General features: G+C 59.8%; 51 protein-coding genes and 1 pseudogene (1 of these 52 running past the window's edge). 31 read left to right on the top strand and 21 right to left on the bottom strand.

Annotation, left to right across the window (positions count from 1 at the left end; genetic code table 11):
• On the top strand, positions 1-177 hold the end of the coding sequence (locus tag FEF26_RS06940) for a bifunctional [glutamine synthetase] adenylyltransferase/[glutamine synthetase]-adenylyl-L-tyrosine phosphorylase (RefSeq protein ID WP_138252814.1). It extends 2,892 nt beyond the left edge of the window; 177 of the gene's 3,069 nt are visible here — the last part of the coding sequence; its start codon lies off the left edge, out of view; the stop codon is at positions 175-177.
• On the opposite strand, the gene FEF26_RS06935 is transcribed toward FEF26_RS06940, so the two are convergent.
• Positions 174-620 carry an acyl-CoA thioesterase gene (locus FEF26_RS06935; protein ID WP_138252813.1) on the bottom strand — a complete coding sequence of 149 codons (447 nt, stop codon included), beginning with the start codon at positions 618-620 and terminating at the stop codon, positions 174-176. The genes FEF26_RS06940 and FEF26_RS06935 overlap by 4 nt on opposite strands.
• A gap of 21 nt (positions 621-641) precedes the next feature.
• Positions 642-1,649 carry an LLM class flavin-dependent oxidoreductase gene (locus tag FEF26_RS06930; RefSeq protein ID WP_138252812.1) on the bottom strand — a complete coding sequence of 336 codons (1,008 nt, stop codon included), beginning with the start codon at positions 1,647-1,649 and terminating at the stop codon, positions 642-644.
• Between the two features lie 96 nt (positions 1,650-1,745).
• Here FEF26_RS06930 and lplB point away from each other — a divergent pair, with 96 nt between their 5' ends.
• Both lplB and FEF26_RS06920 read left to right on the top strand, forming a co-directional pair.
• Positions 1,746-2,828: a lipoate-protein ligase small subunit gene (gene lplB / locus FEF26_RS06925; RefSeq protein ID WP_243730467.1), complete on the top strand. Its 1,083-nt coding sequence runs from the start codon at positions 1,746-1,748 to the stop codon at positions 2,826-2,828.
• Between the two features lie 19 nt (positions 2,829-2,847).
• On the top strand, positions 2,848-4,008 hold the full coding sequence (locus FEF26_RS06920; RefSeq protein WP_138252810.1) for an acyl-CoA dehydrogenase family protein: 1,161 nt from the start codon (positions 2,848-2,850) through the stop codon (positions 4,006-4,008).
• A 49-nt stretch (positions 4,009-4,057) separates the two neighbouring features.
• On the opposite strand, the gene FEF26_RS06915 is transcribed toward FEF26_RS06920, so the two are convergent.
• A complete protein-coding gene (locus FEF26_RS06915; RefSeq protein ID WP_138252809.1) occupies positions 4,058-4,669 on the bottom strand; it encodes a metallophosphoesterase in 612 nt (203 codons plus the stop codon).
• A 226-nt stretch (positions 4,670-4,895) separates the two neighbouring features.
• Between FEF26_RS06915 and FEF26_RS06910 the strand changes: the two genes are divergently transcribed.
• Positions 4,896-6,107: an AI-2E family transporter gene (locus FEF26_RS06910; RefSeq protein ID WP_243730466.1), complete on the top strand. Its 1,212-nt coding sequence runs from the start codon at positions 4,896-4,898 to the stop codon at positions 6,105-6,107.
• Positions 6,108-6,240: 133 nt separating this feature from the next.
• On the opposite strand, the gene glnA is transcribed toward FEF26_RS06910, so the two are convergent.
• The gene (gene glnA / locus FEF26_RS06905; protein ID WP_138252808.1) at positions 6,241-7,665 is read right to left on the bottom strand and encodes a type I glutamate--ammonia ligase; all 1,425 of its coding nucleotides are present in this window, start codon (positions 7,663-7,665) and stop codon (positions 6,241-6,243) included.
• 142 nt (positions 7,666-7,807) lie between these two features.
• On the opposite strand from glnA, the gene FEF26_RS06900 reads away from it, so the two are divergent.
• Both FEF26_RS06900 and FEF26_RS06895 read left to right on the top strand, forming a co-directional pair.
• Complete coding sequence (locus FEF26_RS06900; protein WP_243730465.1) at positions 7,808-8,236, top strand: RDD family protein; 429 nt, start codon at positions 7,808-7,810, stop codon at positions 8,234-8,236.
• On the top strand, positions 8,233-9,498 hold the full coding sequence (locus FEF26_RS06895; RefSeq protein ID WP_138252806.1) for a YncE family protein: 1,266 nt from the start codon (positions 8,233-8,235) through the stop codon (positions 9,496-9,498). The genes FEF26_RS06900 and FEF26_RS06895 overlap by 4 nt, the downstream gene beginning before the upstream one ends.
• Before the next feature lie 10 nt (positions 9,499-9,508).
• On the opposite strand, the gene FEF26_RS06890 is transcribed toward FEF26_RS06895, so the two are convergent.
• From FEF26_RS06890 to FEF26_RS06880, 3 genes are read right to left on the bottom strand one after another with little or no spacing between them, the layout of a single operon-like run.
• Positions 9,509-10,477, bottom strand: coding sequence for a COX15/CtaA family protein (locus FEF26_RS06890; protein ID WP_138252805.1), 969 nt, complete (start codon positions 10,475-10,477; stop codon positions 9,509-9,511).
• Positions 10,468-11,232 carry an ABC transporter permease gene (locus FEF26_RS06885; RefSeq protein WP_243730464.1) on the bottom strand — a complete coding sequence of 255 codons (765 nt, stop codon included), beginning with the start codon at positions 11,230-11,232 and terminating at the stop codon, positions 10,468-10,470. The genes FEF26_RS06890 and FEF26_RS06885 overlap by 10 nt, the downstream gene beginning before the upstream one ends.
• Positions 11,229-12,194 (bottom strand): ABC transporter ATP-binding protein, encoded by a 966-nt coding sequence (locus FEF26_RS06880; protein WP_138252804.1) that lies wholly within the window; start codon positions 12,192-12,194, stop codon positions 11,229-11,231. Before FEF26_RS06880 ends, FEF26_RS06885 begins: the two co-directional genes overlap by 4 nt.
• A 157-nt stretch (positions 12,195-12,351) precedes the next feature.
• Here FEF26_RS06880 and FEF26_RS06875 point away from each other — a divergent pair, with 157 nt between their 5' ends.
• From FEF26_RS06875 to FEF26_RS06835, 9 genes are all read left to right on the top strand, one after another.
• Positions 12,352-13,008 (top strand): dihydrofolate reductase family protein, encoded by a 657-nt coding sequence (locus tag FEF26_RS06875; protein WP_166432946.1) that lies wholly within the window; start codon positions 12,352-12,354, stop codon positions 13,006-13,008.
• 56 nt (positions 13,009-13,064) lie between these two features.
• Positions 13,065-13,895 carry a helix-turn-helix transcriptional regulator gene (locus FEF26_RS06870; protein ID WP_138252802.1) on the top strand — a complete coding sequence of 277 codons (831 nt, stop codon included), beginning with the start codon at positions 13,065-13,067 and terminating at the stop codon, positions 13,893-13,895.
• Entirely contained in the window at positions 13,892-15,370 is a 1,479-nt protein-coding gene (gene sufB / locus FEF26_RS06865) for a Fe-S cluster assembly protein SufB (RefSeq protein ID WP_138252801.1), read from the top strand. Before FEF26_RS06870 ends, sufB begins: the two co-directional genes overlap by 4 nt.
• A gap of 78 nt (positions 15,371-15,448) precedes the next feature.
• Positions 15,449-16,744: a Fe-S cluster assembly protein SufD gene (sufD, locus tag FEF26_RS06860; RefSeq protein WP_138252800.1), complete on the top strand. Its 1,296-nt coding sequence runs from the start codon at positions 15,449-15,451 to the stop codon at positions 16,742-16,744.
• A gap of 50 nt (positions 16,745-16,794) precedes the next feature.
• Positions 16,795-17,562, top strand: a complete 768-nt coding sequence (gene sufC / locus FEF26_RS06855) for a Fe-S cluster assembly ATPase SufC (RefSeq protein WP_138252799.1) — start codon at positions 16,795-16,797, stop codon at positions 17,560-17,562.
• A gap of 13 nt (positions 17,563-17,575) precedes the next feature.
• Positions 17,576-18,832, top strand: coding sequence for a SufS family cysteine desulfurase (locus tag FEF26_RS06850; protein ID WP_138252798.1), 1,257 nt, complete (start codon positions 17,576-17,578; stop codon positions 18,830-18,832).
• 19 nt (positions 18,833-18,851) lie between these two features.
• On the top strand, positions 18,852-19,325 hold the full coding sequence (gene sufU / locus FEF26_RS06845; RefSeq protein WP_138252797.1) for a Fe-S cluster assembly sulfur transfer protein SufU: 474 nt from the start codon (positions 18,852-18,854) through the stop codon (positions 19,323-19,325).
• A 51-nt stretch (positions 19,326-19,376) separates the two neighbouring features.
• Positions 19,377-19,706: a metal-sulfur cluster assembly factor gene (locus tag FEF26_RS06840; RefSeq protein WP_138252796.1), complete on the top strand. Its 330-nt coding sequence runs from the start codon at positions 19,377-19,379 to the stop codon at positions 19,704-19,706.
• 230 nt (positions 19,707-19,936) lie between these two features.
• Positions 19,937-21,535 (top strand): ABC-F family ATP-binding cassette domain-containing protein, encoded by a 1,599-nt coding sequence (locus FEF26_RS06835; RefSeq protein WP_138252795.1) that lies wholly within the window; start codon positions 19,937-19,939, stop codon positions 21,533-21,535.
• Here FEF26_RS06835 and FEF26_RS06830 read toward each other — a convergent pair.
• From FEF26_RS06830 to FEF26_RS06820, 3 genes are read right to left on the bottom strand one after another with little or no spacing between them, the layout of a single operon-like run.
• A complete protein-coding gene (locus FEF26_RS06830; protein ID WP_243730463.1) occupies positions 21,522-22,442 on the bottom strand; it encodes an SURF1 family cytochrome oxidase biogenesis protein in 921 nt (306 codons plus the stop codon). The genes FEF26_RS06835 and FEF26_RS06830 overlap by 14 nt on opposite strands.
• Complete coding sequence (locus FEF26_RS06825; RefSeq protein WP_138252794.1) at positions 22,439-22,696, bottom strand: acetone carboxylase; 258 nt, start codon at positions 22,694-22,696, stop codon at positions 22,439-22,441. The genes FEF26_RS06830 and FEF26_RS06825 overlap by 4 nt, the downstream gene beginning before the upstream one ends.
• The gene (locus tag FEF26_RS06820) at positions 22,696-23,118 is read right to left on the bottom strand and encodes a DUF3099 domain-containing protein (protein WP_138252793.1); all 423 of its coding nucleotides are present in this window, start codon (positions 23,116-23,118) and stop codon (positions 22,696-22,698) included. The genes FEF26_RS06825 and FEF26_RS06820 overlap by 1 nt, the downstream gene beginning before the upstream one ends.
• 133 nt (positions 23,119-23,251) lie before the next feature.
• Here FEF26_RS06820 and fabG point away from each other — a divergent pair, with 133 nt between their 5' ends.
• Both fabG and FEF26_RS06810 read left to right on the top strand, forming a co-directional pair.
• The gene (gene fabG / locus FEF26_RS06815; RefSeq protein WP_138252792.1) at positions 23,252-23,959 is read left to right on the top strand and encodes a 3-oxoacyl-ACP reductase FabG; all 708 of its coding nucleotides are present in this window, start codon (positions 23,252-23,254) and stop codon (positions 23,957-23,959) included.
• A gap of 109 nt (positions 23,960-24,068) precedes the next feature.
• A complete protein-coding gene (locus tag FEF26_RS06810; protein ID WP_138252791.1) occupies positions 24,069-24,830 on the top strand; it encodes an SDR family oxidoreductase in 762 nt (253 codons plus the stop codon).
• 11 nt (positions 24,831-24,841) lie between these two features.
• Here the strand turns inward: FEF26_RS06810 and FEF26_RS06805 are convergent, their stop codons facing one another.
• From FEF26_RS06805 to FEF26_RS06795, 3 genes are all read right to left on the bottom strand, one after another.
• Positions 24,842-25,819, bottom strand: coding sequence for a M56 family metallopeptidase (locus tag FEF26_RS06805; RefSeq protein WP_243730462.1), 978 nt, complete (start codon positions 25,817-25,819; stop codon positions 24,842-24,844).
• A gap of 37 nt (positions 25,820-25,856) precedes the next feature.
• Positions 25,857-26,195: a BlaI/MecI/CopY family transcriptional regulator gene (locus tag FEF26_RS06800; protein WP_138252790.1), complete on the bottom strand. Its 339-nt coding sequence runs from the start codon at positions 26,193-26,195 to the stop codon at positions 25,857-25,859.
• A 98-nt stretch (positions 26,196-26,293) separates the two neighbouring features.
• Positions 26,294-28,834 carry a DNA gyrase/topoisomerase IV subunit A gene (locus FEF26_RS06795; RefSeq protein WP_138252789.1) on the bottom strand — a complete coding sequence of 847 codons (2,541 nt, stop codon included), beginning with the start codon at positions 28,832-28,834 and terminating at the stop codon, positions 26,294-26,296.
• 60 nt (positions 28,835-28,894) lie between these two features.
• Between FEF26_RS06795 and FEF26_RS06790 the strand changes: the two genes are divergently transcribed.
• On the top strand, positions 28,895-31,597 hold the full coding sequence (locus tag FEF26_RS06790; RefSeq protein ID WP_138252788.1) for a bifunctional acetate--CoA ligase family protein/GNAT family N-acetyltransferase: 2,703 nt from the start codon (positions 28,895-28,897) through the stop codon (positions 31,595-31,597).
• Positions 31,598-31,610: 13 nt separating this feature from the next.
• Here FEF26_RS06790 and FEF26_RS06785 read toward each other — a convergent pair whose 3' ends face one another.
• Genes FEF26_RS06785 through FEF26_RS06775 form a run of 3 tightly spaced genes read right to left on the bottom strand, consistent with a single transcriptional unit; the run spans position 31,611 to position 36,417 of the window.
• Positions 31,611-32,648 (bottom strand): NAD-dependent epimerase/dehydratase family protein, encoded by a 1,038-nt coding sequence (locus FEF26_RS06785; RefSeq protein WP_138252787.1) that lies wholly within the window; start codon positions 32,646-32,648, stop codon positions 31,611-31,613.
• Positions 32,645-35,371 carry an alpha/beta fold hydrolase gene (locus tag FEF26_RS06780; protein WP_243730461.1) on the bottom strand — a complete coding sequence of 909 codons (2,727 nt, stop codon included), beginning with the start codon at positions 35,369-35,371 and terminating at the stop codon, positions 32,645-32,647. Before FEF26_RS06780 ends, FEF26_RS06785 begins: the two co-directional genes overlap by 4 nt.
• A complete protein-coding gene (locus tag FEF26_RS06775) occupies positions 35,368-36,417 on the bottom strand; it encodes a 3-oxoacyl-ACP synthase III (protein WP_243730460.1) in 1,050 nt (349 codons plus the stop codon). Before FEF26_RS06775 ends, FEF26_RS06780 begins: the two co-directional genes overlap by 4 nt.
• Positions 36,418-36,511: 94 nt before the next feature.
• Between FEF26_RS06775 and FEF26_RS06770 the strand changes: the two genes are divergently transcribed.
• Together FEF26_RS06770 and FEF26_RS06765 are read left to right on the top strand one after the other, a co-directional pair.
• Positions 36,512-37,126, top strand: coding sequence for a DUF5998 family protein (locus tag FEF26_RS06770; RefSeq protein WP_138252785.1), 615 nt, complete (start codon positions 36,512-36,514; stop codon positions 37,124-37,126).
• Positions 37,127-37,137: 11 nt separating this feature from the next.
• Positions 37,138-38,340: an alkaline phosphatase family protein gene (locus FEF26_RS06765; protein WP_138252784.1), complete on the top strand. Its 1,203-nt coding sequence runs from the start codon at positions 37,138-37,140 to the stop codon at positions 38,338-38,340.
• Positions 38,341-38,359: 19 nt separating this feature from the next.
• On the opposite strand, the gene sepH is transcribed toward FEF26_RS06765, so the two are convergent.
• Positions 38,360-39,523, bottom strand: coding sequence for a septation protein SepH (sepH, locus tag FEF26_RS06760; RefSeq protein WP_138252783.1), 1,164 nt, complete (start codon positions 39,521-39,523; stop codon positions 38,360-38,362).
• 239 nt (positions 39,524-39,762) lie between these two features.
• Here sepH and FEF26_RS06755 point away from each other — a divergent pair, with 239 nt between their 5' ends.
• Positions 39,763-40,059, top strand: coding sequence for a DUF4193 domain-containing protein (locus tag FEF26_RS06755; protein ID WP_138252782.1), 297 nt, complete (start codon positions 39,763-39,765; stop codon positions 40,057-40,059).
• Between the two features lie 40 nt (positions 40,060-40,099).
• On the opposite strand, the gene FEF26_RS06750 is transcribed toward FEF26_RS06755, so the two are convergent.
• Entirely contained in the window at positions 40,100-40,582 is a 483-nt protein-coding gene (locus FEF26_RS06750) for a DUF3093 domain-containing protein (RefSeq protein WP_138252781.1), read from the bottom strand.
• A gap of 127 nt (positions 40,583-40,709) precedes the next feature.
• Between FEF26_RS06750 and dut the strand changes: the two genes are divergently transcribed.
• The 5 genes from dut (at position 40,710) to FEF26_RS06725 (ending at position 47,082) form a co-directional block, all read left to right on the top strand.
• Complete coding sequence (gene dut / locus FEF26_RS06745) at positions 40,710-41,183, top strand: dUTP diphosphatase (protein ID WP_138252780.1); 474 nt, start codon at positions 40,710-40,712, stop codon at positions 41,181-41,183.
• An 8-nt stretch (positions 41,184-41,191) separates the two neighbouring features.
• Entirely contained in the window at positions 41,192-42,043 is an 852-nt protein-coding gene (locus FEF26_RS06740; protein WP_138252779.1) for a DUF3710 domain-containing protein, read from the top strand.
• Positions 42,040-42,708 (top strand): DUF3159 domain-containing protein, encoded by a 669-nt coding sequence (locus tag FEF26_RS06735; RefSeq protein ID WP_138252778.1) that lies wholly within the window; start codon positions 42,040-42,042, stop codon positions 42,706-42,708. Before FEF26_RS06740 ends, FEF26_RS06735 begins: the two co-directional genes overlap by 4 nt.
• Entirely contained in the window at positions 42,705-44,123 is a 1,419-nt protein-coding gene (locus FEF26_RS06730; protein WP_138252777.1) for a class I SAM-dependent RNA methyltransferase, read from the top strand. Before FEF26_RS06735 ends, FEF26_RS06730 begins: the two co-directional genes overlap by 4 nt.
• Positions 44,124-44,247: 124 nt before the next feature.
• Entirely contained in the window at positions 44,248-47,082 is a 2,835-nt protein-coding gene (locus tag FEF26_RS06725; RefSeq protein WP_138252776.1) for an aconitate hydratase, read from the top strand.
• A gap of 59 nt (positions 47,083-47,141) precedes the next feature.
• Here FEF26_RS06725 and FEF26_RS06720 read toward each other — a convergent pair whose 3' ends face one another.
• Both FEF26_RS06720 and FEF26_RS06715 read right to left on the bottom strand, forming a co-directional pair.
• Positions 47,142-50,429, bottom strand: coding sequence for a DNA polymerase III subunit alpha (locus FEF26_RS06720; RefSeq protein ID WP_138252775.1), 3,288 nt, complete (start codon positions 50,427-50,429; stop codon positions 47,142-47,144).
• Positions 50,426-50,893 (bottom strand): hypothetical protein, encoded by a 468-nt coding sequence (locus FEF26_RS06715; protein ID WP_243730459.1) that lies wholly within the window; start codon positions 50,891-50,893, stop codon positions 50,426-50,428. Before FEF26_RS06715 ends, FEF26_RS06720 begins: the two co-directional genes overlap by 4 nt.
• Positions 50,894-51,137: 244 nt before the next feature.
• Here FEF26_RS06715 and FEF26_RS06710 point away from each other — a divergent pair, with 244 nt between their 5' ends.
• From FEF26_RS06710 to FEF26_RS06690, 5 genes are all read left to right on the top strand, one after another.
• Positions 51,138-52,742 carry an NAD-dependent epimerase/dehydratase family protein gene (locus FEF26_RS06710; protein ID WP_243730458.1) on the top strand — a complete coding sequence of 535 codons (1,605 nt, stop codon included), beginning with the start codon at positions 51,138-51,140 and terminating at the stop codon, positions 52,740-52,742.
• A 94-nt stretch (positions 52,743-52,836) separates the two neighbouring features.
• Positions 52,837-53,877 (top strand): NADP-dependent oxidoreductase, encoded by a 1,041-nt coding sequence (locus tag FEF26_RS06705; RefSeq protein ID WP_138252774.1) that lies wholly within the window; start codon positions 52,837-52,839, stop codon positions 53,875-53,877.
• A 129-nt stretch (positions 53,878-54,006) separates the two neighbouring features.
• On the top strand, positions 54,007-55,713 hold the full coding sequence (locus FEF26_RS06700) for a catalase (RefSeq protein WP_138252773.1): 1,707 nt from the start codon (positions 54,007-54,009) through the stop codon (positions 55,711-55,713).
• A 13-nt stretch (positions 55,714-55,726) separates the two neighbouring features.
• Positions 55,727-56,974, top strand: coding sequence for a D-arabinono-1,4-lactone oxidase (locus FEF26_RS06695; protein ID WP_138252772.1), 1,248 nt, complete (start codon positions 55,727-55,729; stop codon positions 56,972-56,974).
• Positions 56,971-57,378: a sensory rhodopsin transducer gene (locus FEF26_RS06690; protein WP_138252771.1), complete on the top strand. Its 408-nt coding sequence runs from the start codon at positions 56,971-56,973 to the stop codon at positions 57,376-57,378. Before FEF26_RS06695 ends, FEF26_RS06690 begins: the two co-directional genes overlap by 4 nt.
• Before the next feature lie 18 nt (positions 57,379-57,396).
• Here the strand turns inward: FEF26_RS06690 and FEF26_RS15700 are convergent.
• Positions 57,397-57,671, bottom strand: a pseudogene (locus FEF26_RS15700) (gfo/Idh/MocA family oxidoreductase); the annotation flags it as partial.

Below are 57,671 nucleotides of genomic sequence, written 5' to 3'. Positions count from 1 at the left end.
ATGATCTGGTCCGCCAAGACAGCCGATGTCCTGCCAAGTTCGCGCCGGGACCTGGAAGCGGTCTCACGGTGGTGTGGATTCGAACCTGGCAATGCATCAGAATTTGAAGACTACTATCTGCGCACCACCCGGCGTGCCCGGCAAGTGTTCGAACAGCACTTCTACAGCTCAGACTAGGGCTGAGGTTCTGAACTGTAGTCCAGCAGACGCTGACGCACCTCAGAGCTGAGCCTCTGGGGAGACCCAGAGTCCCGATCGACCATGACCAGAGTCGACTGAGCAGTCACACATGGGGCAGCGTGGGCGCTGACCTTCACCGCGTAGTCGATGACGAGACTCGCTCCACCGACTCGTGGGATCGACATCTCCACAAGGACCGGCTCTCGCTGGTAGGGCAACTGCTTGCGGTACTTCAGGTGAAAGTCCGCCACCAGCGCCCAGATCTGCTGGTCCGGATCCAGTGGAGGGAACACACCGGACGGGCCGGAAGGTCCAGGTGAACTCCAGAATGCCCGGGCCCGAGCCTCCTCCAGTATGCGGAGCACCGCTACGTTATTGATATGGCCATAGGGGTCCTGGTCGCCCCACCTCAGTTCGATCGGCACGGTTACTGACGTCATGGCACGACCTTATCGAAAGCCCTACGCGCTGCCTGGCTCAGGAGCCAGCAGCTCGAGCGTGCGGTGCTGGACGTCCTCATCCGGGGCAAGGTTCACGAGAATGAGCTCATCAGCAGTGACCTGGTCGGCGAGTGCGTCCAACCAGGTCACCACCTCGTCCTGAGTGCCAGAGACTGTCCTCGACAGCATGCCCAGCACTTGCTGCCCCGCTGGATGATCCCTCAACTGGGTCACGTCCTCGTCTGAGAGAGTCTTGTTCCGTCCCAGCATGGTCCTGATCCAGCCGTTTTCGGCTTCTCGCCGTTGCTCAGCGGCGATGGCGGCGTCGTCATGGGCGATGACGTTGGCGGCGGCAATGAAATGAGGGCGGGCATCCGGGCCCTGCAGTGAGCCCGCGGAATTGAAGTTCTCACGGTAGGTGTTGGCGGCCTGCTCCAGCATCTGCGGGGCGAAGTGACTGGCGAATGCGTAGGGCACCCCTAAGCGAGCCGCGAGCTGAGCTCCGTAGAGGGAGGACCCGAGGATGTAGAGCGGCACGTGGGTGGACCGTCCGGGGTAGGCATGGACGCCCGGAATTCTGCTGTTTCCGCTGAGGAAACCAGAAAGCTCCATAATGTCCTCAGGGAATCTGTCAGCCTCAGTACCATCCCTGCGCAAGGCTCGCGTAGTGACGCCGTCCGTCCCCGGAGCGCGACCCAAACCAAGGTCAATCCGCCCAGGGAACAGGGTCTCAAGAGTCCCAAACTGTTCAGCAATGACTAACGGCGAATGGTTGGGCAGCATAATTCCGCCGGCGCCCACCCGAACGTTCTGGGTCCCGGCCGCAATATGTTGGATCAACAGCGCAGTCGCCGAACTGGCCACAGCGGGCATGTTGTGATGCTCGGCGAACCAGATGCGTCTGTAGCCCAACGCATCGGCAGTCTGGGCCAGGCGCAGAGATCTGCCGATCCCTTGTGCTATGGACTCGTGTTCTCGCACGCGGGCGAGATCCAGCAGAGATAGCGGTTGTGAAGCTGTGGAGGTCATAGTCGGTACAACCAGCCAAGGGCATAGGGTTCATCCAGATCCACCTCCGCTGTCAGCGGAATCTCAGGGCCCCTCTGACCTCCTAGGATGGAGGCCATGGTTCATGGTGAATACAAGGTCCCGGGAGGCAAACTCGTCGTCGCTGATCTGGAGGTCTCCGGGACTGGTGAGGGCTCGGTCATCTCTTCCGCATCAATCAACGGTGACTTCTTCCTGGAACCCGACGAGGCTCTCCCAGCTCTCAACTCTTCGCTGGTCGGGCTGCCCGTCTCGTCCTCTGGGGAAGAGATCGCGCAAGCGGTTACGCGGAAGCTACCCACTGGGGCTCATATGATCGGGTTCAGCGCTGGTGCGGTGGCCACCGCAGTGCGCCGAGCACTGGGGCGGGCCACGGGGTGGGAAGACCACAGTTGGGAAGTCCTCCCGGCGACCAACTTGCCTATTGCTGTTAATGTTGCCCTCGACCAGGTTCTGACGGAAGAGGTGGGTGCAGGCCGTCGCCCCCCTCTCTTGAGGCTCTGGGACTGGACCGAGCGCGCCGTCGTCATCGGCTCATTCCAGTCACTTGCCAATGAGGTGGATGCTCAAGCCGCTGAGGATCTGGACGCTGTCGTGGTCCGCCGCATATCTGGCGGAGGAGCCATGTTCATGGAGTCAGGGAATTGCATCACCTACTCGCTGTCTTTCCCCCAGTCCTTGGTCGACGGGCTGAGCTTCGCCGATTCCTACCCCTTTCTGGACAGTTGGGTGATGGAAGCGCTGGCTGAGGTCGGTGTGCAAGCAGAATACAAGCCGCTCAATGACATCGTCTCTGCAGCTGACGGTGAAGGCTACGGCCGGAAAATTGGTGGAGCAGCCCAGAAACGATTGGCTAACGGGGGCATGCTGCATCATGTGACCATGAGCTACGACATCGATGCGCAGCGGATGCTGCAGGTGCTGCGTATTGGACGCGAGAAACTCTCGGACAAGGGGCACACGTCTGCCGCTAAGCGAGTAGACCCACTGCGCAGCCAGACAGGGATGTCCCGGCAAGACATTATGGGTGTGTTCACCCAGACGTTCGCGGACCGCTACGGTGCCACCGTGGCGACTATCCGGCCGCATGAGTTGCGCCGGGCAGAAGATCTGGTGACACAGAAGTTTGGCACGCAGGCGTGGACAGCCCGAGTGCCGTGATGCTGAGAGAGGTTCATGTATGACTGTCGAAGATGTCTTGAACGCAGAACTGCTGGAACGTATCGGGGGGCGTGCCGCCGGCTATGACGAACGCAACGAGTTCTGTCACGAAGACCTCGAGGAGCTGCAGGAGGCCGGCTATTTGCGGGCGTTGGTTCCGACTGAGCACGGGGGACTGGGGTGGGACTTGCCCCTTCTGGTAGAAGCGCAACGTCTCCTAGCCAGCTACGCTCCCGGCACGTCTCTGGCGGTGAACATGCACCAGATTTGGGTATCGGTGGCGCGCCAGATGGTGCAGCTGGGCCATGCAGAATTTGATCAGGTCCTCACCGAAGCTGCCCAGGGACATATCTTCGCCTTTGGCATCTCTGAGGCAGGCAACGACGCCGTCCTCTTCGACTCACTGACTCAGGCTCAGGTTTCTGAGGACGGTTCAGTGAGATTCACCGGGACCAAGATCTTCACGACTTTAGCTCCGGTCTGGACTCGGCTAGGGCTATTTGGCAAGGACGTAGACGCGGGGGATGAAGACGGCGGGACTCCGTTGATCTTCGGTTTCCTTCCCCGAGAGGCTCCCGGATGGAAGACCATAGAGAACTGGGACACCCTCGGTATGCGAGCGACCCAGTCCCATGCTACCGAGCTTCAGAACGCGCTTGTACCTGCTGAGCGAGTCGTCCGCCGGTTACCCGTGGGCCCTAACCAAGATCCGCTGATTTTTGCGATCTTCTCGTCATTTCTGACACTCATCTCAGCCGTTTACACCGGCATCGGGGACCGAGCCCTACAGTTGGGTGTTGAAAACACAGCTCGCCGGAGCGCACTGAGCACGGGTATGTCCTTGGACCAGGATCCGGATGTCCGCTACAAGGTCGCTGAAGCCCAGCTGGAGCAGCTGGCATTGGATGCTCAACTGCGAAGCATCGCTGTGGAAGTTGAGGCTGGTGCTGACCACGGGTCGTCCTGGTTTGCACGTCTGGTGACTCTGCGCACCTCGGCCACACGCACCGCTCGATCTGTGGTCGATACCGCTTTGAGCGTCAGTGGAGGAGGCCACTATCACCGTACCTCCGAGCTCAGCAGGCTCTACCGGGACGCGCTGGCTGGGATACACCATCCCTCTGACGACGAATCAGCCCACCGCACGCTCGCTACTTACGCTCTGGGCCCCTTGCCGTGAGTCCGGAGTTCTAGCCAGTCCACTGCGAACGTTGTTGCGTGATACCAGTTCAGGCAGGTGTGGCAGCAAGGATGGTTCGGTGCACCTGCTCTGCAGTGACGGGTCGGAAGTCCCACTGATCCACTCCGACATTGACTTGCACGGTACCCCGAGGAGACAGCTGCGTCTTCCACTCGGTGTGCACGTGTCCACAGATGAGCGGATGGCCCAGATCGCGGTATCGGAACCGCTGATGCCTATCCTGCTTGGCGTGTGATTCGCCGGCGTAGGGATAGTGCGACAAGAGGACCTGGAGATCCTCGCCTCCGGACTGCACTGCAGGTAGGACGACCTCTGCCTGTGTGACCACGGTGGTGAAGCCGGCTTCTATGTATTTCGGAACGTAGAGAGAGCCGTCCGTCTGTGATGGTGAGCAACGGTCGTGGTTGCCCACCACGAGGTACTTGGTCCCGTTGAGACGGCGGAGGTAGCTCAGCCCCTTGTCACGGTCGTGCAACGAATAGTCCCCGAGCACCCAGACCTCGTCATCGACATCGACAGTCTCATTCCACCGGGCGATGAGGCCCTCATCCATATCGTCTACTCCCTCGAACGGTCTGTCGCAGTAACGAATGATGTTGGCATGGCCGAAGTGCTGGTCGCTGGTGAAGTAAGTGGTCAACGGCGTCGTCGTCTCCTCGCCAGATCCATGTGCTGCGGTGAACCGTTCGTACAGTGGGCCATCTCATTGTGATCTGCCACCTCAGCACTTTACCGGCCTCGCTGACAGTCCGCTTAGTTTGGGCCTCGGCCTGCTTCAAGATCAGCCTTCGCCGAACGACTTCTAGGGCTTCGAGGCGGAGTATTGTGGGCGTGACTCGTCAACAACAGACCTGCGGGAGGCAAGCGTGAGGCAGACACCCAGCGATGTGATAGCCAGTGGGAAAGAGCCGCCGACCTTCACGGTGCGTGGCATGTGGACGGATACATTAGGGAGGCTAGGAATACGGGCGGTTCAACTGCTGGTGGTCAGCACCGTGGTGGGCCTGCTGGTCTTCGCACTTCTGAGACTGACGGTGGTCGTCATCCCCACCGTGATTGCCATCATCCTTGCGTGCGCACTGTGGCCGTTGGTGAGACTTGCACGCCGGGTCATGTCCGGCATGCTCGCGGCATGGACGGTCTTCCTCGGTTCCCTGCTTGTTCTGGGCGGGGTGGGCACGGGGCTGGTCTTCTCGGTGATCAACGAGTGGTCGAACCTCGTGGACCAAGCGGTGGAAGGATTCAACCAGCTGCGTCAAGTGGTGGACGACAACCTTGGCGCCCTAGGTTTCACCATTGATCAGGAACAGATCGATGGTGCGATCGACACCGTCACCTCATTCCTCACCAGCGCTGAGTTCGGGACGGGCGCGGTGACGACGCTCAGTGCCGCAGGCACCTTCTTCACCGGATTGGTTTTGCTTCTGGTTTTTCTGTTCTTCTTCCTCAAGGACGGCGACCGCATCTGGGCATTCTTCATCTCATGGACCCCAAGGCATTTCCGCGATAAGTGGATCGCGTCAGGGGACAAAGTCCAGAAAACATTCGGCGGCTACATTAGAGGCACCGCGATCGTTGCGGGTGCCGACGCAGTCGGCATTACCATCGCGTTGCTGGTTCTGCAGGTACCCCTGGCCCTACCTCTGGGCGTGATCGTCTTCCTCGGCGGATTCATCCCCATCGTGGGTGCTACCGTCGCCGGGATACTAGCAACTTTGGTCGCCCTGGTCGCCAACGGTCCGATCGTGGCGTTGATTGTGCTGGCGGTGGTAATCCTGGTGCAGCAGTTGGAGAGCAACTTCTTACAGCCAGTGGTGATGGCTCAGACCCTGCAGCTGCACGCGCTGGTGATTCTGATGGCGCTCACCGCAGGCACTGTCCTGAGCGGTGTCATCGGTGCGGTCCTGGCAGTGCCACTTGCAGCCGCCGCCTGGGGCGTCATCAAGGTCTGGTCCGGTCGCGATGGGGACACGGAGAGCACAGCGGTGGAGGATGCCCAGGAAGAGATTGCCGAGGTCCACGAGGAGCCAGCCGCCGGCGCTCAGGGCGACGAGGAAGAGTCCGACGCCGAGCAATGACCTATTGGCCGCGCGTCACCATGACACGGAAGTGGCCCCACACCCGGCAGTGTCGAAACTGCCTGACGGGTGTGGGGCCACTGTTGGCGGGTGGCCCAAATGGGCCTGTCACCGCTAAATCCGCGTATTCCTGTTAGACCGAGAAGTAGAGCTCGAACTCGTACGGGTTCGGGCGCAGGTTCAGCGGCTCGATCTCTTCTTCGCGCTTGTACTCAATCCAGGCTTCGATCAATTCTGCGGTGAACACGCCACCTTCGAGCAGGAAGTCATGGTCAGCTTCCAGCGCCAGAAGTGCCTCATCGAGCGTCCCGGGAGCCTGCGGAATGTCCTTGAGCTCTTCGGGAGGAAGCTCGTAGAGGTCCTTGTCGACAGGCTCGTGCGGTTCGATCCGGTTCTTGATTCCGTCCAGGCCAGCCATCAGCATGGCGGAGAACGCCAGGTAAGGGTTGCCTGAAGCGTCAGGTGCACGGAACTCCAGACGCTTGGCCTTGGGGTTTGATCCGGTGATGGGGATGCGGATAGCAGCAGAACGGTTGCCCTGCGAGTAAACCAGGGAAACCGGTGCTTCGTAGCCCTTGACCAGTCGCTTATAGGAGTTCACGGTGGGGTTCGTGAAAGCGAGCAGCGCGTGAGCGTGTTTCAGCAGCCCACCGATGTACCACCGTGCCGTGTCGGAGAGGTTCGCGTAGCCGGTCTCGGAGAAGAACAGGGGCTCTCCCTCAGCCCACAAGGACTGGTGGACGTGCATACCGGAACCGTTCTCACCGAAGATGGGCTTCGGCATGAACGTGGCGGCAAGGCCGTAGTTGGCGGCAGTGTTCTTCACGACGTACTTGAACTTCTGGACGTCATCCGCGGAGAGAGTCAGAGTGTTGAACTTGTAGTTGATCTCCTGCTGGCCTGGGCCACCGACCTCGTGGTGGGAGCGCTCAACGGACAGTCCGGCACGCTCGAGGGCGAGCACGATTTCGTCACGCACATCGGCGGTCTGATCCTGGGGAGAGACTGGGTAGTAGCCGCCCTTGGTGGCCATTTTATGGCCACCTGGTCCTTCAGCGAACTCGTCGGAGGAGCCCCAGATAGCTTCTTTGGCGTCCAATGAGTAGAAAGAGTGCTCAGGTGAGGATTTGAATGCCACCTTGTCGAACAGGAAGAACTCAGCCTCAGGGCCGAAGAATGCGGTGTCGGCGATACCCGATGAAGCGAGGTACTCCTCAGCCTTCTGAGCCACACCGCGGGGATCGCGAGCGTAGGGGTCTCCGGTGCGCGGGTTGACGATGGAGAACGTCATGATCAAGGTCTTGGCTTCGCGGTACTCATCAATGTACGCGCTAGAGGGATCGGGGATCAGCTGCATATCTGATTCCTGAATACCCTGGAAACCTCGGATGGATGAGCCGTCGAACAACTGGCCATTTTCAAAGAAGTCGAGATCTACGGTGTGAGCCGGCACATTGAAGTGGTGCTGCAGGCCCGGGAGATCAGTGAAGCGGACGTCAACAAACTTGACGTCCTCCTTCTCGATAAAATCCAGGACTTCCTGAGGGCTTGAGAACATGAGCGTTGAGCTCCTTCGGCGAGTTCGCTTACGGGGTTACCGGTACTCACCCTACAGATGAAAGGGTTTCCCATCGGTCACGCAAATGTTTCCAGCATGTTACAGAGTCTTCACGGTGGTGGTAGACGTAGACTGATTGGTTGTGAACACCCAAGGTCCAGATAGCAACGATGCCTCCGCCGGCCACCCCGGTGATCAGTTGGGTCTGCCCCCGACAGGTCCAGGGTCCTTGGCTCCATGGAGTCGTCGTATTTTGGCTCTGTTTATCGACTGGGGCATCGCATCGGTGATCTCACTTGCTTGGTTCGACTACAACGTATGGGTCACCCTCGGCATCTTTCTCCTGATCCACGTGGTGCTTGTCGGGTTACTGGGAGTTTCGCTGGGAAAGCGACTGGCACGCATCCAGGTAGTGCGACTTCATCAGAATGCTCCGGCCTCTGTCCCTGGTCCGCTCTGGGCTCTGGTGCGGGCACTCCTTCTCCTGTTGGTCGTGCCCGCAGTGGTGGTCTCACCTGATGGGCGCGCGCTGCACGACAAGATCGCAGGAACAGTGCAGGTTGTCATGTGAGAAAGACCACGTCAGGAGCTGTGGGTGCGGCCGCGTTACTCGGGTTGCTGATCGTGTCTTCTTGCGCGGAGGAGGACAGTCGTTCCGAAACCGACTCAGATGCGGCAACTATCCCCGGACCCAGCGTCGGCAATGCGGACCCAACCGATGAGGCGTCTGACAGTGAGGATGCGGAGCCAGAAACCGATCCTGTGGAACGGACCGACACAGCCGATGTTCCCTCCGATTTAGAACCGCCGGATCTGCCCGAAGCTCGCAGCACCACGTTTGAACAAACTCAGACCATCGATGAACCAGTCATCACTCCCAAGTCCATCGTGGCGAATGGTCGCGGACTGGCGATCGCAAACAACATGATGTACCAAAACTCGGTCACGGTCTATGACACGCGAACAGGCGATTTGGTCCAAGAGCTCCCGGACACCATCAATCCTGCCAGCCTGGGCGTTGATGGCTACCCAGAGACGGTGCAGGGCGCACCTGTCGAAGCGGCATGGACTGAGGACGGTCAGCACGCGTATGTGTCGCAGTATCGACTGGCTGATATCGGAGCGCCAGCCTATGACGACTGCCGCAACGGCGACGCTGTGGCACCCTCTGCGGTCTTCCGATACAGCGTTGAAGATCAAGGATGGGACCAGTTTATCGAGGTCGGACGCGTTCCCAAGTACCAGGCACTGACTCCAGACGAATCACGGTTGCTTGTCACCAACTGGTGTGACTTTGATCTTTCCGTAATTGACACCGAGTCCGGCGTAGAAGAAATGCGCGTTCCACTGAGCTCACAGCCACGCGGCATCGCGGTCATGCCGGACAACCGCACCGTGTATGTGGCGGCCATGTACGCCAATGAGCTATGGAAGGTCGATCTTGACACCGGCGAGGCCAACGTTATCTACAGTGATGCAGAGTTTCCGCGGCATGTGATTCTCTCGCCAGATGCTGATGTGCTCTACGTGACCTTCAGCCGCTCTGACCTGTTGGTCGCCTTCGACACGGAGTCCGACGAAGTCATCGGCACTGCCACCACGGGCCGTGAGCCGCGCACCATGGACACTTCGGCTGATGGCACAGCGCTTTATGTCGTGAACTATTACGAAGACAGTGTCTCCAAGTTCGACGCTGGCTCGCTGGAGGAGATCGATCGGCGCAGTACGGGGCACCTGCCCATCGGTGTCACCTACGATGCCATGACCGGGAGCATTTGGGTGGCCAACTACTCAGGCAGTCTCACTGTCTTCGACGACACCATCACTCGCTAGGCGGCAGGAGTCAGGCGATGGCGGAGACCGGCCGAGGCGCCTTTGTGAGACCACGGGTCGCGTAGCGAGCCCGGTATCGGTCAAAGACTTGTGTTGCCGCGACCATGGCAAGGGCCGAACCCAGCATGTGAAGCCAAACAAGCCCCACGGGCAGACCAGCGAAGTACTGCCAGTATCCGAGCACACCTTGAGCCAGGATGACTGCGATCAGGAACCATGCGGCGCGACGCTGATGTCCCGACGTCTTGAGCCGCATTTGCACCACCAGTATGACCACCGCAGCTGCGCACAGCATGTAGACCGGAATGACATGTAACTGCGTCACCAGGTGAAGGTCGAAATCGTGCCGGGGCGAGTTCGGATCTCCTGCATGCGGGCCGGTTCCGGTGACGATCGTGCCCAGCACCAGTGAGGCCCAAGCGGTGACTAAAATGACACCGGCCATGGACCGGGTCAAGGTGTTGGTCTCGCCATCAACGATGCGGTATCCCGGGTTGTCTGCGTTCCGCAGCTCGGCGTTGACGCGGGTCAGCAGTTGGGTGGCTATGAGTACCAGGCCAGCTGATGCCAGGAAGTGAAGAGCAACGATCCATGGATTCAGGTCGGTCCAGACTGTGATGCCTCCGATAACTCCCTGAAGGGGAATGCCTAAGCCGATGATGATGGTCCGAACCACCAATGCCCGGTGCGTAGACCACAGACGGATCACAGCCAGGAACATCGCGACACTAATGATGATGAGCACATAGGTCAGCAGCCGGTTGCCGAATTCGATGGCACCGTGCATTCCCATCTCTGGAGTGGAAACCCAGGAGTCCGCTGTGCAGCGGGGCCATTCGGGGCACCCTAGGCCAGAGTCCGTCAAACGGACGGCCCCGCCGGTGAGAATGATGCCGATATTCGACACCAAAGTGGCCCAGGCCAGAACCTTGGTGAGCCGGGAGATGCGGGATGGGAGGCGGAGGCGAATTACTTCCATGTGAACCACTTTCGTGCGGCAAGAATTGCCGCCAAAGCCCAGGCGGCCAGGATAAGGACAGGTATCACGGCAAGGTGGCCGTTCATTGTGGCGTCGCGCACTGCGTCACCGAGAGCTGCCGAGGGCAGCAGCATCAGCAGAGCGCCGGCACCTTCATGATTCAGCGGCAGTACGGCACCCCCGGCAGCACCCATGAGCACCCATGCGACGTTTGCCACGGCGAGAGTGGCCTCAGCGCGGACCGTTCCGGCGAGGAGCAAACCCAGAGCTGTGAACGCCGCAGCTCCGATGACGACGACGCCAAATAACCAGATCAGCCCGACCGGCTCCGGGGACCAGCCCAGCACCAAACCGGCCCCACCGAGAACAATGATCTGTACGGCAATGACGCACAGCACGGCCAGGGACTTGCCCAAAATCAGCCCGGTCGCCCCAAGTGGGGTCGTGGCAAGGTAGGCGAGCACCCCATATTGGCGCTCGAATCCCGTTGCGATTGCCGCCCCGGTGAAAGCTGAAGCCATCACCGCAAGGCATAGGATCCCGGGAGCTACTGTGTCGATCCCCGGGACAACATCGGTCACGACGTGAGCGCGGTGCAGTCCGATGAGGACCAGCAGCGGCAGAATGAGTGAGACGAGGAGCTGCTCGCCGTTGCGCAATGTGATCCGAGCTTCATACAGACCATGGGCCAGTACACGCCGGTGAGCGGGGGCCGGTTGCGAACGCGGCGGCGGCGTCATCTGTTGACCAGTCATGGGGCCGAGACCTCCCAAAAGACGTCCTCAAGTGTGCGGGCCTCAAAGCTGATTTCGGCGGGAAACAATCCGATCCGTTCCCACCACGCTGCCAATGACGCGAGGTCAGCTGGTGAGGCTATCGCTGGAACACCCCATCGAGCTCCGGCCCGATTGGAGTCACTGTCCAGTTCGAGGGTGAACGGGGCCTCGTCGAGTTCGCCGCTGGTCATGATGCGCGGTGAGGCGAAGCTCAGGCGCCGTGAAGCAGGCCGGTCATGGTCGTCAGCTCCAATGCCGGTCAGCTCGGAGACTGTGCCGTGCCTGACGACCACTCCGTCTTTGAGGATGTACACGGAATCTGCCAGGTGCTGGGCCTCTTCCAGCAGGTGGGTCGTCAGCACGATTCCGATGCCTTGGCTGCGCAGATGACCTATGAGGTCGAAAACCAGTTGACGTGATTGCGGGTCCAGTCCGGCTGAGGGTTCGTCCAGAAATACCAGCTCGGGGGAGCCGATCAGCGCGGCGGCCAAGGCGACACGCTGCTTCTGGCCCCCGGAGAGTCTGCGGATCGAGGTGGACAGAAAACGGGAGAGGTCTAGGCGCTCAATAAGATTATCCAATGGCCACGGATCCTGGTGAAGCTTCGCCACATGGGTCAGCAGTGTGCGCGGCTTGACTGACTGCGGCAGGCCACCGTCCTGCAGCATGACGCCTACGCGGGCACGTAGACCTGCACCCGCGCGGAAGGGATCCTCACCAAGCAGATGCACTGTGCCCGCCGACGGGCGGAGCAGTCCTTGTGCGCAGGACAGCGTTGTGGTCTTGCCAGCACCATTGGGCCCGATAATGACAGTGACCTCACCACGGCGAGCTGTGAGATCTACACCGGAGAGAATCTCAGTCACCCCGCGGGCTGAGGAGGCAGCGCCCACGGCGTAGCGGACACCAGCTAGGCGTAGGCAGGCAGCGGATGAGGACACTGCCACAGTCTAACGTTTTCTACACCCCGTAGAACACGACTCGCAGGTTCATGTCTGGACAGCGGGCCACTCAAACCACTTGCACTATGCATACAGTTATGGTGGAATCGAACCACTGGTTTCACCGTGCAACCAGACAGTTCGCTTGAGGAGCGCCGTGAATACACCTAGGCCGAGCCAAGTCCACGCCAAGGCATTTCCTGGTCGAAGGGTCAGAGACTTCGCGTTCCTGTTCTGCTCCCTCGACGGCTATTACGAAGGTCCTGATCGCGAACTGGACTGGGGAGTGAACGATGAAGAGTTCTTTACCTGGAATCTGCGACAGTGCCGCGAAATCGGAGCTTTGGTTCTGGGTCGGCGGACCTATGAGCACTTCGAGGCATTTTGGACGACTAGTTCAGCCAACGAACAGATGCCTGAGGTGGCGCAGTTCATGAACTCGGTGCCGAAGGTCGTAGTGACAAGGAATGCCGACCTGCGTCCGACATGGAAGGGAACGGAAACCATCGACGGTAAGGACCTCGCCGCGGACATTGAGCGGCTGAGCTCGGAAGTCGAAGGCGATATTGCCATATTCGGGAGCTCAGAGCTGGCAACGTCCCTTCTGCGCGCTGGGCTCATAGATGAGATACGTATCCTGATTCATCCCGTTCTGCTCGGCCGGGGCAGAAGCTTGCTCCATGGTGTGGCCCACCGCATCCGACTCGAAGCTGGGCCCGCGACTGTCTTCCGCTCCGGCAATGTGCTGTTGACCTACCGGCCCCTAGGCGCTGAACCGGGACCGTGGAAACCCGAAGCTGCGGCCCGTCAATGATGGCACTAAGGTCCGCCTTGCTGGATCACTTCTTCTGAATAGGTCACAATAGAGTCATGAAATTCGACGGCGATACGGTTTCGGCTGAGCCCGACCTGGACGCACGCGAGTTTGATGGCACCACCCGCCAGCGTGTACTTCAGCTAGTCGTGGAAGAAGGCCCCATCAGCGCAGCCCAGTTGGGCAGTGAGCTCCAACTCACTGCTGCAGCGGTGCGCCGCCATTTGGACGCCATGACCGAGCAAGGCCTGGTCGAGGTCAAAAACGTCACGAGTCGCCGTAAGGGTGCTGGTCGGCCCTCCCGTCGCTACGTCATCTCATCCCTTGGCCAGCAAGAACTTGGAGATGACTATTTGAATCTGGTGCGGGCCGCTCTGTCCGTGATGGACGAAGAAAACCAAGACGCCGCTGCCCAGTCGCTCGCCAAGAGCTATTTCTCCAGGTTTGAAGAACGGTACGGACCAGCATTGGAAGATGTTGAGGACCTGGACGAACGTACAGAAAAGCTCTCAGCCCTGTTCAGCGCTGACGGATTCGCCGGATTCACTCGGCTGGTGGGGCGGGACAACCCTTTGCTTGCCATGCAGTCCACGCAACTGTGTCAGGGCCACTGCCCAGTTCGGGAAATAGCAGCGGCACATCCGGTGTTCTGTGAAGAAGAGACTGCAATGATCGCTCGGTTACTCGACGTCGATGTTCGCAGACTCTCCACCCAAGCAGCTGGGGCTCACGTGTGCACCACGCATGTGCCAGTAGGCAGAGAGCGACTCGCCGCCGAACGCGCAGCCCGCGCCCAAGAGAGCGCATCAGAGACTTCACAGGCCGGACGTATAGCCGGCCGTAAGAGAATCGTGATTTCCCCGCGTCAACAAGAGAGGTTGTCATGACCGAGCAGATTGCCAAAGCAGAAGAAGTTCTGCGAAACACCGACGATCCCGGCGTCATCCAGAAGGTTCTGGACGACAACCCTGAGCTAAAGGGACTGGGCAACTACGAGTACGGCTGGTCCGATTCGGACACTGCCGGCGCAACAGCTAAGCGCGGCATCGACACCAGCGTTGTTGAGGACATCTCGAACAAGAAGTCCGAGCCTGAGTGGATGCTCAAGCTTCGCAAAAAGGGACTGAAGTACTTCGAGCGCAAGCCGCAACCCACCTGGGGCGCTGATCTTTCTGAGATCGACTTCGACAACATCAAGTACTTCGTCCGCTCAACGGAGAAGCAGGCCCAAACCTGGGAAGACCTCCCTGAGGACATCCGCAACACCTATGAGCGACTCGGCATCCCCGAGGCAGAGCGCGAGCGGCTCGTCTCCGGTGTCGCAGCCCAGTACGAATCCGAGGTGGTCTACCACCAGATCCGCGAAGACCTGGAGGAGCAGGGTGTCATCTTCATGGACACCGACACTGCCCTGAAGGAGCACCCCGAGTTCTTCGAGGAGTACTTCGGCTCGGTTATCCCAGTTGGCGACAACAAGTTTGCGGCGCTCAACACTGCCGTCTGGTCCGGCGGCAGCTTCGTTTACGTCCCTAAGGGCGTTCATGTAGAGATCCCGCTGCAGGCCTACTTCCGTATCAACACCGAGAACATGGGGCAGTTCGAACGCACCCTGATCATCGCTGATGAGGACTCGTACGTGCATTACATCGAAGGGTGCACCGCCCCCATCTACAACACCGACTCACTGCACTCTGCCGTGGTGGAGATCATCGTGCGGAAGAACGCCAGAGTCCGGTACACGACCATTCAGAACTGGTCCACCAACGTGTACAACCTGGTGACCAAGCGCGCAGTGGTCGACGAGGGCGGCACGATGGAATGGATCGATGGCAACATCGGGTCCAAGGTCACCATGAAGTACCCAGCTGTGTACCTCACCGGCGAACATGCCAAGGGTGAGACTCTCTCCGTGGCATTCGCCGGAGCAGGACAGCATCAGGACACCGGGTCGAAAATGGTTCACATGGCCCCGAATACGTCCAGTTCCATCGTCTCTAAGTCAGTTGCCCGGTCCGGCGGTCGCGCCTCATACCGTGGGCTGGTGCAGATCAATCCTGAGGCCAAAGGCTCCGCCAATTCGGTGGTCTGTGACGCTCTTCTGGTCGACACGATCTCCAAGACTGACACCTACCCGTACATCGACATTCGGGAGGACGACGTCACGCTGGGACACGAGGCCACTGTCTCCAAAGTCTCAGAAGACCAGCTCTTCTACCTCATGTCCCGTGGACTGGCCGAGGATGAGGCAATGGCCATGATCGTGCGTGGTTTCATCGAGCCGATCGCTCGCGAACTGCCCATGGAATACGCGCTGGAGCTCAACCGCCTCATTGAGCTGCAGATGGAAGGCTCAGTCGGCTAGTACGCCGGTCAGTGCGCCCCGCAAACATCGCAGTACACAGTCCTGCCTGAAGACAGAAACAAAGGGATCAGAGAACACATGACAGAAACCCCTGAAAAGGTTGCCGGAGTTGAGGTGGGCGAACGCCGCATCTCCATTCCCGGGTTTACCGAAGAGGGCGAGAACCTCGCCGCCGAGACGAACTCCGCCGCAGACCACACACATGGCGGTCTTGGCGAGTCCAAGAAAGTCACCTCTGGCGCGGGTTCTCGCGCCAACCGGCATATTGGATTCGACGTGTCGGGATTCCCCGAACCCACCGGTAGGGAAGAGGAATGGCGTTTCACACCGCTGAAGAAACTCGCCGGTGTCCTCAGCGACATCGCCACAGACGGCGCGGGAACTGACCAGGAGCCAGTCGACTACCAGGTCAGCGGCGCAGTCGAGGGTGTCGAGATCTCAACACTCGCCCTAGGGCAGTCCCCTCGCGGTGCAGTCCTCCAGCCGGCCGACCGCGCCGCAGCAGTGGCCTATAAGAACGTCGATGATGCTCTGCACATCAAGGTCACCGAGGGCACTGAGGTCGCAGAACCCATTCGTGTTGACATCACCGGCAAAGCCGCAGGAGTCCGTGCCAACAGTCACCTGGTGGTAGAAGCTGAGCCCAATGCCAAGGCTGTCATCGTCCTTGAGCATCGGGGGAGTGCCGACTACAACGGCAATGTTGAGGTGAAGATCGCCGATGGAGCGTCCGTGAGCGTCATTTCGCTCCAGCGGTGGAATGACGACGCCGTTCATGTGGGCCAGCACGACGCCGAAGTTGGAAAAGACGCCAAGTATAAGCATGTGGCTGTCACCCTGGGTGGAAGCATCGTTCGACTCAACACCAACTTCCGGTATGCAGCTGAAGGTGCAAGAGCCGAAATGTACGGGCTGTACTTCGCAGATGCCGGTCAGCACATCGAGCACCGTACGTTCGTGGACCACAACTCACCCCGCAACAGTTCAGATGTGCTCTACAAGGGCGCGCTTCAGGGCGAGACTGCACGGACTGTATGGGTCGGAGATGTGCTCATCCGCAAGGAGGCCGAAGGCACCGACTCCTATGAGAAGAACCAGAACCTTGTGCTCACCGACGGCGCCCGCGCTGACTCTGTGCCGAACCTGGAAATCGAAACCGGCCTCATTGACGGTGCAGGTCACGCCTCCTCCACCGGGCGATTCGACGACAACCATCTCTTCTACCTCATGTCGCGTGGTATCCCTGAAGATATCGCCCGCCAGCTCGTAGTGCGCGGCTTCATGAACGAAATCATCCAGAAGATCGAGGTGTCCTCCATCCGGGAATCCCTCGCCGAAGACCTGGAACGAGAACTGCGCATCTCAGGTCACTGAGCCGCCGCACTGTCTTTATCGAAGAACTTTCAAGCAAAGGACCTGAATATATGTCTACTCTCGAGATCAAGGATCTACACGTCTCCATCGAGACCGACCAAGGCACTAAGGACATCCTCAAGGGTGTCTCCCTGACCATCAACTCAGGCGAAATCCACGCCATCATGGGGCCAAATGGCTCCGGCAAATCTACGCTTGCCTCGACCATCGCCGGCCACCCACGCTACGAGGTCACCAAGGGTGAGATCCTTCTGGATGGCGAGGATGTCCTAGAGATGGGACCTGATGAGCGCGCGCAAGCAGGGCTTTTCTTGGCCATGCAGTACCCCGTCGAGGTACCCGGGGTCACTATGACCAACTTCCTGCGCACCGCTAAGACAGCCATCGATGGCGAAGCACCCAAGCTGCGCACATGGACCAAAGAGGTGAAGAACGCGATGGAGAAGCTGCGCATCGACGCTGACTTCGCTAACCGCAACGTCAATGAGGGCTTCTCCGGCGGTGAGAAGAAGCGTGTCGAAATCTTGCAGCTTGAACTCTTCAAGCCGAAGTTCGCCATCTTAGACGAAACAGACTCCGGTCTCGACATCGACGCACTGCGTGTGGTCTCCGAGGGCGTTAATCGTGCGCATGAGGAGAACGGGATGGGCACCCTGCTCATCACCCACTACACGCGGATTCTGAACTACATCAAGCCAAGCTTCGTTCACGTTTTCGTGGATGGGAAGGTCGCAGAGCAGGGCGGGCCAGAGCTGGCCGATGAGCTCGAGGCCAATGGTTATGACCGGTTCCTCACACCCGCTGCGGCGGCAGTCTGAAGACACGTAATCTGTGAATGATCTGCTTGAACTCGCCAGTGACTTCCCGCTCCTGAGCCGCACGGTTCGGGGCGGGAAGCCGTTGGTGTACCTGGATACAGGGGCCACCAGCCAAAAGCCGGAATCCGTTCTGAATGCCGAACGAACCTTCAATCAGACACACAACGCGGCTGTCCACCGCGGTGCACACCAAATTGCTGAAGAGGCCACAGAGGCATTCGAAGCCGCACGCTCAGCCGTAGCTGAGTTTGTAGGGGTCAGTTTCGGCGAAATCGTGTGGACTAAGAACGCCACCGAAGCGTTGAACTTGGTAGCGCACGGATTTCTCAACGCCACCCTCGAACGAGGGGGCAGCGAGGCGTCCCGCTTCCGGCTGACCTCCGGCGACGAAATCGTGGTCACTGAGCTCGAACATCACGCGAATCTGGTGCCCTGGCAGGAGCTTGCTGCCAAAACCGGAGCGAAACTTCGCTGGATACCCGTGACCGAGGATGGCCGCCTAGATCTCGAACAGCTCGATGTCATCACGGAGCGCACCCGCGTGGTGGCATTCACCCACGCCTCTAACGTCACTGGTGCCATCACAGACGTTCCACGCATTGTGGAGCGCGCACGTGAAGTGGGTGCCTTCACAGTGTTAGACGCCTGCCAATCCGCCGCGCACCTGCCCGTTGATCTCCATGAACTGGGAGTCGACTTCGCCGCCTTCTCCGGGCATAAGATGCTCGGGCCCACTGGAGTGGGGGCCCTCTACGGCCGACAGGAGCTGCTCGAGGCACTTCCTCCGTTCCTCACCGGAGGTTCCATGGTCGAGGTCGTCACCATGGAAGAGACCACCTTCATGCCGCCACCTCAACGGTTCGAAGCCGGCACTCAAATGGTGGCCCAAACCGTTGGGCTCCACGCTGCAGTGGATTACCTCAGCGCCGTCGGAATGCGCCAGCTGTCAGCGCACGAGGATCACCTCGCCAGATTGATGCTGGAGGGCGTGGCAGGAGTGCCGGGCGTCCGTGTCCTGGGCCCCACGAGTGCCGAGGACAGGCTTGCTGTCGTCGCCTTCGACGTGCCGGGCGTTCACCCTCATGATGTCGGACAGATACTCGATGACCAAGGTATTGCCGTGCGAGTGGGCCACCATTGTGCACAGCCGGCCCACCGGGCTTTCGGCGTCCACGCCTCCACACGCGCTTCCGCAGGGGTGTACACCACACCAGCGGAGATTGAGGCGTTCATCGACGGACTGCACAGGGTGGTGAAATTTTTTGCCTAGCCCTGCAGGTTCCAGCGCAATGCAGCAGCTCTATCAGCAAGTCATTCTCGACCACTCAAAATCACGGTCGGGTGAAGGCGAACTCTCATCACCGCATGGAGAGTCATTCCAAGTCAACCCGACGTGTGGTGATGAATGCACAGTTCAGGTTGCTGTGGAGGACAACCGCCTGTCCCACTTCGCATGGAGTGGCCGGGGATGCTCAATTTCACAGGCCTCACTGTCGCTCATGTACGAAATGGTCGATGGTGAACCTCTGGACCGGGCCGAGCACCTGGGAGAAACTTTCCGTGAGCTTATTCACAATCGCGGACAGGAACTGAACCCCGAAAAAATGGAACAACTCGAAGACCTCAGCGCCTTCACCGGCGTTGGCAGGTACTCCGCCCGGGTCAAATGCGCACTTTTGGGGTGGATGGCGCTGCGCGACGCTCTTGTTCAAGCCCAGCGCACCACTAGCGGGCCTGGCCAGGCTCCAGAGACTCAGGCATAGTGGAGACCACCACAACGTTATGCCCGTAGACACAACGGGAAGGAAGAACCGATGAGCGAAACCACCACCACTCAAACACCCCTTGAGGATGTCGAAGAGGCACTCAAGGAAGTGATTGACCCAGAATTGGGCATCAATATTGTTGACCTCGGCTTGCTCTACGGACTGCGCTATGAGGACGACGGTGCTCTGATCATTGACATGACGCTGACTACAGCGGCGTGCCCGCTCACCGACGTGCTCGAAGAGCAGGTCGGACAGCACGTCGGCACCATGGTTGATGAATGGCGACTCAACTGGGTATGGATGCCACCATGGGGTCCCGAAAAGATCACTGACGACGGCAAAGAGCAGATGCGCGCCCTCGGCTTCAATATCTGACAGGACCACTCACCACTCAAGCGGCCAAGGTGCAGAGTCGCTCACCGGTTGGTTCCGGTGCGGCTCTTCACCTTCATGGCCCAGCCACGGCGAGTGTCCGTGTTTCACCACGTGAGCGTTTGTGGGCACTATCATCCTGCCTGTGCAACTCATGCAGTGGGCGGCCACATCGTTAAACTGTTGTGGTCGCCCACCCATCATTATCAATTTGTCTTAAGGGAATTTCACCGTTGATCAGCGTATCCAACCTAGAGCTGCGTGCCGGCGCGCGTCTACTAATGGACGGTGTCAGCTTCCGCATCGACCCCGGTGACAAGATTGGCCTGGTGGGTCGCAACGGTGCGGGTAAGACAACTATGACCAAGGTCATGGCGGGTGCTGCGCAGCCCGCTGCCGGTCATATTGACCGACGGGGATCTGTTGGGTATCTGCCGCAGGATCCCAAGGTCGAGAACATGGACCAGACAGCGCAGGATCGGATCCTGGCAGCTCGCGAGCTTGATGTCGTGACCGCGAAACTTCGTCAGGCTGAGGAAGAGATGACCTCGGGCGATGAGGCTGTCCAGCAGAAAGCCATGCGTCGCTACGACAACCTCCAGGCCCGGTTTCAAGCCGCTGGTGGCTACACAGCCGAGTCCGAAGCGGCCATCATATGCAAAAACCTGGATCTGCCGGAGCGCATCCTCTCGCAGCCGCTGCACACGCTCTCCGGCGGGCAGCGGCGCCGTGTAGAACTGGCGCGCATCCTATTCTCCGACGCTGACACTCTCCTGCTCGACGAGCCCACCAACCACCTCGACGCCGACTCCATCGTCTGGTTGCGCGACTACCTGCAGCGCTTTCCCGGTGGCGTCCTCGTCATTTCCCACGATGTGGACCTGATTGAATCCACTGTGAACAAAGTTCTCTACCTCGATGCGATGCGCATGACGGTTGATGTGTACAACATGGGCTGGAAGAAGTACTTGGTGCAACGGGAACAGGACGAGGCTCGCCGGAAACGCGAATTCGCCAATGCAGACAAGAAAGCCACTGCGCTGCGTGCACAGGCGGAGAAAATGCGCGCCAAGGCCACCAAAGCCACGGCAGCGCAGTCCATGTTCAAACGTGCCGACCGAATGATGGCCGGGCTGGAGGGTGAGCGCCAAGCGGACCGTGTAGCGAACATCCGTTTCCCGAAGCCCCAACCCTGCGGCAAGACGCCACTTATGGCCGAAGGGCTCTCTAAGTCGTATGGGTCCCTGGAGATTTTCACTGGACTTGACTTGGCGATCGACCGAGGGTCCCGTGTGGTTGTTCTGGGTTACAACGGTGCCGGAAAGACCACTCTGCTGCGCATGCTGTCGGAGGTATCGGATCCTGACTCCGGTCGCATCATTCACGGACATGGTCTGAAACTGGGTTATTTCGCCCAAGAGCACGACACATTGGACACCAGCCAGTCGGTGCTGGAAAACATGAAGTCTGCCGCGCCGTTCCTCACTGACACCGAGCAGCGAAAAATCTTGGGTTCATTCCTGTTCTCGGGCGACGACGTCGCGAAACCTGCTGGAGTTCTCTCCGGAGGAGAGAAGACGCGTTTAGCGCTGGCGACACTGGTCGGCTCAAGCGCCAATGTGCTGGTTCTGGACGAGCCTACAAACAACCTGGATCCAGCCTCTCGGGAAGAGATCCTGGCCGCGCTGCGCACCTATGAGGGCGCCGTCGTCCTGGTATCCCACGACCCAGGAGCCGTGGAGGCACTTGCGCCTGAGCGGGTGGTGCTGCTCCCTGACGGCGTGGAAGACCTCTACACCCAGGAGTACGAAGACCTCGTCACCTTGGCGTGAGTCGTTGATCGACCCAGGCATCTTCAGCATCTTCGTCTGAGTAGCGGCCCGTTTGGCGGCGCCTCAGCTCCTTGGCACGCCTCTTGCGCTCGAGTTTTTCCAGTCGAGGATCTGCCGAACCGAGAGGCTCACTAGTGCTGGTATCCACAGCGTCGTCGAGCTCTTCAAGGTCCAGATTGCGGCGGTGCACGCGGGCCGCGTAGCCCCAGCCCACAAAGCTGAGCAGCCCGAAAGCCACCCACTGCATCGAGTAGCTGAGGTGCGGTCCTTCATCAAGGCTTGGTCGTGCCAATTGGTAAGGTGCCTCAGCCGGTTCAGGTGATTCCTCCGCCATGCGGGCGTAGGCTCCTTCAACAATCTCGTAGCTCACGTGTTCCTGATACTCCGCGAGGTCAATCGACGCTAGCTGGCCTTCCGGTGCACCACGGTCAATATCTGGCTCCGCCGGCTTCATGCGCGCAACGACCTCAACGTCTCTACCAGGCGGTTCCGGGTTGAACTCAGGAACTGAGCCGTCTGCGCTCGATGTGGGCAGCCAACCGCGGGACACGACGACGACGTCTCCTGTCGGGGCGTCCCGGAATGGCACCAGCTGCTCATAACCCACCTGGCCGCCATGACCACGATTGCGCACCAGCAACGAGTCATCGGACAGGTACTCTCCGCGCAGCTCCACGACCGTCCACTCGTCACTCGGGTCGCCCTCTGCGAAGAGGTTCCTCGCTTCGGTGTAGGAGACGGGGTCTTCGTCATAGTTTGAGACCACGCGATTGATCTCCTCCAAGGCACCTTCGCGGCGGTCCAGCTGCCATTGCCCGAGCATGTAGCAGGCGATGCAGAAAAGAACGCAGATCGCGAGCCATCCCAACCATGAGGGAGACAGGAGGAAAGAGTAACGCTGCTTCACAGACGTACCTCAGTTTCTCCGGCGGTGGTGTTCATAGGTTCAGTGCTGCGCCAGAAAAGACGAGCTTTGAGGAAGTTCTCCAGCCACTCGCGGTGGTCGTCGCACGCCAACCACACCTTGCGCCGTTCTGGGGGGTGGATCTTGGGGTTGTTCCACTTCACCTGCCATGCGGCATGAGCGGTGCACCCCTTACGTGAGCACGGTGGAACGTCTGGTCCCTCATGATCAGAGCTGAGGGCACCCAAGAGGTCCATCAGCCCGGTTCCTCCTCATCGGCGTCGTCGCCGTCGAGTTCACCTGAAATGACGGCTGGGCTGCCATTGCTGGGAGGTGTGGGGGATTCATCCTCTTCTTCCCACCACTGGAGGGGTTCGTCGGGGAGGTCGTCATCCCCATCTGAGAGAATGTTATGCCGTTCCAGGCCCTCAGCTTCACGCCTGGCCATATAGCGGTCGCCACCGGCGTTGGCATCGATCACAGCTAGGTACGGCAGAACCACAGCGGCCACGACGAAGACAATCGCCCACCAACTCTGCCAGACCATCCCGACCACTGCAGCGAGGATGAAGCAGACAATGCGAATCGACATCGCTACGGTGTAGCGAATCATGCGGGCCCGCTGCTCCACGCTGTGCTTCAGCGGAGCGTCGGTGATGGAATGGACCGGATTGGTCATCACTTCATTCTACGCGGTGTAGAACAGCCTGTCAGGGGCGACGTAACATGAGCGGTCGCGGCGTACCAGCCGGTAAGTCTTCGACTCACGTAGGGTGGGGGTCGAGCAAAATCTGCACCAAGCAAGGAGCCGCATGAGCGAACGATCAGTACTTGTGACCGGAGGAAACCGTGGCATCGGCCGTGCTATCGCCGAGGCGTTCATCGCCAACGGCGACAAAGTAGCAGTCACCACGCGCAACGGAGACGCCCCAGAAGGCGCCCTGGGCGTCGCAGCAGACGTGACAGACTCAGCGAGCATTGATGCAGCCTTCACCACTGTTGAAGAAGCACACGGGCCGGTGGAGGTCCTTGTAGCGAATGCGGGAATCACTCGAGACACTCTGCTGCTTCGGATGAGCGAGGATGACTTCTCGGATGTTGTCGACACCAATCTCACGGGCGCTTTTCGCGTGCTGAAACGGGCGTCGAAGGGTATGCTGCGCATGCGCAGAGGCCGGGTGATCCTCATCGGCTCGGTGGTGGGTCTCTATGGCTCCCCGGGGCAAATCAATTACTCGTCCTCGAAGTCAGCGCTGGTGGGTATGGCCCGTTCGTTGACTCGTGAGCTTGGCGGCAGGGGTATTACAGCGAATGTCGTGGCACCCGGTTTCGTTCGTTCAGATATGACCGACGCCCTCGATGAAGAGACGCAGAAGAAATACCTGGGCAATATTCCCGCTGGACGCTTCGCGGAGGTAGATGAAGTCGCTCGCGTGGTGCGGTGGCTTGCCGGAGAAGACGCTGGATACATTTCAGGTGCTGTGATTCCAGTCGATGGTGGTCTTGGGATGGGCCACTGACTCCAGCGGCCCCACACGAATCATTGGGTGGCCGAGCATTGCCGCGATGCGGCACTCACGAGCCGCACAGAAGGCCGTACTCGGCCAGTCACGCTGTAGAAAGGATGTCATGGCAAACAAAGACCTAGAGGGCAAGGGCGCGATCATCACCGGTTCATCCCGGGGAATCGGTGCCGCAACAGCCCAGCTCATCGGCGAACGGGGTGCTGGCGTCGTCGTTAATTATCGATCCAAGGCACCCCGAGCCAAAAAGGTGGTTAAGGGTATCGAGGAAGCTGGCGGCAAGGCCGTGGCTGTCCAGTCCGACCTCACCGAATCACAGGGCACACAGGCTCTCGTGGATGCCGCAGTCGAGAACTTCAGCTCCGTGGATCTGCTGATTCTCAACGCGTCTGGTGGTATGGAATCCGACCGTGGTGAAGATTACGCACTGACCTTGAACCGGGACGCTCAAGTCAACATGGTCCAGGCTGCTATGAAAGTCATGCCCAAAGGCTCGCAGATCATCTTTGTCACAAGCCATCAGGCACATTTCATCCACGACGTGTCCACGATGGACGCCTACGAACCGGTGGCTCGTTCCAAGCGCGCAGGTGAGGACGCTCTCCGAGCAATGACACCGGCTCTGGACGAGCTCGGCATCACCCTCACCATTGTGTCGGGAGACATGATTGAGGGGACGATTACGGCGACCTTGCTCAACCGTGCAGAGCCCGGTGCCATTGAGGCGCGCAGGGAGGCCGCGGGCAAACTCTATTCCGTGGAGGAGTTTGCCGCTGAGATCGCAGCGCTGGTCAATAAACCAGGACTGGGGCAGGCTCACACCGAACTTGTCGGCGGCGCCGAAGATTTCCTAGCCCGCTCGCGCTGATTGAGCTTGTCCTAGCTGAGCAGAAGCAGCCCCGTCGGAACGGCCAGGAGCGCCGCTGATCCGGCCACAACGCCGAGCACAGCTAGTTTTCCCAGCGGTTCCTTGGGCGCGAGGAGCCGCTGGAGACGGGCACCTGTAATGAGCGTATTAGATGTTCCAGGTACGTCGTTGTCGAGTTGAGGTGCGCTGGCTGGACCATCATCATGGGGTGGCGTCTGAGCTGAGCTCAGGGCTAGAGACCGCAGCAACGTCTCTGGAGAATACCGGGTCAACGCCCCATCATCGGCGAGCATCTCAGTGAGCTCCAGGACGGCGTCTCGTCCGTAGCGATTCGTGGGAAGCCAAGGCAGTGCGCGGTACCAGGCTTCGAACGCCATGGTGAGCAGATGGTGCCGCTGCCTCAAATGGGTCTGCTCATGGGCTACCACGGCCCCCAACTCCGGTTGGCTCAGCGTGTTGAGCAGCCCTCGGGACAGCACCGTTACGGAACTGGCGTTTGTGCGTCCCGGGAGACAGTAAGCCAGGGGCGTCTCATGCTCGATCACCTGGGTATCAGCGTCGTCGACGGTGTTCGGCAGGGGAGTGGAGAGCAGGTCTACCAGTTGTCGGTGCCGACGGCGAGCACCCAGCACACGGAAGTAGGTGCGAGCCAGGGTGAGCAGAAGATGTCCCCCCAAAAAAAGCCCCAGGCACAGAGCGAAGATATGCCAGGGATGTACCTCCAACTGACCCAGCGTTTCGTAGTCTTCACTCAGCGTGAGTTGCACCGCGGAGCTGAGAGCATGTGGGAGGCTGTCGCCGAATGGGGATAACCCATAAACGATCGGTGCACCCACCATGGATAGACCACCGGCTAGGGCGATCGCCTGCCACAAGACCATAGCGGCCCAGGGTGAACGCCCACGGAAAGAAGCCGTGTGGAGAATCTTCGGCACAGGTATAGCCAACAACACGGCCAGGGCCGCAAGAAACAGGGCGAGAAATTCCACCTCACCAGTCTATTTGGCGGGACCGGATCAACACACCTCAGCCGAGGATGCGGCGCAGTGCGGCGGCCTCAGATTCTGAGACACTTCCGATGAACCGCGCAAGAACTGCCTCGCGATCGGGAACCGTACCGAGTACCTCGTTGAGCATCTCTACGGTGTGCTCTTCACGGGAGGCAACCGCGGCATAGCGGTGGGGCCGGGAGGACCGTTCGCGCAGCACCATACCCTTCTTCTCCAGCCGGGCAAGCACGGTCAAGACTGTGGTGACGGCCAAGTCCTCGTCTAGCTGCTCACACACTTCATTGGCGCTCAGCGGATGCTCTGAGTCCCACAGCAGAGTCATGACTGAACGCTCAAGCTCACCGAGTGAAGCCATGCTGGTTGCTCCTTCTAGGCAGGATAGTTATCTCTATAAGATACTCTGATCCGGAGCAACTTTCTACAAGCCGTAGAAGTGTTGCATCGTGTCGTGGCTCAGTTGGGCAGAAGGGCCAGTGCGGCACGGCTCATGGCCTCTGGGCTGGAAGCGACCGCTTCAACGGGCTGCTCAACAGGCAGACCCGAGCCGTCACGCCGGATCAGCTCTGTGGGCAGAGTGCGCGCGGCACCGCGACGATCAGCTGCCAGGGCTGGTGCCAGCACGGCGGCCCCCAAAGTCAGATGATCCTCACCTCGAAGAAAACGGTGGGCACGTACTCCACCGGTGGCGCGGCCTTTAGCAGGGAACTCGTCCACATCGGTCACCTTCACACTGGCGTAGCCGAGACCATCGAGGGTCTCGTCGCCAGCGGAGCATGTCACAACCACGGCAGCAGCAGGTGCGTCGTGAGCAGATGCAGGAATGACACTGAAGCTCAGGACCGTGTCATCAGCGGCAAGTTTCATCCCGGCCACGCCTGTGCCGGTGCGCCCCTGAGGCCGGACGCTGGATGCGTCGTAGCGCAGCAGTTGGGCGGAGCGAGAGATGAACACCAATTGATCGTCGTCTTCAGCTGCAGCTGAGGCTCCGATAATGTGGTCCTTCTCCTTCAGAGTGATGATCTCCCAATGGTCTCGGTTCAACGGATAGTCGGGATTGACGCGCTTGACCCGACCAGCAGCAGTGGCGAGGGCAATCACCTGATCCAGCGGAACGAAGCTTATGAGCTGTTCTTTTTTCTCCAGTTGCAATGCGCCGGTCATAAAGTCCTTGACTTTGCCACCCTGGTTGAGGTTGACCGATCCTCCAGCGATCTCCACTGCGGGCATCTCTATCACCGGCACGCGAATCATTCGGCCATGGCTGGTGACTGCCCCAATCTCACCTCGAGCTGTTGTGGCCACTAGCGAACGCAGAACATCGTGTCTGCGCCGCCGGGAGGGGTGCAGCAGCGAGGACCGGTCAGTGGTGCGGGCCAGCATCCCTGAGTCAGAGAGCACTACCCAGCAGGGCACGTCTGGGATCTCGAGTGAGCCGGAGGACACGGCGTCTTTGCCTCCAGAGGCGGGCGCCGACGCTTTGGCCGCAGCGGGTGTCTGCTCGACGTCAATAAGCTCAGTCCGACGGTCGTCGCCGTATTTCTCTGCAACATCAGCGAGTTCATCTGCGACTGTTGTTCGCAGCAGGGTGTCGGAGTCGAGAATGGCGCGTAGTTCAGCTATCTCCTCCTCGAGCTTCTGCTTCTCCTGCTCAAGGTCGAGGGTGGAGTAGCGAGTCAGCTGACGGAGCCGAAGCTCCAGAATGTGCTCGGCCTGCAGCTCTGAAAGATCAAAGATCGACATCAGGCGAGTTCGTGCGGCGGCTGAGTTGTCAGCTGCCCGAATGATCTGAATGACTTCATCAATGTCGAGTATGGCAATCAGCAGGCCCTCGACCAGATGGAGGCGATGCTGACGTTTTCCGAGCCGATGAGTCGTTCGGCGGCGTACAACGTCGATTCGGTGATCTACGTAGACGTGGAGAAGCTCTAAGAGTCCCAAGGTGCGCGGCTGATCGTTGACCAGGGCGACGTTGTTGATTCCGAAGTTAGTTTCTAAGGGCGTGTGCTTGTACAGCTGAGCCAGGACGGCGTGCGGATCGAAACCGGCTTTCAGCTCGATGACCATCCGGGTGCCGTGCTTGCGATCGGTCAGATCCAGCACATCAGAAATTCCCGCCAGTTTCTTGGACTGAACGGCTTCCTTGGTCTTGGCGATGATGCTCTCGGGACCGACCATGTAGGGCAGCTCAGTGATCACAATGCCATTGCGGCGCGCGCTGACCTGCTCGATGCTCGCCTTAGCTCGAATCTTGAAGCTGCCGCGGCCAGTCCGGTACGCCTCATAGACCCCCTCGAGACCGGAAATCCGGCCACCCGACGGCATATCAGGACCCGGTATGTGGGTCATGATGTCTTCAAGGCTGGCGTCTGGGTGCATGATCAGATGGCGGGCCCCGCTGACCACTTCACGCAGATTATGCGGTGCCATGTTGGTCGCCATGCCGACCGCGATACCTGAGGCACCGTTGACCAGGAGATTGGGAAACGCTGAGGGCAGCACTTTTGGCTGCATGAACTGGTTGTCGTAGTTCGGTTCAAAGTCGACGACATCTTCATCGAGGTCCGCGGTCATAGCCAGGGCAGCCTGTGCCATGCGCGCCTCGGTATAGCGCGGCGCTGCCGGACCGTCGTCCAGTGAACCGAAATTGCCGTGGCCGTCTACCAGGGGCAGTCGCAGCGCCCACGACTGAGCCATGCGCACCAGGGCGTCGTAGATGGCCGAGTCGCCATGCGGGTGCAGCTTGCCCATGACTTCGCCGACCACTCGTGCGGACTTGACGTGGCCCTTCTCTGGGCGCAGTCCCATTTGCGCCATCATGTAGAGGATGCGTCGCTGGACGGGCTTCAGTCCGTCGCGGGCATCTGGGAGCGCCCGGGAGTAGATCACCGAGTAGGCGTACTCCAAGAATGAGGTTTCCATCTCGGAGGAGACATCGATATCGGTGATGTTTTCCGGAGGTGTAGCGGGCGCAGCGGCGGCAGGGCGGCGAGCCATAAGAGGTGGAAGCTGTCCTTAGTCTCGTAAGCGGGCAGTTATCTGGTTAGTCTTGATCCTATGGGTGAGAAGCCGAAAGTCAGCGGATATCCGGCCCACTGGGAAGCAGATGTTGTGCTTCGCGATGGTGCGGCAGCACATTTGAGGCCAGTGGGACCGGAGGATGCTGAGCGACTTCAACGTATGCACTCTGCCCAGTCGGAGTCCTCAATCTACCTGCGTTACTTTACGTACAAGTCATCGCTGACCGATAAGGAGCTAGAACGGTTCACCAATGTTGACCATGTTGACCGGGTTTCAATGGTCGTTCTGCTTGACGACGAGATCATCGGTGTCGGCGGGTTCGACACAATCGATGACACCGCAGAAGCGGAAGTGTCCTTCAACATCTCTGACCGTCACCAGGGGCGCGGGCTGGGCTCCGTCCTCTTGGAACACCTTGCGGCTGCTGGCCGTGAGCGAGGAATAGAACGTTTCTCTGCTGAGGTTCTGCCCGAGAACCAGAAAATGCTCACAGTGTTTTCGGAGGCCGGGTACGAGGTTCAGCGAAAGTATGAGGACGGTGTGGTGCTCTTAGAGTTCCCCATCGACCCCACTGATAAGTCTCGGGCCGTGATGGAGTCCCGAGAGCACCGCGCCGAGGCTCGCAGCGTCGGGGAGTTATTGGCCCCCGAGCACGTGGCCGTGATCGGTGCGTCCCGGGAGTACGGCTCGGTGGGGTATCACTTGCTGCAGAACATTATTGAGGGTCGTTTCACCGGTGGAGTTCACTCGGTAAATCCGGACGCTTTTGAGATCGGAGGCGCCAGAGCATTCTCTTCCTTGGCGCACATCAAACAGGATATTGACCTCGCAGTGGTGGCTGTGCCCGCTGAAAAGTTGCTGGAAGTGGTGGCTGACTGTGGACGCCACGGAGTCAAAGGCATGCTTGTGGTCACCAGCACCAGCACCGATGAACAGCGCGAAGTGGTCCGATTGGCTCGCCGTTGGGGGATGCGCGTCATTGGGCCATCCTCTGCCGGTCTGATCAATACGGCTCCCGGAAGCTCACTCAATGCTTCGCTCTCACCAGTGATGCCGGTTCCCGGCGGAGTGGGGCTTTTCAGCCAGTCAGCGTCAATGGGCATCTCCCTCTACGCACAGGCTCACCGAAGGGAGCTGGGACTATCTGCTGTGATCTCTGCAGGCAACCGAGCGGACCTCTCTGGTAATGACGCGATGCAGTACTTCGAGGACGACGACGCCACGCGTGCGGTGGGAATCTACCTGGAGTCCTTTGGCAACCCCCGCAAGTTTTCGCGGATTGCTCGCAGGCTTTCGCTCACTAAGCCCGTCGTCGTTGCGACCACCGACTTGATGGGTCACCGTTTGCCTCCCGGACACGAAGTTCGACTCTCGCGAGCCCCGTTGAGCGCAGTGGACGCGATGCTGACCAATTCTGGCGTGATCCAGGTCGGGAACCATGACTCGCTTATGGATGTGCTTGAGGTGCTGGCGACGCAGCCGCTGCCCGCGGGGAACACTCTGGGTATCCTGTCCAATTCCCCGTCAATGTCACGGTTGTTGGCCGATGCAGGTGAGGCCAACGGGTTGAAGCCCACCACTGTCATAGGCAATCTTGATCTGGATCAGACTCGGTCACGTGCGGAGAAGAACCTGACGAGCGCCCTTCGGGAGCTCTTTGAAGACGATGAGGTTGATTCCGTCGCGGTGTGCCTGCAGCCGACGATCACTGGGGAGCATCACGATCACTCGCGGGCCATCTCCATGACTGCTCGGCAGTACACGAAACCTATGGTGATGTCCCTCATCGGGACTCTGGACTCCAGCATTCCGCTGAACTACGTCGGCAACGCAGGCCCGGTGATTGAAACCTCCGCCCTTCAGCAGGGAGTGCCGATCTTCTCTTCTCCGGCTCGTTCCATCTCCGCTCTGTCCAAAATCACCCGTTATCAGACCTGGCGTGCACAAGGAGTGGGGGAGTCGTTCATCCCGGAGGGCTTGGAAGGTACCAAGACGGCCCGGAAGGCGGACGCGCTCCTCTCTGGTTGGCTTGAGTCCGTCGAGGGTGCGGCCCTGCGCCGATTGACTCAGGAGGAGACGCAGCATTTGCTGGCCCACTACGGCCTCAATGTGCTTCCGTCTCTGCCGTTCGACACACCCGACGCCGCTGCAGCGGCCGCTGACCGCTTGGGGTACCCGGTGGCGGTCAAGTCCACCAATGCCTATCTCCGCCACCGGCTAGATCTGGGTGGGGTGCAGCTGAGCATTGATTCCGAACCGATGCTGCGGCAGATTGTCTCCGATATGCGGCGCAAGCTGGCCAAGTACGGCAGTCCCGGCCTGGAGGTGCAGTCGATGGCGCCGACCGGGCAGGGGTGCATCGTTCGTGCTATCGAGGACCCCATGATCGGTCCGGTGCTTTCTTTCGGAATGTCTGGCGACGCGGTGGACCTCTTGGACGACTGGGCCCATGCGGTGCCGCCGTTGACGGATCAGGATCTGTCTCGATTGGTGGGCACACCGAAGGCAGCTAAGAAGCTCTTCGGGTACCAGGGTGTCCCGGCCGTGGACTTTGATGCTCTTGGGGACACCGTCCAGCGGGTTGCGATGTTGAAGGATAATCACCCTCAGGTGGCGAATATTCAACTTTCGCCTCTCTTGGCCTCTCCGGAGGGAGTGAGCATTCTGCACGCGAGTGTAGATATTGCCAATCCTGAGCAGCGGACCGACTCAGCTCGTCGCGCTATCTCACGATACTGAGGACTATCCGACCCTAGAGCACGCGCCCGGTGCGCCGGACATGGCGGGTCAGGGCTAGCAGTCCCTGGTCGATGCTGACGGTGGGGGTCCAGTCCAACACTTTGCGCGTGTGGCGCTGATCAAACCAGTGGGCGGTGGAGAGCTGCTCTGCTAAGAACTTTGTCATAGGCGGCTCGTCCTGGTGGGGACCTGTGGCGGCCCATATCTTCTCCACGACCGACCCGGCTGCCTTGGCTAGGGCTGGCGAGACTCGAAGCGAAGGTCTGCGGGCTCCGCCTGCCTCCGCGATGCCCATCATCAGCTCACCAATCGGACGTGGTTCGCCGTTGGTCACTACGAGGCGCCGTTCAGGTATGGGCAACGCTGCGATGTGCGGGAGGCGGCGCAATCCTGCGACGAATGCATCCACTGCATTGTCGATGTAGAGCGTGTCCACCAAGGGCGCACCGCTTCCCAAGAGGGGGAGTCTGCCCGATTTTGCCCGGTCAATAATGCGCTTGGTCAACTGGCCGTCTCCTGGGCCCCACACCAGGTGCGGACGCATGATCAGCACGTTGATGCCCACTGAGCCGCGAGCCTCAGCAATCAGTTCTGCCTCAGCTTTGGTCTGGGCATAGTGCCCCACCACATGTTCTGGGTCTGCGGGCCCGGCTGGCGCGCCGATCAAGGAGTCTCCCGAGTGGGCCACAGAGGGGGAGGAGACGTGCACTATGTTCTCCACCCCGGCTGACCAGGCAGCGTTGAAGACTTGCTCAGTGCCGAGGATATTGACCTTCTCGAAATCTTCACGGCGTCCGGATACAGAGACCTTTGCCGCCATGTGGATGATGGCATGTTGACCAGCCACAGCCGCCTCCACGGCCTGAGGGTCCTCCAGAGAACCGCGAACATCGCGCACACCCGGCAGGTGTGACGGGCTGCGTTGGAATGTGGTCACCTGATAGCCGAGTTCGGCCAGCCGAGCTGCGACGCTGCGCCCGAGCAGCCCTGAGGCTCCTGTGACGAGGATGCGAGACGGCGGCAGAATCTCTGCAATATGCGGCGGAGTCATGGCGCTGGCACCTTCTCACCGGCGAGGATTCGGTTCGCCCACGAGGCTAGGGCAGTTCGGTCGATCTTGGAGTTGTGCCTGATGTCGGTGGGGAGGCTGTCGACCACCAACACGGCGGAGACTGGGGCGTCAACGGAGGCGTCGCGGACTCGCCTGCTGAGCTCAGGGAGGGCAAGAGGAGAGGAGCCCACCGTCAGGTTCTTGCCCGGTGATGGTTCAATGATGACGACGACGGCCTGGGTCCCAGCGGGGCCAACCCCCACTGCGGCTGAACGTGCCACCTCTTCAATGGCGTCCACACGTGTCTCCACCGCGCCGGGACCGAGGGGGCCGGCCGGGGTCGTCATCACATGCTGCAGCCTTCCCTGGACCCACAGGCGGCCGGAGGGGTCGAAGTGGCCGATGTCCCCGGTTCTGTGCCAGAGCAGACCGCGATGCCGATCGCGACGAGACTCGCGGTCGGTAAGCCACAGCCGGTCATAACCGGCTTTCAGATGTGCCGCTGAGACGACGATCTCGCTGAGGACACCAGGAGCCGAATCGGGATCTCGGAGGGCCTCTGCTGGCCTGCCGAGGCTGTTCAAGGGCGCGACTGCGAACTCAACACCTTCTACTGCGGTGCCTACGCAGACTCCGAGCTGATCTGTCTCCATTGCCGTGTGAATCTGCTGCCGGGTGATGTCCGTCTGGAGCAGCCCCTCAGTCATTCCGTAAGGGGTGTGCAACTGCGCCTGAGGGAAAAGCTGCTGCACCTTGTCCAGAAGCTCGGGATGCACAGGTGCGCCGGCGGAGAGCACCAACCGTATCCGCTGGAGTGCCTCTGCCTGATCCGCGGAGAGCTCCCCAGAGGTGGCAACGACATTGCTCAATGCTGCGGGAGATCCGAAGAACATGGTGGCATCGCCTGCTGCGGCCGCTTCGGCGACAGCTTCGGCTGTGAGTGTCGCGGGTTTTGTCACAGTCATATCAGGGGTCACGGATGTCGCGCCGATGGCAGGCCCCAGCAGTGCGAAAGGGGCGAAGCCGGCGATAAGCGAGGATCCGGGACTGACCGCGAACGTTTGCCGCAACAGGGCCACCAGAGCTCCGAGGCGCCGGTGGGTGTACACCACGCCCTTGGCCGGGCCCGTTGAACCTGAGGTGAAGAGGATCGCCGCCGCAGACTCAGGGTCTGGAATCGGCACCGTCTCCAACGTGGTGGAAGTCCCACGACGCAGCAGCCGCTCGACCGAGGCTTGTGCCCCGGTCAGGCGTACCAGCCTGGGGGAGAGCGCGTTGACGCTAATCCGCTTACCAGGCCAGCCCAGTGTGCTGGCTACGAGGAGGCCGGTCTTCTCTCCGATCACCCAGTCGGGCCAGGCGCTGCGCACAGCCCGGGTCATCCCCTTCAGCCCAAGCCCAGCGTCAGCGACCACAGCTACCGCACCGAGGCGCAGGCATGCGTAGAGGATAGCGGTGAGCTGGTTGCCTGGCTGCACCAGAAGGCTCACACGGTCACCGTGGCGCATACCGAGTTCGTAGAACCCTGAGGCGAGTGAATCGACCTGGGACTTCAGTTCCGCCCAGCTGACCTCCGTGGTCTGATCATCGGCGAGCTGCACCACGGAGGCCGAGTCCCGCCTCCACGACAACGCCATCTGATCGAGCTGATCGTGAAGTCCGCTAATCTCATCGGCTGGCGGGGGAGAAACCGCGGTGGTGGCGGCGGCGGATGTGAAGGTGTCGCTGAGCCAGGTGAAGAGAACTTTTGCGATGTCCCGGTCCTCGGCAACAAGATGTCCTGCACCTTCAAACCGATGCAGATCGGCCTGCGGAAGTCGGTCAAGCAGGTCATGGAGGTACTGATCACGGAAGACTGGGTCTTTCGGGCCCCACATCAGCAACGCAGGCTTATCCCATTCGCGCAGTGCCGCCGCCGACTCGTCCAGCACAGCTCGAGAGGCGTGGTGGGCAGAAGCAGGAATATCAGCGACGAATCCGCCGATGCCCCCGCGGCCGTTTCTGGACACATAGGGAGCGCGGTATGCGGCCGCCACTTCGGGAGCCAAGCCACCATCGGCCAATCCCAGAGTGACGCGAAGGAAGGCATTGGTGAGCACCGTTGAGCTCGGGAGAAGTCCTGGTGCCATGGCCGCTTGCAGCGCTGCGGGCACCGGGTCCCCAGAGGGGTGGTCCACGGCCGTGTTGAGTGTCACCACGGCGTCGACCATGTTCCGGTGACGGGTTGCCCAGGCTAAGGAGATGATGCCTCCCCAATCATGCCCCAGAGTCACCACCGGCCTGTCGACATCTAGCTCAAGAGCTTCAGCAAGTCCATCGAGATCGTCGAGGCGCTGACCGAAGCGCCGGTAGCTGGCAGCACCAGGCCCTGGCGGCTCAGGGTGCGCCAGGCGGTCAGAGAACCCCATGTCCAGTTGGTCTGGGGCGATGACTCGCCACGCGTTGTGCGGCGTGGCCACACGAACGGAAGCTTCGAGTACAGCCCTCCAAAGGTACGACCAGGTGGGGTTGCCGTGGACAGCGAGAATTGTTCCTGTGGGTGTGATGCCCTGAGCTTGGAGCGCGGGCCCAGTGTCTAAGACGTGGAATGCGTGGGGGCCATCCGAAGACTCCGCGGTGACCAGGCGTGACCACTGGGTCTGAATCCCGGGAAGAGGCGTCTTCGTCAGGACCTCAGCCGGCAGGCGTGCCCCATTTGCTGGGATGGGTCGCCACCAGCTCACCACTGAATCTCCACCATTGCCGTGTTGAGGCCCGACCCGACTCCCATGCACAGCACGCGGGCCCCGGTGAAGAGGTTCCCGGCATTGGCTTCGCGGGCCAGAGTGATGGGCAGTGAGGCAGGACCTACGTTTCCGAGTTCGGGGTAGGTCACCGGTACACGCTTCTTGTCGAGTTTGGCTGCTTTGATGATCGATGAGGTGTGCAGCGAAGAGACTTGGTGGGTCACATAGGAGTCCATCTGCTGCCAGTCAAAGTGCGACCTGGCATCCTTCCATGCGTCCATGACGAGTTCTAGGCCTCCGTCGAGGAGTCCACGAGCGTCAGTGAACATGCCTCGATGATCGCCGACACAGAGCCCGTGGTGTTGAGTGGCAGCACGCGTCACCCCACCGATGATTCGATGTCCCTCAGGGTGGGCGTCGGCAGGACCGATCACTGCAGCCGCTGCGCCACATCCCAGCGTCAGAGATGCGAACTCGCTCATGAAGTCTTCCCTCGACAGGCCGTCTTCGAGGGAGTTGATCCGGTCGATGGTGGCATCTTGGACTTTTCGGGCATCTTCGCCATTGACGATGAGTACGTACTTTGCCTGCCCGGCGTCTATGAGCGAACTGGCCAAAGTGATGGCATTGACGAATCCGAGGCACGCATTGGTGATGTCGAAGTTCATGGCCGAGCTCGGCAGACCGAGATCGTGGTGCAGGCCCACGGCCACAGAAGGCTCGAGGTGTTCTCTGCTCACTGAGGTGTTGATCATCATCGATACCTCTGAGGCGTCAATTCCGGCAGCTTGGAGCGCTTTGCGACCGGCTAAGACTGTGCCTGCTCGAACATCGCCGTCAGCCCGCCAGTTCCTGCGGGCCCGTACACCTGCGACTCGTTGCAGGAGCCCGTTCGGTAGGCGGAGCCGTTTCAGAGCATCAGCAAGCCGCTGGTCCAGATGCTTAGATGTGAGAACCTCCGGAGCCTCGACTTCTGTCACCGACAGCAGCGCGGCATTGCGGTGGTGGAAAGTCGCGTTTCCGTCGCCCTGGTTTTGAAGCACCGGTCCATTATCCAGAATCAGGCTGTCCCCTGCGAATCGAAACCACGCCGTCTCGAAATGAGGGGGGGTGCAGCCAGCGATACTATTGAGGGTTATGGGCACATCCACTGTCTCTCTGAAAGAGGCCATCGACCGCGGCGGGTTCTACCCGTCTCTGGTTCATCACACCGTTACTGAAGCTCTCGACGGCCGCGAGCCTGAACAACAGATCGTTCACGTCGACACACATTTCGACTTCGAAGAGGTCCACCGACACATCACCGTATTGGTGTTGGCCGAGGACGTCATGGTTGTGGCACATCTGGATGATCATGACGCAGATGAAGACCGGCCCTTCCAGCACGAGGACGCTGGACCATCAGGATCGTCTGAAGTGGTGGCGCGAATCTCAACTGAGGTCGTTCCCGTCGTCCGCCTGCGTTCACTGATCCTTTCTGAAGTCCACCGGCGGCCAGACAAGTTCCGACCGGATCGAGGTTTGGCGGAGGTTTCCCTGAACATCAACTGGACCGGCAGCGCCAGGTTCGACTCGATGCCCGCTGACTGCGGAAACCCTGAGTGCGTGGCGGACCATGGTGATACCGGAACACTCGTTCCTGAAGATGTCACCTTGCGTATTGCCGCAACTGCAGAAGGCGACACAGCTGTGGACGAGGCGCGCAGTTTCGTTCGCGCTCTGCGCCGCGCCACCGTGAAGTACTCCCGCTGACGGTGCCTGTGATGTCGATGCCGCAGCCGTCCTCCGAGGCGGGACCGCACCTTCGACATGTGCTGACATCAGCAGCGGCTGCACTGGGGGTCGATGGTTTCGACAACCAGCTCGGTGTCCCGGAGTCGAGTATCTGCGTCGTGGTTCTCGCCGACGGGCTGGGCGATCAGCTCTTGGCCGCGCACTCCGGGCACGCCCGGTTTCTGGGGGGAGCGTGGCGGCGGCAGAACACCGCACAAGTTTTGGACACTGGGGCGCCGACGACGACGGCTTCGTCCCTGGCGAGTTTCGGGACCGGGCTCTCCCCTGGGCGTCACGGGCTCGTCGGCTATGACGTCTTTGCGCCTGAGCTGGGCAGAGTGGTCAACATGTTGGGCCAGTGGGATGCCGAAGTGGACCCCGCAATGTGGCAGCCCTATCCGACGGTCTTTGAGCAGGCTGCAGCCTTTGGGGCTCAGGTGCTGACGTCTTCTCGCCCCAAGTTTCGACAGTCAGCGCTCACCCAAGCAGCCCTGCATGGCGGGGAGTTCGTAGGGGCCGAAACCATAGAGCAGAGATTCGTTCTGGCAGAGGAGTGGATCCGCCGACATCGCTCTGCAAGGGGAGGCATCCGCAACGGCCCTCCCGATCCGCTCATGATCTACCTCTATGTGGACGAATTGGACAAGGCAGGACACAGGGCTGGAGCGGGCTCCGATGCGTGGTTGAGAATGCTGGAGACCCTTGACTCTGCAGTCTCACGGTTCTCCGCGCAGCTTAGGCGAGATTTCGGCGATCAGGCCACAGTGGTGCTCACTGCAGATCATGGGATGGTCAATATCGCAGAAGACCGCAGGATCGATATCACCGGCCGGGCAGATCTCCTGGAAGGGATCTCACACACGGGAGGGGAACCGCGCTTCCTCCACCTCTACGCCGCAGATCCCGGCCAAGCCGAGCGCATTGCAGCCCAATGGGCCCACGTCTACGGTGATCTCGCGTGGGTGGTCACCCGCCAGCAGGCGGTTGACGCCGGGTGGTTCGGTGCCGTGGACCAGCGTGTGCTACCGCGTATTGGCGACGTCATGATCGCAATTCACGGCGATCTTGCACTTTTCCACACCGAGAGAACGGGCGAGGCTCCTTTGAAGATGATCGGTCAGCATGGTTCTCTCACCGAAGCTGAGCGCCGAGTCCCGCTGCTCGAGCTCACGGGACGGTCGTTAACTGCCTGAGATGTGTGTGGGCATCGAGTCAGTCTTTATTGCCGAAGAGGATGTCATCCCAACGAGGCATCGTCGGGCGCCGCGATGATCCTCGCTTCTTCGGGCGAGGTGCTGGCGGCTCTTCTTCCTCCTGCGGTTCAGATGCGGTGCCTTCCTCGGTCGAACCAGCATCAGCAGTGTTCTCTTCGTAGCTGAACCCCCACGCGTCAGTGGAGTCAACCTCTGGCTCATCACTGGTCTCTTCGGCGTCGACCGTCTCCTGACCCAGTCCGGGCAGCGTGTCAGTGTGCTGCTCCTCAGCCGGGGGCCTAACGGACTTCTCGTCCCGAGTCAGCAGCGTGGCGAGCTTATCGTCGCCGTTCTCGTCGGTGCCCAGACGCTGACCGCGGCGAGCTCGCAGAATGTCCAGAAGGTCCTCATGGTCAGCGCCGTCGCTTTGCGGAGCGATGGGTTTCACCGTGGGATCGGAGCCGGAGGCGCCAGAGGTCTCCGCCTGATCCTCGACGTCGAAGGGTTTGTCGACGGCGGCAAGGCGCCTTCCAGAGCTCGGAGCCCGACCAGCTGGAGGCAGTGAACTCAGCGACTCGGCCCATTTGTTCTCCGACCTCACAGTGCGAGCCGCAGGATCGAAAATCCACTCAGCGGGGGGTTTCTGACCGATCCCCGCCGCATGAGTGTCTGATGAGGTGAAATCAAAGTCACAGGTGACAGCCCACCGTCCATCTTCGCGGCGCCACGCATCCCAGACCATTGACTCCAGAGATACTCCCATGGCACGGAGCCGTACCTTAGCCATGGCTTCTAGAGTCGCTGGGGCGTCCCCGAAGGCCAGTCGATGCTGCTCCGCTGAGGAGGCACGGGCAACAACAGTGTCCCTCGCCCGGGCAGCGTAATACGCGCGCTCATCAGCAACAGGCCCCGCATAGCGCAGAATGTGCTGCCGGCTCAGCCCAGAGTCTTCAACAACCTGTTCGATACTCGCTCCTCCGCGCAGTCGTGCCTGGATGGCGCGAGGAGACAACGCGGGTGCGTCTCGGGTCTTCTCAGTGGGGGAGGCTATGCGGGCCAGAGCCGCACGCAGCGACTGGTCCACAGGGAGGCCGTACTCGGCGTCGGACCCGTCGGAGAGCAGCAGACGGGGCGTCTGACGTTCCATTCCAGGGTCGACTCCCACGATCCGCAGATCCTGCATTAGCAGTGTCCTCCGTGTGAAATCGGTGGTTCGGTCATCTATGTCGGCAACTGTATCGCGGAGCGCAGCTGGCTATGGGGGAGCGGCTCAACCCCGCCTGGAAGGATTGATTCCGTAACCTGATGACTCCGACTTGTCACAGAGCACGCGATACGACACAATCTGTGCGACCTCACTCGTTTGCCGGGCCTGCACCGACCTGGGCGAAAGACGCACGAACCACCATTGGAGCACCTGATATGGCTACCGATTACGATGCCCCGCGCAAGAACGACGACGACGTAAATGAAGACTCGATCGAAGAACTGAAGAACCGCTCCTCCAACCGTCAGTCCGCTGTCGTGGACGAGGACGAGACTGAAGCTGCTGAAGGCTTCGAACTCCCCGGCGCTGACCTCTCGGACGAAGAACTCCAGGTCCGTGTGCTTCCCGCCCAGTCTGACGAATTCACCTGCACCTCGTGCTTCCTGGTGAGGCACCGGTCGCAGGCTATTGAAGGCCCCAGCGGTCTGGTGTGTAAGGACTGCGAAGACTAAACCTCAACGCATGTGTAGTCGGTCTCGGAACCGGCGGTGCTCAATCCTCGCTGATTGAGACTCCGCTGGTCTGGACCGGTTCACGGGAGTCCAGGGCTTCCAACACCTTCTCTGGATGCCGACTGGAGAACAGCCAGTACGGAGTGGAGTCACGCGCATCGGTGATCTCCGCCGTAATCACAGGGTTGATCCACCCCCGAATGCACTGGTAACTCCGTGCGTCGAAACCTGGACCGAGCTGCTCCCGGGCGGCGCCACCGCGGTGTGCCACGACGTGGCCGAGGTACTCACGTTCCACTTGGGCACGGCCTACTTTGAGCCAATGATCGGTCACCTCAATGCGGGGAGTGATGGCTACTAGCGCCGCAGCACACACCGCCATACCGATCACCAGGGCAATGATTCCGTACGTCACACCGATCGGAAAGAAGATCGTGGAGAATGAGCCACCGATGATGACTCCCGATAACCAGATCCACCAAGCGGGCCACAACTTTTCGACGTAGCGTACAGAATCACTCATAGGATCTATCGTCGCATGGAACTCGGGACTGGTGAGTGGCGGCGACGCCGTCGAGTTCCTCTTGTGGCGAAAGCCCACTGAGCGGGGCCACCTTGGTGTGAATCACTTGCCGGTAGACTCATGAAACGTGAAGACCATTCAGGTTCCCCTCCAGCAGCTCGACTCGGAGCTGCCCATGCCGCGATACGCCCACGACGGTGATGCAGGAGCTGACTTGGTCACCTCCGAAGACTTCACCCTGACTCCAGGAGAGCGCCGCATGGTGCCCACAGGAGTTGCTGTCGCTATCCCCATGGGTTGGGTCGGTCTGGTCCACCCGCGCAGCGGTCTGGCCTCGCGGCACGGAATCAGCATGGTCAACGCCCCGGGCACTGTCGATTCCGGTTACAGAGGCGAACTGAAGGTGTTGCTGATCAACACAGACCCAAGTCAGACGGTCAGCTTTAGCCGCGGGGACCGAATTGCTCAGATCGTCTTTCAAGAAGTCGCACGTGCAGTCTTCAGCCCGGTCGAGACGCTGCCAGATACAGCCCGCGGCACAGGAGGATTCGGTTCAAGCGGGCTGAGTTCCACCCCTGACCACTACGCCCAACAGCTTTAAGGAGTTTCATGCTCTTCGGCAAGAAGAAGAAAGATAAGCCGCAGCAGCCGGCGACCATCAAAGAGGCGCTCGAGTCCGAGACTGCCTCCGCTGAGCCGCAGGTTGAGATCACGGAAGCTGAGGTATCGGCAGACGGTGATGCTGTCAGCGGCGATCAGGGAGCTGTGACCGACTCTGCTGCTGAAGAGGCCACTGAGGAGCCCAACAGCCCGCCGCCGAGCTTCAAGCCGGGCCAGGGCCCTCACGATTCCAAAGATGTGGACTCGGCCAAGGGCTACATCAACTTCGGTGCGATCCTGGTGCCAGCGGCTAAGGGGCAGAAGATTCGCCTGGACATCGATCAGAAGACCAAGCGTGTGGTGTCACTGACGATCAGCATCGGCCAAGCCAGCATCCAACTCCAGGCGTTCTCCGCACCGAAGTCAGGGGGCGTATGGCAAGACGTGCGGGAGCAGATCCAGGAGTCTGTCACCAAGCAGAAGGGACGAGTCAGAATCCTCGATGGCCGCTTCGGAAAAGAGCTGCACGCTCGTGTGCCAACTGTGCTGAAAGACGGACGCCAAGGCTGGAGAGCTGCTCGTTTCATCGGAAGTGAAGGAAACCGGTGGTTCCTCCGTGGTGTGATCGGCGGGCGCGGCGCTATCGACCGCAAAGCGTCAGCCGGAGTGGAGGAGCTCTTCTCACGGATCATCGTAGTCCGTGGCGACGATCCATTGCCGCCGCGAGAACTGCTTAAGCTCAAACCGCCGGAGGGGGCGAAACGGATCGCGGCCTCCGGGCAGCAGAACCGCACCAATGGGGTGTCCCCTTCCCCACCGCGCGGCCCATCGGATAGCTCCAACGATTCTCAGAACCCATGACCTCGCAGGACCCGTTGCGTCAGCAGTTTTCGAGCTCGGCAGCTCGGAGAGTCTCAACGCGAGAGGACGGCTCTCTGGATGTGATGGGTTCAGTCGGCGGCTGGCGGGGCATCATGGAGGCCGCCTTGCCGGCCACGAGCTTCCTGACGGCTTACATCATCATGGGGGACCTCGCTATTGCCATCGTGCTGGCGATCGCAGTCGGCGCAGTGTTTGCAGTGGTGCGCCTCGTGCAGCGTGGCAGTCTGGTTCAGTCGCTTTCCGGTCTCGCAGGCGTACTGATCTGCGCGGCGTTTGCACACTTCTCCGGTGAGGCCCGCGGCTACTACGTTCCCGGGTTCTTCATCAATATCGCCTATATTCTGGCTCTGACCATCTCCATTGCTGTGAAGTGGCCGCTGATGGGGGTGATTTTCGGAGTCATTCGCGGCGAGGGTTTCGAATGGCGGCAGGACAAGGTTCGACGCCGCGGCTACGCGTTGGCGACCTGGATCATCACGGCGGTTCTCGCCTCACGACTGATAGTCCAGCTTCCCCTCTACTTCGCAGACAACGAAACTGCCCTTGGAGTGACGCGGGTGGTCATGGGAGTGCCGCTCTACGCCTTCGCCCTCTGGCTGGGCTGGATGATCACACGTGAACGTGAGCCGAGTTCGGCCCCATGACCGGCCCCCATGTGCTAACTCTGACCGTGGGGCCGATGTCCCATGGCGGTCACTGCGTTGCTCGCCATGAAGGACGCGTGGTCTTCGTCCGCCATGCTGTTCCAGGTGAGACCGTCCGGGCTGTCGTCACTGACGGCGAAAACTCTTCTCGCTTCTGGAGAGCAGATGTGTTCGATGTGCTGGACGCTTCCGACCACCGCCGACGCCACCCCTGGAAGCAGGCTGACGCGCTACGTGCCTATGATCACGATCAACTTCCCGTCGGGGGAGCTGACTACGGCCACATCACCGACGTCCACCAACGGCGGCTGAAATCGCAGGTGTTTCGAGACACCATGCAGCGCATCGGCGGTATCGATATCAGCACCCTCGACACAGACCATGTGGGTCCGGAGGGCGATTTCACCGTTGAGCATCTGCCGGGTGCTGACGCCGCTGGCATGCATTGGCGCACCAGGGCCAGCTTCGGTATCAGCGGCGGTTCGCTTGCTATGAAACCCAGCCGGTCCCATGAGCTGATTCCGCTGCGGTCCATGCCTCTAGGTGTGGAGTCCATTGGTGCCTCCGGAATATTTTCCTGGAATTTCGCAGGCGCGCAGAGTGTCGATGTTGTGGCCCCCGGCGGAGAAGACCCACTGACCTTGATCGTCCGGGCAGAGAATCCCAGGGATACGAAATTTTTGGTCGAGTTCGAGGATCGTCTCAAAGGTTTCGCCGCATCCTCTCCGGAGGTTGGCAGCATCGTCCTGGCTTTGGCGCAGACCCAGCCTCGCAAGGGTCGTCGTCGATACAGTCAGATGCAACCAACCACGGTCGACTATCGCCTGCTACTCGGAAACCGCATGGTCAACGAGCCTCTCCCGACGCCGGTGGGGGACCGTAATTCTGTCTCACTTCCGCCGGAGGGCTTCTGGCAGATCCACCGCAGCGCGCCCAGCGCACTGGTGAGCACTGTTGACCGTATGGCTGAGCTTCCACCAGGAGGCTCCGCCATTGACCTCTACGCGGGTGCAGGACTCTTCACTGCATGGGCGTCCTCACGGGTGGGCCCCTCCGGTCGCGTGCTTTCTGTTGAAGCTTCGGCGGCAACGTCTGACGCGGCATGGGAGCTCTTCACAGGAGTCGCCGGAGTGGAAGTTGTGCAGGCTTCAGCCGAGAGCGTGGCGACTCGTCTCGACACCAGCGATGTTGTTGTTCTGGACCCTCCACGGGCCGGAGCCGACAAACGAGTCATAGCCGGCATCGATTCAGCTGACCCGGGCCAGATCATCTACGTTTCCTGCGATCCCGCTTCATTCGCGAGAGACGCCAAGCAGCTCTATGACGTGGGTTGGGTGATCTCTGATCTTGCTCTGCTGGACCTTTATCCCAACACACACCACATGGAATCTGTCGCACTCTTTAAGCGTACCTAGCAGTCGTCTCGACGCGGTGAGCCTCACCTAAGCCGAGTGGCGCACCGGTATGAGTAGGATGGATATCGATGAGCGCGCACCCAAGCGCTGTGGCAGCCCGCCAACGAGACTAAGGAGTCTAAGCGTGAGCACAGTGGACAGTTTCGGAGCAAAAGGCGTACTCAACGTCGATGGCTCCGACTATGAGATTTTTCGACTCAACGCGGTAGAGGGGTATGACTCCCTCCCGTACAGCCTCAAGGTTCTGTTGGAGAACCTTCTCCGGACCGAAGACGGCGAGAACGTCACCGCCGAGCACATTAAAGCTTTGGGCAAATGGGATGAGTCAGCCCAGCCCAATACTGAGATTCAATTCACCCCCGGCCGAGTTCTGATGCAGGACTTCACTGGCGTTCCCTGTGTGGTCGACCTCGCCACTATGCGCGAGGCCGTCGCCGATCTGGGCGGTGACCCTTCGAAGATTAATCCGTTGGCACCTGCTGAGATGGTCATTGACCACTCCGTGCAGATCGATTCCTTCGGCAACTCTGATGCGATCGAACGCAATATGGACATCGAATACCAGCGCAATGGTGAGCGGTACCAGTTCCTGCGCTGGGGACAGACTGCTTTCGATGACTTCAAAGTTGTTCCCCCTGGCATGGGAATCGTTCACCAGGTGAACATCGAGTCGCTGGCTCGAGTGGTGATGACTCGTGAGGTTGACGGTGTTCTGCGCGCCTACCCAGACACCTGTGTGGGAACCGACTCGCACACGACCATGGAAAACGGTCTGGGAGTTCTGGGCTGGGGAGTTGGCGGTATCGAAGCGGAGGCCGCGATGCTTGGCCAGCCGATCTCCATGCTGATCCCACGGGTGGTTGGATTTGAGCTTTCCGGCCAAATCCCAGCCGGTGCTACCGCCACCGATGTGGTCCTGACCATCACTCAGATGCTGCGGGAGCATGGTGTTGTCGGCAAGTTCGTCGAGTTCTTCGGTGAAGGTGTCGCGGCTGTGCCCTTGGCCAACCGGGCGACGATCGGCAACATGTCACCGGAATTCGGTTCCACCGCAGCGATGTTCCCCATCGACGACGTCACCATCAGCTACCTGCGTCTCACCGGCAGGACCGAGGAAGAAATCTCTCTGGTCGAGGCTTACGCCAAAGAGCAGGGCATGTGGCACGATCCTTCGCGCGAGCTGCGCTTCTCGGAGCGTTTGAAGCTCGACCTCTCGACTGTGGTCCCTTCCATAGCTGGCCCTAAGCGGCCACAGGATCGCATCGAACTCACCGATGCCAAAGAGCAGTTTCGCAAGGACATCCACAACTATGTGGCGGAAGAGACTGCAGTCGTCAACGACGCACTCAACGGCAAAGTAGATGAAGCTTCCGATGAGTCCTTCCCAAGCTCGGATGCACCTTCCCACACCCCTGATGAGTCACAGGACCCCGCCGATAAGCCACGACCAATGGATCCCTCAGCGGAACCTGTGGTGGGCCGTCCATCGAACCCCATCCCTGTGGCTATGCCAGATGGCCGTGAGTTCAACTTGGACCACGGTGCGGTGTCGATTGCCTCGATTACTTCTTGCACCAACACTTCTAACCCCAATGTGATGCTGGCCGCTGGCGTTCTGGCTCGCAATGCTGTGGAACAGGGATTGACCCAGAAACCATGGGTCAAGACTTCCATTGCACCGGGCTCCAAAGTGGTCACTGACTACTACGAAAAGTCCGGCCTCATCGAGTATCTGGAAAAGATCGGCTTCTTTGTGGTGGGTTACGGCTGCACCACCTGCATCGGAAACTCCGGTCCGCTTGAAGAGGAGATCTCCAAGACTGTTCAGGATGAAGACTTGGCGGTGACCTCTGTTCTTTCGGGCAACCGCAACTTCGAAGGTCGCATCAACCCGGATGTCAAGATGAACTACCTTGCCTCACCTCCGCTGGTGGTTGCCTATGCTCTCGCCGGGACCATGGACTTCGATTTCGAAAATGACCCGCTGGGCCAGAACTCTCAGGGCGAGGATGTGTACCTTCGGGACATCTGGCCGGACCCCATCGAGGTGGAAAAGATTATTGAGGAGTCCATCGACACTGAGATGTTCACCTCGAAGTACGGCACCATCTTTGACGGTGACCACCGCTGGCAGTCTTTGGACACTCCTGAGGGCGATACCTTCACCTGGGATGAGAATTCAACCTATGTGCGCAAAGCGCCCTACTTTGACGGTTTGGAACTCGACCCCGAACCCGTCACCGACATCGAGGGTGCGCGAGTTCTGCTGAAGCTGGGCGATTCTGTCACCACTGACCATATTTCACCGGCTGGTTCCTTCAAGTCAGATACTCCTGCAGGACGGTACCTTCTGGAGAATGGGGTCGAACGGAAGAACTTCAATTCCTACGGGTCCCGTCGCGGTAATCACGAGGTGATGATTCGGGGCACTTTTTCCAACATCCGAATCAAGAACGAACTGCTCGACGGCGTGGAGGGCGGTTTCACCCGTGACTTCACCAAAGACGGGGAACAGGCCTACGTTTACGACGCAGCCATGAACTACCAGGAAGCTGGTATCCCGTTGGTGGTCCTGGGTGGAAAGGAGTACGGCTCCGGTTCATCCCGTGACTGGGCGGCCAAAGGCACGAGCCTTCTGGGTGTCCGGGCAGTGATCGTTGAGTCGTTCGAGCGCATTCACCGATCGAACCTCATCGGTATGGGCGTATTGCCGCTGCAGTTCCCCGAGGGTGAATCGGCACAGACTCTGGGACTGACTGGTTTCGAGACATTCGCCATTTCTGAGATCACCAAACTCAATGATGGTGAAGTCCCGGAGACCGTGAAAGTCACCGCAACCAAGGATGATGGCTCCACTGTGGAGTTTGATGCGGTTGTCCGTATCGACACACCTGGTGAAGCCAATTACTACCGCAATGGTGGCATTCTGCAGTATGTCCTCCGCTCTCTGGTGAAGTAAGCCAAGGAGTTTAGAGCTCATTAGGGAGGGCCGGTCGTCAGACCGGCCCTCCCTAGCAGTTAATGCCCAGATGTCAGCTCAGCTGGGGACCCATGCAAATTCCACGCCCTGATGGCTTGGACGGTCACAGCTCGTGGTCCTGTTCGGCGTATAGTTCCCTCAGCCATGAGCATCTTGGCTGCGAATAGCGCTTCACCAGTGTTGGCCTGAGCTTCATCGAAGAATGACAGGTCCACCACTCCTGTTCCATCGTCTAAAGAGATGAACACGACCCTTTTCCCAGACGCCATCGGAGGGGTTTGCGTAGCCACGCGGATCCCGGCGACCCTGACAGAGGCTCCGCTGCGCTGGTTCAGCAGATCCTTAGCGTAGGTGACTCCTACTCCTTCAAGGCCTTCACGATGCACGCTCATGACGTGATCTGTAGTGTCCACACTGGTCAGATCAAGTTCTGTGGCTAACACTTCAGTATCGGTAGGAGGTGACTGACCGGTGGGAAGACTGCTGGCTTCAGTATCAGAGAGAGGAAAAGCCAGCTGACCGGCTGCCTGTGGGATCCGTGCCTGCTGGTTTCTCCGTGGACCAGTGCGCTCAATCCAGTCAAAAAGATCATTGCGGCGATTGCGTCCTGTACCTGCAGGAAGAAACGAATCTAGGGCACCGACTTTCGCCATGGACTTCATCGTGTTGAGTCTTGGCTTGGCCCGGGCCCGAAGGTCTGCCAGCGAATCGAAGGGCTGTTCGTTTTCAATTCGTCGGATCTCCGCTGCTGATATGCCTTTTAGCGTGGTAAGGGCCATACGGATCCCCCAATTGGAGTCGGGTTGGTTTCCGTTGGAGAGCCGAGTCGCAGGCTGTGTAGTTTCTAACCGGAAGTGACCAGTGGACCGATTAATATCCATCGGAAGCAGCGGTATCTCAAGACGACGAGCCTCGGCTACCAACAGCCGAAGTGGGTACATTCCGGGGTCGTGTTCGAACAGGCCCGTCATAAATGCCGCCGGATAGTGCGTCTTCAACCATGCGGACTGATACGTCGGGACAGCGAATGCTGCGGCGTGAGCCTTACAGAACCCGAAAGAGCCGAAACTGGCCAATTGGCGCCAGACCTCATCTGTGACTTCCTGCGTATAACCACGTTCTGCTGTGCTTGAACGGAAGAATGATTCAACCTCTGCGCTCTTATGCTCCCGCGACAAAGATCGACGGAGCTCATCTGCAGCGGCAAGCCCACAACCAGTCATCGTGTCGAAAATCCTCAGGACTTGCTCGTGATACACAATGACGCCATACGTCTCCTCCAAAATCTCGATCAGATCAGGGTGCGGATACCGCGTCGATTCGAAACCGTGACGACGTTCCAGGAAGGGGCGGACCATTCCTGCCCCCATCGGTCCGGGGCGAAAAAGTGAAATGTCCAGAATGAGGTCCTCCAGTGAGGCTGGAATGAGCTTCCCAATGAGTTCACGCTGACCAGGTGATTCGATCTGGAAGCAACCCAAAGTATGTGTGGATTGGATCAGGTCAAAGGTTGCCGGATCTTCAAAGCTGATGGTGTCGAGGCTGATGCGGTCCCCAGTGGTTCGTTCGATCTCACCAAGACAATGGGCAATGGCCGACTGCATACGCACTCCCAAGATATCTAATTTGATGAAACCTGCTGGGTCCATGTCGTCCTTGCCGAATTGGCTCATCGGCAAACCAGTCACACCGCTTGGCTGAACAGGCGTCAAGCTGAGCAGGTCTTTGTTCCCCAGGATGACGCCACAAGGGTGTGTGGAGATATGCCTCGGCAGACGGTCAAGGCGCTCAGTGAGATCAACCAGCAGGTCGAGTTGAGCACGGCCGGAGACGCGTTCGGTCTCAATACGTTCAGCCAGATGCTTCAGCTCAGGCTTATCCTCCAATGCCTGGCGAAACTCACGAGCGGGGAAGCGCCACATGATTTCTGCCAGTTGATCAAGCTCGTCATCAGGAAGACCAAGTGCCATACCTGCATCACGCACTGCCCCGCGGACCCTGTAGGCATTCTGCATGCTCATCAGCGTGACTCGCTCTTTGCCGAACCGATCAAAGACGCGCTGGTAGATTTCGTGACGCCGCTCTGATTCAACGTCAATATCAATATCCGGCAGGGTAGCCCGGTTCAGAGAAAGAAACCGTTCGAAGATCAGACCATGTTTCAGGGGGTCGATGGGGCTCACTCCTAAAGCGTGAACAACTAGGGAGGAGACTCCTGAACCTCGAGCAGCGCAGCGCACACCAAGCTCCTGAATGAGCCGCGTTACTTCCGCCACAGTCAGAAAGTAGGCTGAAAAACCTAAATCCTCGATAACTGCCAATTCGTGTTCCAAACGATGGCGCACCTGTGGCTGCTCAAGCCGTGCTGCTAGCCCCTGCTCACAGCGGAAACGCAGTTCCTCATCAGCGGAGCCTTCGATGCCGATCACATGTGCCTCAGGTATCTTTGGCACCCCGTAAGTCATATGTTGTGTGGGGTCGATCTGACAGGCATTGGCCAGATCTTCAGTGGTGCGGAGAATGGCCTCAGGCTCAACAACGACTGTGCTGGCTTTACATATCTCGGCCGCAATGCTGAGCATCTCGGTTTCCGGCTTGAGCCAGCCTTGGTCATTGGGCTGTAGTGGAGCTGAATCCAGGCTGCTGAGAACACGCACTGCATCGAGAACATCCGCAGTAGCCGCCTCCTCGGCTGTGCACAGCCGCACCGCATTGGTAAGTACTGTCGGCACACGGCAGGCCGCTGCAGCTGAGAGCATTCTTGCCGCGTGGGCAGTGGAAAGCTCTTCACCCGGCGGAGCAAGATGTGAAACAAGTTCTACATATACAGCGGCTCCAAGAAGCTGACGCCATTGCCGCAAAGCGGTGCGGGCTGGGCGGTATCGCCGCCCGGCCGCCAGCATTCCGATATCGGACTCTGGGCCCAACAGGACAAACAGCAGGGGGGCCTCGGTGGTTGAAGTGCGTGACAGCTGAGCAAGCCGCTCACGTGAAAGTGCCGGTTCCGGGCCGCTGCTGCTGGCCGATGTGCCTTCATGTGCGGCAGATACCGCCTGACACAGTGCGGCGTATCCCTTCCTGCTGCCATGAGCCAAGACGGTCACGCGTCCATGGCCATGTACTGCAAGGTCAGCGCCAAGGATAGGTGCTAGATCATGGTCACGGCAGGCTCCAATGTGTTGGACTGCTCCATAGATCCCGTTTCGGTCAGTCAACGCTAGGGCGGGTGCTCCTGCTGCAGCTGCTGCGGCGGCTAATTCTTGAGGTGTTGCTGTTCCGTAGTGGCTTGAGAAGCAGCTTGCTACATGCAGGTGGATGAATGTCATTCCACCGCCTCAGGCTCTTGAGGATTCTCGTGAATGCGCAGCAGACGCCAGCGGTCTGCGGGCAGGCTCCTTCCAACATCAACTGTGATGCGTTCAGCCGTCAGCGGGTCCTGCACTTGGATTCGCCACACTTCCTGGGACACCAAACCAGCCCGTCCCCGCTCAGCTCGTATTTCCTCAGTCCACCAGCGTCGCCGGGCGAACCAACGCAGCGGTTCAGCAACCACGTCATAACCACGCTCTCGCCACCACAAGTGCAGCGGCAGTCCCTGATCACTCACGACTACCTCTACATGCTCAGTGATGCGACTATCGGCTGATGCCCCTGCAGTGGCCTGAGAGACGTTCCTGCGGGCATAGTCTGTGGCCGCCTCTGCCGAGACCAGTCGGGTCACTCCCGAAAGTGGTCTCGGGTCTGACTGCTGCTCAAGTGAGGCGGAGGAATAATGTGGATGTGCTGTCATTGTCAGGCTCCTTGCATCATGGCGCGAACCTGATGGGAAGCGCGGAGCACCCATCGTATTCGAACATAGATTCGATAGCAATGATGATCTTATGCCTGACTACGGAGACACCTCCGACCCGGCCGCTGTGGGCACTGTCGGCACCTGGTGCGCAGCAGCTGTCCGGTGAAATCTCAGGTCAGCATGGTCGGGTGGAAAGCACTTCAGGCATGAAGAGACATGGAGAACGAGTACAGCAGGGGAGATGGCCCACATGCGCGTTGTTGTTGTTGGAGCTACTGGGAACGCCGGTTCGGCAGTTCTGGAGGAACTCTCTGATAGAGAAGAGATCACATCAGTACTGGGTCTTGCGCGAAGGTTACCGGAGACTGCGTGCGAGCCGTTCAGTCATGCCGAGTGGGCCACTGTGGACATCCAATTTCCTGATTCGGTAAAGACCCTCACCAAGCTGTTCTCCGGAGCGGATGCTGTGATCCACCTTGGCTGGCTGATTCAACCGAACTCTAAGCGAGAGCTGCTGCGCCGAGTCAATGTCGACGGTACCGAGCATGTGCTCAAAGCTGCCGCGGAAGCCTCTGTTAACCGGATTGCTGTCGCCTCCTCCGTGGGCGCCTACTCGGCGGTGGACGATGATCAGCCGCGCGATGAGTCCTGGGGCACCGAGGGCATTTCCGGTTCCCACTACAGCGAAGACAAAGCAGCCCAAGAGCGGGTGATGGATGAGTTCGAGGCCCTTCACCCAGATATTGCGCTAGCCAGGCTCCGCCCTGGTCTCATCTTCCAGGCTGAGGCTGGCGCTGAAATCCAGCGCTATTTCGCCGGACGTCTAGCCCCAGTGCAGCTTCTCCAGAAGGTCAGTCCGCCACTGGTTCCGATCCCGCACGGCATCCGGACCCAAGCGGTCCACGCCCGCGATGTGGCAAAAGCCTATGTTGAAGCGATCATTCGTGGAGCTCGTGGAGCATTCAACATCGCTTCCGACGACCTCCTCACCGGTGAAGCCATCGCTTCCATCGTTTCGGGTCGCAGCGCTGGCAGAGCCAGTATTGCGCTGCCATTTCCTCCGTTGAAGCCTTTAGTCAGGGCTGCTCACCGAGCTCGCGTACTGCCCATGGATGAAGGATGGTTGGAGATGGCCCGGCATGCCCCGGTCATGGATACCTCCCGCGCACGTTCCATCCTTGATTGGCACCCAGAAGCCTCTGGTTCGGATGCCTTAGCTGAACTGCTCGAAGGTTTGGCATCGGGGGAAGGGCACGGTTCGATTCCTCTGCGACCACGCAGCCAATCCGCAACGAACGAACACCCATTGCCCAGTCCTGAGCATGAGCTGCCTTCCAGCATTGATGCCGGACTGCTCCGCAGCTATATGGCGGACCACCTGGCCGGAGCCACGGCGGGGTTAAAGCGCATTCAGGCCATGGAGGGTGCTTTCGACGACACAGCTGTCTACCCGCAGCTGTCCCAGGTGGCGGATGCTATCGAATCTGAGCATCAGTGGCTCAGCGAACTGATTCAGGCTCAGGGGTTCCCGCGTCCAGTAATCGCTGCGCCTGCGCTCTGGCTCGGTGAACGACTGAGTCGAGCTAAGCCCTACGCTCGACCCCTGAAGCGCTCACCGGCCGCCTTGGTGCTGGAGACAGAACTAATGATGGCCGCCGTCACCGCCAAACGCCAGGGTTGGGAGGTGCTCTCGGACTACGCAGATGAGCTCGGAATAGAAGCCTCAGTGTTTGATCGGCTTGTCGAAGCCGCTGATGACCAGCGGAAGGACCTGGGTGAGGTCCATACCTATGCCAGACAGCGCGCCTTCCGCACTGACCGCGCTACTTTCGTACCGGGGGAGTAGCGGCAGATACTGGGATGCGGAGTCACTCGATAAGGCGGCCTAGTCGTCGTCGTATGTTCTCCCTGACTGAAAGTCGAAAGGAAACGTCATCAATTTGCCTGAGAACACCACCTATCAGACGAGCACACAGATCCAGCTCAGCTCCCGCCCCACCGGCTGGCCGACCCCAGAGAACTTCCGGACGGTCACCGTACAACTGGACGACCTCGGCGAGAACCAGGTGCGCGTCGCCAATGAGTTCATCTCAGTGGACCCCTATATGCGCGGCCGCATGAGCTCCGCCAAGAGCTACGTCCCACCCTTTGAACTCGGTGAAACGATGGACGGCAGCGCTATTGGTCGCATCGTCGCCTCCCGCGCGGAGTCGCTGCCAGTCGGCACTCTGGTATTGCACCAGCTGGGTTGGCGCGACGTCTCTCAGGGCGACGCCGGCGCATTCAGCGCCGTGCCCGAACTCCCAGGGGATTCACCTTCCCTCTACCTCGGCATTCTGGGAATGACCGGACTGACCGCCTATGTGGGACTGACCGAGATCGGCCCTGTGACTGAGGGAGACACAGTCTTCATCTCGGGCGCAGCCGGCGCTGTAGGCACCGCAGCCGGGCAGATCGCTAAACTGCTGGGCGCCAGCCGCGTGATCGGATCGGCAGGCTCGGATGAGAAGGTCGCCCTGCTGAAAGAGAAATACGGGTTCGACGCCGCACTGAACTACAAGACTGCTCCTTTGCGCGAACAACTGCCCGACCTAGCACCTGACGGGGTAGACGTATTCTTCGACAACGTCGGTGGCGACCACCTAGAAGCAGCCCTCGATGTGATGAACACTCATGGTCGATTGGCCATATGCGGCGCGATTTCCCAGTACAACGCAACAGAGCCGACCAAGGGTCCTGACAATATGGCCAACTTCATCACCCGAAGCCTTTCAATGCGCGGGTTCACCCTGAACCACCACCTGGATAAGGCCTCGGAATTCAACGAGAAGATGACCCAATGGTTCGGCGCGGGGAAAGTGGTCTACGACGAGACAGTGGTCAACGGTATCGGCAACGCTGTAGACGCTTTCCTTAACATGATGCGTGGTGCCAATACTGGCAAGATGGTGGTGCGCACAGGAACCCCCGACAACGACTAGTTTCCAGGCTGCGCACAGCGTATTCCTAGCGAAAGTGCACCTGACATGGGCGTTTGCCTCTTTTGAGTTACTCATAAAAAAGATAGGCTGTAGCTGTCCATCCACTTTCACGAGGAGCAAAGGAGTGTCATGGCTGACCACCAGATCCTCACCACCCGCCAGGGCCAACCAGTGCCGAACAACCAGAATCAGCGCACCATTGGATCCCGCGGACCCGCCACTCTGGAGAACTATCACTTTCTGGAGAAGATCAGCCACTTTGATCGCGAACGCATTCCGGAACGTGTGGTGCATGCCCGGGGTTTTGTGGCGTACGGGGAATTCGAGGCCACCGGCAAGATCGGTGATGAGCCTGCTTCACAGTACACACGGGCTAAGCTTTTTCAGGAGGCTGGCAAGAAGACCGACCTGGCTATCCGTTTCTCCACCGTCATTGGTGGCCGCGACTCCACTGAGGTGGCTCGTGATCCCCGTGGATTCGCGGTGAAGTTCTACACCGAGGACGGCAACTGGGACCTGGTCGGCAATAACCTGCCTGTGTTCTTCATCCGTGATGCCTTGAAGTTTCCTGATGTGATCCATTCGTTGAAACCGGATCCGATCACTTTTCGGCAGGAACCCAACCGCATTTTCGACTTCATGAGCCAGTCGCCGGAGTCAATGCATATGCTCACCCATCTGTTCAGCCCTCGGGGAATCCCCGCGACCTACCGCCATATGGAAGGATTCGGGGTCAACACCTACAAGATGGTCAACGAGCACGGGGAGACCGTCCTGGTGAAGTATCACTGGCTGCCGCGCCAAGGGGTTGCTTCATTGTCTGAGGAGGAAGCTGCCAAGGTCCAGGGCCAGGAGCTCGGCTCCGCATCCAAGGACCTCTATGAGGCCATCGAACGTGGTGACTTTCCGCAGTGGGACCTCTATGTCCAGCTGATGGAGGACCACGAACACCCTGAGCTGGAGTGGGATCCTCTGGATGACACCAAGATCTGGCCGGAACACGACTTCCCCCTCAGGCATGTCGGCACCATGACCTTGAACCGGAACATCCAGGACTTCCACAATGAAAACGAGCAGATCGCCATGGGAACCGGCGTACTGGTGGACGGCTTGGACTTCTCTGATGACAAGATGCTCGTCGGCCGGACCTTCAGCTACTCCGATACTCAGCGTTACCGGGTGGGGCCGAACTATCTCCAGCTGCCGGTGAACTACCCCAAGGGAGTCAATGGCAGGGTTCACACCCACCAACGCGGTGGCGAGATGAGCTACCACACCGATGTTGCGCCAGGGCAGAACCCTCATGTCAACTATGAGCCGAGCATCCACAATGGCCTCCATGAGGCCACTGCGAAGCCGAGCAAGCCGCCGCAGGTCAGCGGTCAGCTGACTCAGTCGAGCATTGAGCGCACCAATGATTATGTCCAGGCCCGGGGACGCTACAGCACTATCAATGACTGGGAACGCGACGAGCTGGTCAACGTCATGGGGACTCTGCTCTCCACCTGTGAGGCGGATGTTCAGCACCGCATGGTCTGGCATTTCTTCATGGTTCATGATGACTATGGCCACCGCGTCGGTCAGCAGCTGGGGATATCGGTCGATGATGTGGCACACCTTCGGCCGCTTGCTACCCAGGACTTCACTGACGCTGAGCATCAGCGGCTGAAGAATCTCGGCCGCAATGGTGACTCACTCGATCCAGCTCAGTGGGGCGGATGGACCTCCTCGGTGAAGAACCACCAGGCCGCTGCTGATGATGTGCTCTCAGGCGGTTTGGGTCAGCTTGAGTATTCACCGGAGAAGCCACCGGTGGGTGCATCCGCAAGCGTCTGAGTAGAGGACTACCGTGGCACAGAAATTCACTAACTGGTCCGGTTCAGTCAGCTTCACACCGGAGACCATCGCCACACCGGAGACCACCGGTCAGCTCATCACAGCGGTGAAAAGTGCTGGCCGTCGTGGCTCGACGGTGCGGCCGGTGGGCTCGGGCCACTCCTCCACCCCCATTTTCCGCACTGAAGACATTCTGTTGTCTCTGGACAATATGACGGGAGTACTGGAAGTCGATGCCGAGGCAGGCTGGGCAAAGGTCCTTCCCGGAACTGGCCTGCGAGACCTCGGCGAAGAGCTGGCTGAGCATGGTGTGGCGATGCAGAATCTCGGAGATGTCGATTACCAGGCCATCGCCGGTGCTATTGCCACTGGCACTCACGGCTCGGGGATCACACTGGGGAACCTATCCTCGACACTCATCGGCGGCACCCTCATCAACGGCCTGGGGGAGGAAGTGCCTTTCGGAGTCGACGCCGGGGTCCCTCCTGAAAGTCTAGCTTCAGATCAACTGCTGCGTGCAGTGCAGGTGTCATTCGGGACTCTGGGGGTGCTGAGCTCACTGACTCTGCGGGTGGAGCCGGCCCATCAACTGCACCGCCTGAACTGGGTGACCCATATTGACTGGGTATTGGAGAACTATGCGGAGCTGGTGAAGACCAACCGCAGCATGGACTTCTACTGGTATCCCCGCAGCGATCTCGCTCAGGTGCGCACACTCAACAAACCTGGTCATGAGCCAGCACTAACACCTGAGGGTGAGCCCTACAGCAGGCTGAAGAAGGATGAGACAGGGCCGAACTACGAGATCATCCCCAATGACCGCATGCTCCACTTTGAGGAGATGGAGTACATGCTTCCCTTTGACCAGAGCCTCACAGCGTTCCGTCGTGTGCGCGATCGGGTCAAGGTCAAGCATCGGGCTGAGGTGGGCTGGCGGGTGCTGGTTCGCACTATTGCTGCGGATCACGCCATGCTGTCCAATACTGAGGCCGAGTACCGGCAGGGCAGCCCCTCCATGACCATAGCGCTGCTGCAGAACAACACGCTGCCGTTCAAACGGTACTTCGATGACATTGAACCCATTTTCTGGCAGTTCGACGGTCGTCCCCACTGGGGGAAGAAGCACACGCTGAAGGCTGCTGAGTTAGCCCCGCTCTATCCGCAGTGGGACGCGTTCCACGCCATCCGTCGCAGTATGGACCCGGAGGGCCTTCTCATGAACGACTATCTGCGTGAGCTTTTCGGTGAGGAGACAGGATGACCCATCAATCCGAAATCAACAACGACGCCGGGGGAACCCTTGGTCGCAATACCTGGGTCTTTTCTGCCGGGTTCGCCCCCAGCCAGAGCACTGGATTCGAGCCTGACTTCACTTCGCGAAACACACTGTGCCTGCTCAACACCGGAGACCGGGAAGCTTGTGTGAGGCTCACGGTCTATTACGACGACGCCGAGCCGGTGGGGCCCTACGAGATCGCCGTAGGTGCCCGTCGCGTGAAACATCAGCGCATTAACGACCTCATTGAACCCGAGGCTGTGTACCTGGATAAGCCCTATGGTGTGGTGATCGACTCTGACGAACCAGTAGTCGCTCAGCTCTACTACTTAGACTCCCGTGACGGCAACTTGGCGGTTTCTCACCTCAATCCGGCGCCCCTGCCGTAGTGGGGGATCCCTGATCAATCAGCCCAGGGCCCTCCGCACGGAGGTCCAAGAGGCCAAGCAGGCGCGAACAGCCTCGGAAGATTCCTCGCTCATTGCTTGATGCCAGGCGCGCTCCAGGACATCTTCCAACGGGACGCGGGAAGCTCGTTCAGCGGATTCCACTGCAGCTTCCACCATCGCCAGACTCAAAATGTTCTGATGCACCTCTCCGAGCACTCCGGCCTGTGTGGCGGATAGCCGGAGTTGGAAGCAATAGTCTGCGTAGTTGGAAGCGGCGTTCCGGTGACCGGGTA

Origin of the sequence: Nesterenkonia salmonea (genome assembly GCF_005771525.1) — a bacterium.
Lineage (GTDB): Bacteria > Actinomycetota > Actinomycetes > Actinomycetales > Micrococcaceae > Nesterenkonia > Nesterenkonia salmonea.
This window is presented reverse-complemented; position numbering and strand designations above follow the sequence as displayed.

What these genes read in the sequence shown, in the direction of transcription:
- FEF26_RS06770 (WP_138252785.1), top strand. Translation starts at nt 36,512, where the DNA reads ATGGGCACATCCACTGTCTCTCTGAAAGAGGCCATCGACCGCGGCGGG.
- FEF26_RS06795 (WP_138252789.1), bottom strand. Translation starts at nt 28,834, where the DNA reads ATGGCTCGCCGCCCTGCCGCCGCTGCGCCCGCTACACCTCCGGAAAAC.
- FEF26_RS06935 (WP_138252813.1), bottom strand. Translation starts at nt 620, where the DNA reads ATGACGTCAGTAACCGTGCCGATCGAACTGAGGTGGGGCGACCAGGAC.
- sufD (WP_138252800.1), top strand. Translation starts at nt 15,449, where the DNA reads ATGACAGAAACCCCTGAAAAGGTTGCCGGAGTTGAGGTGGGCGAACGC.
- sufU (WP_138252797.1), top strand. Translation starts at nt 18,852, where the DNA reads ATGCAGCAGCTCTATCAGCAAGTCATTCTCGACCACTCAAAATCACGG.
- FEF26_RS06825 (WP_138252794.1), bottom strand. Translation starts at nt 22,696, where the DNA reads ATGGACCTCTTGGGTGCCCTCAGCTCTGATCATGAGGGACCAGACGTT.
- FEF26_RS06735 (WP_138252778.1), top strand. Translation starts at nt 42,040, where the DNA reads ATGACCTCGCAGGACCCGTTGCGTCAGCAGTTTTCGAGCTCGGCAGCT.
- sufC (WP_138252799.1), top strand. Translation starts at nt 16,795, where the DNA reads ATGTCTACTCTCGAGATCAAGGATCTACACGTCTCCATCGAGACCGAC.
- FEF26_RS06765 (WP_138252784.1), top strand. Translation starts at nt 37,138, where the DNA reads ATGTCGATGCCGCAGCCGTCCTCCGAGGCGGGACCGCACCTTCGACAT.
- FEF26_RS06890 (WP_138252805.1), bottom strand. Translation starts at nt 10,477, where the DNA reads ATGGAAGTAATTCGCCTCCGCCTCCCATCCCGCATCTCCCGGCTCACC.
- FEF26_RS06690 (WP_138252771.1), top strand. Translation starts at nt 56,971, where the DNA reads ATGACCCATCAATCCGAAATCAACAACGACGCCGGGGGAACCCTTGGT.
- glnA (WP_138252808.1), bottom strand. Translation starts at nt 7,665, where the DNA reads ATGTTCTCAAGCCCTCAGGAAGTCCTGGATTTTATCGAGAAGGAGGAC.
- FEF26_RS06930 (WP_138252812.1), bottom strand. Translation starts at nt 1,649, where the DNA reads ATGACCTCCACAGCTTCACAACCGCTATCTCTGCTGGATCTCGCCCGC.
- FEF26_RS06720 (WP_138252775.1), bottom strand. Translation starts at nt 50,429, where the DNA reads ATGACATTCATCCACCTGCATGTAGCAAGCTGCTTCTCAAGCCACTAC.
- FEF26_RS06710 (WP_243730458.1), top strand. Translation starts at nt 51,138, where the DNA reads ATGGCCCACATGCGCGTTGTTGTTGTTGGAGCTACTGGGAACGCCGGT.
- FEF26_RS06810 (WP_138252791.1), top strand. Translation starts at nt 24,069, where the DNA reads ATGGCAAACAAAGACCTAGAGGGCAAGGGCGCGATCATCACCGGTTCA.
- lplB (WP_243730467.1), top strand. Translation starts at nt 1,746, where the DNA reads ATGGTTCATGGTGAATACAAGGTCCCGGGAGGCAAACTCGTCGTCGCT.
- sepH (WP_138252783.1), bottom strand. Translation starts at nt 39,523, where the DNA reads ATGCAGGATCTGCGGATCGTGGGAGTCGACCCTGGAATGGAACGTCAG.
- FEF26_RS06820 (WP_138252793.1), bottom strand. Translation starts at nt 23,118, where the DNA reads ATGACCAATCCGGTCCATTCCATCACCGACGCTCCGCTGAAGCACAGC.
- FEF26_RS06700 (WP_138252773.1), top strand. Translation starts at nt 54,007, where the DNA reads ATGGCTGACCACCAGATCCTCACCACCCGCCAGGGCCAACCAGTGCCG.
- FEF26_RS06755 (WP_138252782.1), top strand. Translation starts at nt 39,763, where the DNA reads ATGGCTACCGATTACGATGCCCCGCGCAAGAACGACGACGACGTAAAT.
- FEF26_RS06885 (WP_243730464.1), bottom strand. Translation starts at nt 11,232, where the DNA reads ATGACTGGTCAACAGATGACGCCGCCGCCGCGTTCGCAACCGGCCCCC.
- FEF26_RS06740 (WP_138252779.1), top strand. Translation starts at nt 41,192, where the DNA reads ATGCTCTTCGGCAAGAAGAAGAAAGATAAGCCGCAGCAGCCGGCGACC.
- FEF26_RS06715 (WP_243730459.1), bottom strand. Translation starts at nt 50,893, where the DNA reads ATGACAGCACATCCACATTATTCCTCCGCCTCACTTGAGCAGCAGTCA.
- FEF26_RS06785 (WP_138252787.1), bottom strand. Translation starts at nt 32,648, where the DNA reads ATGACTCCGCCGCATATTGCAGAGATTCTGCCGCCGTCTCGCATCCTC.
- FEF26_RS06790 (WP_138252788.1), top strand. Translation starts at nt 28,895, where the DNA reads ATGGGTGAGAAGCCGAAAGTCAGCGGATATCCGGCCCACTGGGAAGCA.
- FEF26_RS06920 (WP_138252810.1), top strand. Translation starts at nt 2,848, where the DNA reads ATGACTGTCGAAGATGTCTTGAACGCAGAACTGCTGGAACGTATCGGG.
- FEF26_RS06750 (WP_138252781.1), bottom strand. Translation starts at nt 40,582, where the DNA reads ATGAGTGATTCTGTACGCTACGTCGAAAAGTTGTGGCCCGCTTGGTGG.
- fabG (WP_138252792.1), top strand. Translation starts at nt 23,252, where the DNA reads ATGAGCGAACGATCAGTACTTGTGACCGGAGGAAACCGTGGCATCGGC.
- FEF26_RS06730 (WP_138252777.1), top strand. Translation starts at nt 42,705, where the DNA reads ATGACCGGCCCCCATGTGCTAACTCTGACCGTGGGGCCGATGTCCCAT.
- FEF26_RS06840 (WP_138252796.1), top strand. Translation starts at nt 19,377, where the DNA reads ATGAGCGAAACCACCACCACTCAAACACCCCTTGAGGATGTCGAAGAG.
- FEF26_RS06800 (WP_138252790.1), bottom strand. Translation starts at nt 26,195, where the DNA reads ATGGCTTCACTCGGTGAGCTTGAGCGTTCAGTCATGACTCTGCTGTGG.
- FEF26_RS06870 (WP_138252802.1), top strand. Translation starts at nt 13,065, where the DNA reads ATGAAATTCGACGGCGATACGGTTTCGGCTGAGCCCGACCTGGACGCA.
- sufB (WP_138252801.1), top strand. Translation starts at nt 13,892, where the DNA reads ATGACCGAGCAGATTGCCAAAGCAGAAGAAGTTCTGCGAAACACCGAC.